At 34.0% G+C, this 57671-nt stretch carries 42 protein-coding genes, 1 tRNA gene and 1 pseudogene (1 of these 44 running past the window's edge); 14 read left to right on the forward strand and 30 right to left on the reverse strand.

Translation table 11 applies throughout. From position 1 onward, the window contains the following. The first annotated feature begins 160 nt into the window (after positions 1–160). Complete coding sequence (locus tag DB891_RS14930; protein ID WP_116764387.1) at positions 161–2197, forward strand: ComEC/Rec2 family competence protein; 2037 nt, start codon at positions 161–163, stop codon at positions 2195–2197. 11 nt (positions 2198–2208) lie between these two features. Here DB891_RS14930 and DB891_RS14935 read toward each other — a convergent pair whose 3' ends face one another. From DB891_RS14935 to DB891_RS14960, 6 genes are all read right to left on the reverse strand, one after another. Next, positions 2209–2709 carry a thioredoxin family protein gene (locus tag DB891_RS14935; protein WP_116764388.1) on the reverse strand — a complete coding sequence of 167 codons (501 nt, stop codon included), beginning with the start codon at positions 2707–2709 and terminating at the stop codon, positions 2209–2211. A gap of 125 nt (positions 2710–2834) precedes the next feature. After that, positions 2835–4319: a peptide MFS transporter gene (locus tag DB891_RS14940; RefSeq protein WP_116764389.1), complete on the reverse strand. Its 1485-nt coding sequence runs from the start codon at positions 4317–4319 to the stop codon at positions 2835–2837. A gap of 15 nt (positions 4320–4334) precedes the next feature. Beyond that, positions 4335–5987, reverse strand: coding sequence for a peptide MFS transporter (locus DB891_RS14945; protein ID WP_116764390.1), 1653 nt, complete (start codon positions 5985–5987; stop codon positions 4335–4337). A 159-nt stretch (positions 5988–6146) separates the two neighbouring features. Then, on the reverse strand, positions 6147–7838 hold the full coding sequence (locus DB891_RS14950) for a peptide MFS transporter (RefSeq protein WP_116764391.1): 1692 nt from the start codon (positions 7836–7838) through the stop codon (positions 6147–6149). 88 nt (positions 7839–7926) lie between these two features. Beyond that, on the reverse strand, positions 7927–8466 hold the full coding sequence (locus DB891_RS14955) for an ORF6N domain-containing protein (protein WP_116764392.1): 540 nt from the start codon (positions 8464–8466) through the stop codon (positions 7927–7929). A gap of 9 nt (positions 8467–8475) precedes the next feature. Continuing rightward, positions 8476–10647: a S9 family peptidase gene (locus DB891_RS14960; RefSeq protein WP_116764393.1), complete on the reverse strand. Its 2172-nt coding sequence runs from the start codon at positions 10645–10647 to the stop codon at positions 8476–8478. A gap of 257 nt (positions 10648–10904) precedes the next feature. Between DB891_RS14960 and DB891_RS14965 the strand changes: the two genes are divergently transcribed. The 3 genes from DB891_RS14965 to DB891_RS14975 all read left to right on the forward strand — a co-directional run bounded on the left by DB891_RS14965 (position 10905) and on the right by DB891_RS14975 (position 17687). Then, entirely contained in the window at positions 10905–15362 is a 4458-nt protein-coding gene (locus tag DB891_RS14965) for a PAS domain S-box protein (protein WP_116764394.1), read from the forward strand. Positions 15363–15446: 84 nt separating this feature from the next. After that, positions 15447–16769 carry a hydroxymethylglutaryl-CoA reductase, degradative gene (locus DB891_RS14970; RefSeq protein WP_116764395.1) on the forward strand — a complete coding sequence of 441 codons (1323 nt, stop codon included), beginning with the start codon at positions 15447–15449 and terminating at the stop codon, positions 16767–16769. Between the two features lie 6 nt (positions 16770–16775). Continuing rightward, positions 16776–17687, forward strand: a complete 912-nt coding sequence (locus tag DB891_RS14975) for a GYDIA family GHMP kinase (RefSeq protein WP_116764396.1) — start codon at positions 16776–16778, stop codon at positions 17685–17687. A 112-nt stretch (positions 17688–17799) separates the two neighbouring features. Here the strand turns inward: DB891_RS14975 and DB891_RS14980 are convergent, their stop codons facing one another. The 6 genes from DB891_RS14980 to DB891_RS15005 form a co-directional block, all read right to left on the reverse strand. Further along, the gene (locus DB891_RS14980; protein WP_116764397.1) at positions 17800–19899 is read right to left on the reverse strand and encodes a peptidylprolyl isomerase; all 2100 of its coding nucleotides are present in this window, start codon (positions 19897–19899) and stop codon (positions 17800–17802) included. 110 nt (positions 19900–20009) lie between these two features. Next, positions 20010–21269, reverse strand: coding sequence for a hemolysin family protein (locus DB891_RS14985; RefSeq protein WP_116764398.1), 1260 nt, complete (start codon positions 21267–21269; stop codon positions 20010–20012). A 3-nt stretch (positions 21270–21272) separates the two neighbouring features. Continuing rightward, complete coding sequence (locus tag DB891_RS14990) at positions 21273–21467, reverse strand: hypothetical protein (RefSeq protein ID WP_116764399.1); 195 nt, start codon at positions 21465–21467, stop codon at positions 21273–21275. Positions 21468–21486: 19 nt separating this feature from the next. Next, positions 21487–22041: an LPS export ABC transporter periplasmic protein LptC gene (gene lptC, locus DB891_RS14995; protein ID WP_116764400.1), complete on the reverse strand. Its 555-nt coding sequence runs from the start codon at positions 22039–22041 to the stop codon at positions 21487–21489. Between the two features lie 30 nt (positions 22042–22071). After that, a complete protein-coding gene (locus DB891_RS15000; RefSeq protein WP_116764401.1) occupies positions 22072–23328 on the reverse strand; it encodes a hypothetical protein in 1257 nt (418 codons plus the stop codon). Next, positions 23321–24055 carry a type III pantothenate kinase gene (locus DB891_RS15005; protein WP_116764402.1) on the reverse strand — a complete coding sequence of 245 codons (735 nt, stop codon included), beginning with the start codon at positions 24053–24055 and terminating at the stop codon, positions 23321–23323. The genes DB891_RS15000 and DB891_RS15005 overlap by 8 nt, the downstream gene beginning before the upstream one ends. 99 nt (positions 24056–24154) lie before the next feature. Between DB891_RS15005 and DB891_RS15010 the strand changes: the two genes are divergently transcribed. The 5 genes and pseudogenes from DB891_RS15010 (at position 24155) to DB891_RS15030 (ending at position 27679) form a co-directional block, all read left to right on the forward strand. Beyond that, a tRNA-Phe gene (locus DB891_RS15010) sits at positions 24155–24227 on the forward strand. A gap of 756 nt (positions 24228–24983) precedes the next feature. Further along, positions 24984–25376 carry a hypothetical protein gene (locus DB891_RS15015; RefSeq protein WP_223256119.1) on the forward strand — a complete coding sequence of 131 codons (393 nt, stop codon included), beginning with the start codon at positions 24984–24986 and terminating at the stop codon, positions 25374–25376. Positions 25377–25515: 139 nt separating this feature from the next. Further along, positions 25516–27033 (forward strand): PAS domain S-box protein, encoded by a 1518-nt coding sequence (locus tag DB891_RS15020; protein WP_116764404.1) that lies wholly within the window; start codon positions 25516–25518, stop codon positions 27031–27033. A 15-nt stretch (positions 27034–27048) separates the two neighbouring features. Continuing rightward, positions 27049–27255, forward strand: a pseudogene (locus tag DB891_RS17995) (ATP-binding protein); the annotation flags it as partial. A gap of 4 nt (positions 27256–27259) precedes the next feature. Beyond that, positions 27260–27679 (forward strand): response regulator, encoded by a 420-nt coding sequence (locus tag DB891_RS15030; protein WP_116764405.1) that lies wholly within the window; start codon positions 27260–27262, stop codon positions 27677–27679. Between the two features lie 28 nt (positions 27680–27707). Here the strand turns inward: DB891_RS15030 and DB891_RS15035 are convergent, their stop codons facing one another. From DB891_RS15035 to DB891_RS15070, 8 genes are all read right to left on the reverse strand, one after another. Next, a complete protein-coding gene (locus DB891_RS15035) occupies positions 27708–28070 on the reverse strand; it encodes a nuclear transport factor 2 family protein (RefSeq protein ID WP_116764406.1) in 363 nt (120 codons plus the stop codon). Between the two features lie 84 nt (positions 28071–28154). Further along, positions 28155–29060: a pseudouridine synthase gene (locus DB891_RS15040; protein WP_116764407.1), complete on the reverse strand. Its 906-nt coding sequence runs from the start codon at positions 29058–29060 to the stop codon at positions 28155–28157. A gap of 131 nt (positions 29061–29191) precedes the next feature. Then, positions 29192–30148, reverse strand: coding sequence for a geranylgeranylglycerol-phosphate geranylgeranyltransferase (locus tag DB891_RS15045; protein ID WP_116764408.1), 957 nt, complete (start codon positions 30146–30148; stop codon positions 29192–29194). 49 nt (positions 30149–30197) lie between these two features. Next, positions 30198–31136: a mevalonate kinase family protein gene (locus DB891_RS15050; RefSeq protein ID WP_116764428.1), complete on the reverse strand. Its 939-nt coding sequence runs from the start codon at positions 31134–31136 to the stop codon at positions 30198–30200. 10 nt (positions 31137–31146) lie between these two features. After that, the gene (locus DB891_RS15055; RefSeq protein WP_116764409.1) at positions 31147–31449 is read right to left on the reverse strand and encodes a type II toxin-antitoxin system RelE/ParE family toxin; all 303 of its coding nucleotides are present in this window, start codon (positions 31447–31449) and stop codon (positions 31147–31149) included. After that, positions 31449–31667, reverse strand: coding sequence for a hypothetical protein (locus DB891_RS15060; protein WP_116764410.1), 219 nt, complete (start codon positions 31665–31667; stop codon positions 31449–31451). Before DB891_RS15060 ends, DB891_RS15055 begins: the two co-directional genes overlap by 1 nt. Before the next feature lie 28 nt (positions 31668–31695). Continuing rightward, the gene (locus tag DB891_RS15065) at positions 31696–31890 is read right to left on the reverse strand and encodes a hypothetical protein (protein WP_124019525.1); all 195 of its coding nucleotides are present in this window, start codon (positions 31888–31890) and stop codon (positions 31696–31698) included. A 39-nt stretch (positions 31891–31929) separates the two neighbouring features. Next, positions 31930–33012 carry a diphosphomevalonate/mevalonate 3,5-bisphosphate decarboxylase family protein gene (locus tag DB891_RS15070; protein WP_116764412.1) on the reverse strand — a complete coding sequence of 361 codons (1083 nt, stop codon included), beginning with the start codon at positions 33010–33012 and terminating at the stop codon, positions 31930–31932. 109 nt (positions 33013–33121) lie between these two features. Here DB891_RS15070 and DB891_RS15075 point away from each other — a divergent pair, with 109 nt between their 5' ends. Then, on the forward strand, positions 33122–33598 hold the full coding sequence (locus DB891_RS15075; RefSeq protein WP_116764429.1) for a TspO/MBR family protein: 477 nt from the start codon (positions 33122–33124) through the stop codon (positions 33596–33598). 50 nt (positions 33599–33648) lie between these two features. On the opposite strand, the gene DB891_RS15080 is transcribed toward DB891_RS15075, so the two are convergent. The 10 genes from DB891_RS15080 to DB891_RS15125 all read right to left on the reverse strand — a co-directional run bounded on the left by DB891_RS15080 (position 33649) and on the right by DB891_RS15125 (position 49418). After that, complete coding sequence (locus tag DB891_RS15080; protein WP_116764413.1) at positions 33649–34398, reverse strand: hypothetical protein; 750 nt, start codon at positions 34396–34398, stop codon at positions 33649–33651. Positions 34399–34487: 89 nt separating this feature from the next. Then, a complete protein-coding gene (locus DB891_RS15085) occupies positions 34488–35696 on the reverse strand; it encodes a BaiN/RdsA family NAD(P)/FAD-dependent oxidoreductase (RefSeq protein ID WP_116764414.1) in 1209 nt (402 codons plus the stop codon). 345 nt (positions 35697–36041) lie between these two features. Further along, a complete protein-coding gene (locus tag DB891_RS15090; protein WP_116764415.1) occupies positions 36042–36728 on the reverse strand; it encodes a glycerophosphodiester phosphodiesterase in 687 nt (228 codons plus the stop codon). A 64-nt stretch (positions 36729–36792) separates the two neighbouring features. Beyond that, the gene (locus DB891_RS15095; RefSeq protein ID WP_116764416.1) at positions 36793–38466 is read right to left on the reverse strand and encodes an alpha-amylase family glycosyl hydrolase; all 1674 of its coding nucleotides are present in this window, start codon (positions 38464–38466) and stop codon (positions 36793–36795) included. Position 38467: 1 nt separating this feature from the next. Next, the gene (locus DB891_RS15100; RefSeq protein WP_223256120.1) at positions 38468–40918 is read right to left on the reverse strand and encodes a glycoside hydrolase family 31 protein; all 2451 of its coding nucleotides are present in this window, start codon (positions 40916–40918) and stop codon (positions 38468–38470) included. Positions 40919–41013: 95 nt separating this feature from the next. Next, positions 41014–42852: a glycoside hydrolase family 13 protein gene (locus DB891_RS15105; protein WP_116764417.1), complete on the reverse strand. Its 1839-nt coding sequence runs from the start codon at positions 42850–42852 to the stop codon at positions 41014–41016. 126 nt (positions 42853–42978) lie between these two features. Beyond that, entirely contained in the window at positions 42979–45285 is a 2307-nt protein-coding gene (locus DB891_RS15110) for a glycoside hydrolase family 65 protein (RefSeq protein ID WP_116764418.1), read from the reverse strand. 93 nt (positions 45286–45378) lie between these two features. Further along, positions 45379–46038, reverse strand: a complete 660-nt coding sequence (pgmB, locus tag DB891_RS15115; protein WP_116764419.1) for a beta-phosphoglucomutase — start codon at positions 46036–46038, stop codon at positions 45379–45381. 113 nt (positions 46039–46151) lie between these two features. Next, entirely contained in the window at positions 46152–47480 is a 1329-nt protein-coding gene (locus DB891_RS15120; RefSeq protein WP_189337158.1) for an MFS transporter, read from the reverse strand. A 915-nt stretch (positions 47481–48395) separates the two neighbouring features. Then, positions 48396–49418 (reverse strand): LacI family DNA-binding transcriptional regulator, encoded by a 1023-nt coding sequence (locus tag DB891_RS15125; protein ID WP_116764421.1) that lies wholly within the window; start codon positions 49416–49418, stop codon positions 48396–48398. Positions 49419–49658: 240 nt separating this feature from the next. Between DB891_RS15125 and DB891_RS15130 the strand changes: the two genes are divergently transcribed. From DB891_RS15130 to DB891_RS15145, 4 genes are all read left to right on the forward strand, one after another. Beyond that, positions 49659–52646: a SusC/RagA family TonB-linked outer membrane protein gene (locus DB891_RS15130; RefSeq protein ID WP_116764422.1), complete on the forward strand. Its 2988-nt coding sequence runs from the start codon at positions 49659–49661 to the stop codon at positions 52644–52646. 10 nt (positions 52647–52656) lie between these two features. Next, on the forward strand, positions 52657–54171 hold the full coding sequence (locus DB891_RS15135) for a RagB/SusD family nutrient uptake outer membrane protein (protein ID WP_116764423.1): 1515 nt from the start codon (positions 52657–52659) through the stop codon (positions 54169–54171). A gap of 21 nt (positions 54172–54192) precedes the next feature. Next, a complete protein-coding gene (locus tag DB891_RS15140) occupies positions 54193–55365 on the forward strand; it encodes a SusE domain-containing protein (RefSeq protein ID WP_116764424.1) in 1173 nt (390 codons plus the stop codon). 211 nt (positions 55366–55576) lie between these two features. Next, on the forward strand, positions 55577–57671 hold the 5' portion of the coding sequence (locus DB891_RS15145; RefSeq protein ID WP_116764425.1) for an alpha-amylase family glycosyl hydrolase. The gene runs 803 nt beyond the window's last position; only the first 2095 of its 2898 coding nucleotides appear in the window; its start codon is at positions 55577–55579; its stop codon lies beyond the right edge, outside the window.

Below are 57671 nucleotides of genomic sequence, written 5' to 3' on the forward strand. Positions count from 1 at the left end.
TAAATTTGCCAGTTAATCTTTTAAATTTAATTGTTTTTTATCATAGAATGCGCTACTTCGGTAGCTAGCTTCTATCCTTCACGCAGGACAACCGGAGAATTTTAACCGTCGAATCTACTAAAACAACTTATTTCTTACATAATATTTGTACTTTAGTTTTATGAAAGTACTTCAATTTCCTTTGGCGAGAATAACGGCAGCCTTCATTCTAGGCATATTAGTGGTTTATTCTATAATCCCAAGTCCACTGATTGTGTTTATTTTACTTTCCATTTCTGCTCTCCTTTTTATAATCACCTATTATTTATCCATAACAAATTCAAAATTCTCTCTGATTTTTGGAATAGCGACATCTCTTCTTGCTTTTTCCATAGGAGGAACTACACAAATCATCCATACCGGTTCGTACAGTCCAAACAATTACACCAATAATAGAAACATATGCAAGAAAAACCACACCTTTACAGTAACTTTAAGAGAGAAACTAAAAAGTTCTAATTTTAGCGAGCGCTATATTGCTCTTCTCCATACAATAGACAAAAAAAAAGCTGCTGGAAGAATACTCCTCAACATCCGAAAAGACAGCTTAAAACATACTTTTGAAATTGGCAATCGTTTAAAAATAAATGGAATACTCTACAAAAACACAGCTCAAAAAAATCCAAACCAATTTGATTACCAAAAATACTTAGACAACAAACAAATTTACGCTCAACTCTATGCCGAGCCAAATGAGATTCAAGTAAGCACTGTAATTGAAAAGGACATTTGGTATTATGCCTCCAAATTAAGAACACGAATTATTCAGAATTTAAACAATAGTAATTTCCATGCAGCAGAACTAAACGTAGCCGTAGCATTGATTTTGGGACAACAACAAGATATTGATCCAAATATAATTCGGGATTATCAATATGCGGGTGCCGTCCATATCTTATCGGTTTCGGGATTGCATATCGGTTTTATATTGCTGTTTATAACATTTGTTCTAAAACCGTTACCCAATTCTAAACGAGGTTCTTTTATTAAATTAATAGTAACACTGCTCTCTTTGTCCCTTTTTGGAATACTTGCAGGTTTAGCTCCATCGGTGTTGCGTTCCGTTACGATGTTTTCCTTTGTTGCTATTGGATTATTTTTAAGAAGAAGTGTCAATATTTATCATACTTTACTCGTTTCCATTTTACTTATTTTACTGTTTCAACCTTACTTCTTATTCGATGTTGGCTTTCAACTGAGTTATATTGCTTTGTTTTTTATAATCTGGCTGCAACCGCTTTTGGCGATGCTCTGCACACCAAAGAGCAAAGTCCAAAAATACATTTGGGATCTACTAACCGTTTCTTTTGCGGCCCAAATCGGAACTTTACCTTTAAGTATCTATTACTTTCATCAATTTCCCGGATTATTCTTTATGACGAACTTAATTGTGATTCCGTTTTTGGGTTTCATAATGAGTTTAGGCGTTTTGGTTATGGTTTTAGCTGCATTCAATTGGGTCCCTTTCTATCCAGCCAAAGCTTTAGAAATAAGCATCTTTTATTTGGATAAAATCATAAACACAATTGCCTCATTCGAATCATTCATCATCAAAGACATCCCATTAAATACTTCACTCCTACTAACTGGATACCTCGTACTAATTGCAATGGTTATTTGGTTTAAAAAACCAAATTTCAAAAGTCTGGCGTTAGCATTAATTTCAATTGTAGCACTTCAAATTTCTAGTATAAAAACAAAATGGGATGTACAAAGCCAAGAAGAATTTGTTGTTTTTAATACCAAAAAGAACACTTTACTACTGGAGCGAAATGGTTTCACCACCACTTTGTATGCCAACGACAGCCTTTTAAAAACATACGAAAAAAACAATCTTATTTCATCCTATCTTTCAGGAAATTTTTGCACATTAAAACATAAAAGAAAATTAGAAAACACCATTTATTTTAAAGGAAATAAAATACTGATCCTTGACAGTTCTATGGTTTATCCAAAAACGATACAACCCGATGTTCTACTGCTTACACAATCTACAAGAGTCAATCTCGACCGAGTACTACAAAGTATAAAACCAAAAATCATAATTGCCGATGGATCGAATTACAAAACCATTCAAAAACGTTGGAAGCAGACGTGTGAACAACAAAAAATCCCTTTTCACTCAACAAGCGAAAAGGGATTCTATACAATCAATTAAACAAATTTAATTTAAGCTTTTTTAGATTTTTTGGTTTTTTCCTTCAAAGCAGCATTTTTAACAAAAGGATCTGCAACGGCTAACCAAGCAGTTGGCCCACCAGCTACATAACCCGTACTGCCAAGACCTTCAAAATTCACTTTTCCTTCTTTGTTAACAGTTGCATTTGCAAAATATACCGTTGGATAACCTTGAACCCCAAAAGCTTGTTGAAGTTCGTTATTTTGCTTTTTAATCTCATCAGATTGAGGAGCTCTTCTTGGATAATCCAACTCAACCAAAACAACACTTTCTTTTGCCCATTTGGTAAATTCGGGTGTTTTGAGCACTTCATTTTGCAAACGAATACACCATCCACACCAGTCACTTCCAGTAAAAAACAAAAGCAATGGCTTCTTTTCTTTCTTCGAAACTTTGATGGCTTCTTTTACATCGGTGTACCATTTTAATTCTTGAGCTTGAGCAGCACTTAACCCAATAAAGAATAATGCTACTAAAAATATTTTTTTCATTTGTTTATTATTTTAATTTTTAAAGTAAAATAGAACAACGCTAAAGTTAAAAACTTTCTTTTGTCTATTCCCTAATCGATTTCTGTTTTACAAATTTACACAAAAATAATACCAAAGTTTGTGGGCTACTTTACTTCTTGCATTAATTTTTTCATTATTGGCACCATCAGAATTAAAACAGCTCCCGCTATAAGAGAATATATAGCCAATTGGTAATACCCTTCAGTATACGATTGCAGTTTTGACATTAAAGTTGTTCCAGTATTGGCTTCGGCCATTTCAGCACCCAATTTACCCGCAGCAAATTGACCAAAAGCAGATGCCAAAAACCACAATCCCATCATCATTCCAAAAAGTCTTTTAGGAGACAATTTAGTAATAATAGACATTCCGATAGGTCCCAAGCAAAGTTCGCCAATCGTGGTTACCAAATACGCAAAAGTAAAAAGATTCAACGAAGTTATTCCCTCTACATTAGCAAAAAAACGCGTATAATAGAACAAATAGAACGATGCTCCAAGGAATAAAAATCCGATACCAAATTTAACGATGGTACTTGGTTCAATTTTTTTCTTAGCAAGCCACAACCAAAGTAATCCCAAAATAGGACTAAATATAACTACAAATAAAGAATTTGAACTATTATTGACAACGTTTGGATCGATGTTGAAAAACAAAAGGTTAGAGTTCAAATTATCTTTCGCGAAAAGAGATAACGACCCTCCACTTTGTTCGTAAATAGAATTAAAAACAAAATAGAAAAAGATAAATACAAAAGCTGCAAGCAACTTTTTACGTAATTTATTGTCTCCCAAATTATAGACCTCAAAAGCAAAATAAAGAACAGCAATCACCCCAATAGTACACATGAAATAATCCGTAAAATCGGTGTTTTTCACCATTATAAAAATAAACGGAATACTGAGCAATGACCCTACATAAACAGCAATCTCTTTGAATTTTCTTTTATTTGCTGATAAATTTAACAATGGCGAATCCCCAATTGGTCCAAGATGCTTTTTAGTTAATAAAAAAGTAACCAAGCCAATGATCATCACAACCGCTGCCGAAAGAAAACATAATTGCCAAGAATAATATTTACCCAAATAAATACACAAAGCGCCACCTAATAATCCTCCAATATTAATACCTGCATAAAACATACCGTAACCCGCATCTCTCCTATGATCATCCGCATGGTACAACTCTCCAACCATGGAAGAAATATTGGGTTTAAAAAAACCGGTTCCTATAATCGAAAAAGCAATTCCATAATAAAAAAGTGTTTGAGGAGAGAAAGCAATCAAAAGATTCCCCAAAATCATAACAACTGCACCAAACAGTAGCGACTTTTTAAATCCTAAAATCTTATCAGCAAAAATTCCTCCAATAAAAGTAAATGCATAAACAAAAGCCTGAATGGCTCCATATTGCAAACTTGCAGCCGCCTCTTTTAATAAAAGCTGATCTACCATAAAAAAAACAAGAACTCCTCTCATTCCGTAGAAGCAAAAACGTTCCCACATTTCTACTATAAACAAATACCATAATTGTTTTGGGTATTTGCCTTCAAAATTCTGAATTTGTTCTAAACTTAAATTTTGTTCCATTTTTATATAATTGTATTAATTAATTCCTTTTTCTTTCATTACAGCATTCAATCTTTTCAAAATAAATAGCCCTAAAACCGTCGCAAATAACAACAGCCCGCAATTTACAATGAAAAAATTAGCTTTGTTTTCATAATCATACCACATACTGGCTAAAACCCCAGACAATTTATTCCCGATGGATATAGACAAGAAGAAACCGCCCATCATTAAAGCGGTAAAACGTGGTGGGCTTAATTTTGAAACTATTGACAATCCCATTGGAGACAAACATAACTCCCCTATCGTAATTACTCCGTAAGTACCTACCAACCAAAGTGGCGAAACCTTTACGGCTCCATTACTTCCGATATAAACCGCAATAACCATAAACAAACAGGACAATGCCGATATAAACAACCCTAAAACAATTTTAGATGGCGTAGAAGGTTCTTTGCCTTTTTTGCGTAAGAAGGCAAAAAAAGCAACCAAAAGCGGTGTCAAGAGAATAATCCACCCTGGATTGATCGATTGAAAAAGCTCTGTATTGATTAATGAAACTTTAGCTTCCGGTTTTTTTTCTAAAGCTTCCTTTTGCTCAGATGAAACATTCGTAAAGTAAACATCTTTACCTTGTACTTTTATAGGTTCACCGTTTTCGTCCTTTTCCGCTTTAAATTGGTTATCGTACTTTTGAACTTCTTTGGTTTGAAAATCTTTTTTATCGACTAAATAAATTGAGGATAATGTTTTTTCCGTTGTACCCGTTACTTGTCTGTCTGTATAATAATTTGCCCATCGTGTAAGAGCAGTACCATTTTGCTTAAACACTGCCCAAAACAACATTCCAACCGCAAAAATAGCAAGCAATGCTCCTAGAGGTCTTTTATCTTCATGACTGGCTTTCAAATACAATCTTACATAAAAAATGATAATTGGAATACAGGCGAAGATAAAAGCATCAGTAGAATCGCTTTTAAAAATATTTCCAGGAATCATCCAACCAATTATTCCAGTAAGGATTGCCGGTAAAAACACCGATGCCAAAATTCTGTTCAAACTGATATCTCCTTCTTGCTTAGGCTTCATCACATTAGCCTGTTCCAGATGCTTTCTACCCATTGTAAAAATAATAAGTCCGAGAAACATTCCGATACCCGCAGTAATAAAAGCAGCACCCCATCCGTATTGGTTGCGCATAAAAGCTGCAATAATGTTACAGATAAAAGCCCCAATATTAATTCCCATATAGAAAATATTATACCCTGAATCTTTATAAGCTTTATACTCTTCTGTTGAATATAAATTCCCCACCAAAGTTGAAATACTTGGTTTAAAAAATCCGTTACCAACGATAATCAAACCCATTGAAATATAAAATGAAGTGATATCATGAAACCCTAAACCAATATATCCCAATGCCATCAGGAATCCACCTAAATAAATGGCTTTAAAATACCCAAGTACCCTATCGGCTAGAAAACCTCCAAGAAAAGGAGTCAAATAAGTTAAGGCAATATAGGTTCCAAAAATATCATCAGCATACTTATCAGAAAACGCTAATCCGCCAGTAGAAGCAGGATCAATCATATATAACACGAATATTCCAATAATTAAGTAATACCCAAAACGTTCCCACATCTCAGTAAAAAACAAAAACAATAACCCTTTAGGATGTTTACTTTTCATATGTGTTTTCTTTTTTTTTATTTGTCATATGTAATTCGCATATCTTCATTGGTGTTTCCGACCAATTTCCGGTCATGCTCATTTCATAACTATAAACTGTTAAAAAATAAAATACCTACTTGATAAAACCAAGTAGGTATTTCTAAATGTTACTATAAATTATCGAACACCGTGCATCATTTTTTTCAAAAATGGAGTCAATGCAAATAAAACAACTGCAGCGACACCAGTTAAGACAACAAATACCATGAAAAATTCAAATAAGTTATGAATTTCAAAACCAACAAAAATTGGGTTATGATCCATAATTTGATTTTTGTCTAATAATTGTAACTGTTCTGCTGTAGGCACAACCTTTTTATCTAAAACAGCTTGTAAATCTATTCCCAGCTCTTTTGCTTTATTGAATTTATCTCCTGTAGCTGGCAATATAGAACCTAAAGTTCCTGCCAGGGCATAACCAGATGCGTTCGACAAGAAAAACACCCCATATAATAAAGAAGAGAAACGTCTTGGAGATAATTTACCCACTAATGACAAACCTATCGGTGACAAACACAACTCAGCACATGTATTCAATAAATACAATAGAATTAACCATTTTATAGCCAACAATCCTGAAGTTCCAAGATCTTTTACTTGGGTAGCAATCATGAAGAAACTTACTGCAATTAACAATAATCCTAAAGCCAATTTTACAGGAGAAATAGGTTCGCTGTCTTTCGCTCTTAATTTATCCCATAACATACTGAACGGAACTGCCAAAGCAACAACAAATAATCCGTTGAAAATTTGCACCATAGATGCTGGCATTGGCCATCCAAAAAAGTTTCTGTCGGTTTGATAATCCGCAATAAAGGTTAATGAAGAACCCGCTTGTTCAAAAGCAGCCCAAAAGAAAATGATAAAGAAGGAAATGATATAAATTACAATAATTCTATCTCTTTCCACTTTTGTCAATGAACTATCCGATAAAATTAGCCCCGCCAAAGTAATACCACTGGCATAAATTATTGGATAAATAATCGTTTTTACAACATTGTCTCCATCTACTGAAAAATGAAACAACAAAAACATACCTATAAAAGCAAGTACAGACACGAATAAAGCTTTTGGAGTAAAAACAGCAGTTTGTGCCTCTCCTTCTTCGTAATCTGACGATTCATTTTTAGACGGTAATCCTCCTAATGGTTTTCCTTCTGGAGTAACCACATATTTATTTTTCAAGAAGTAGAACACCAAGGTTCCAATAAGCATTGCAATTGCAGCGGCAAGAAATCCCCATTTGAAAGCGTGAATATCTCTTATTCCTCCTGAACTTTTAACATCCCCTATTAATGGACAGATAAATTGACCTAAGAATGCTCCTAAGTTGATACCCATATAGAAAATAGTAAAAGCGGTATCCAGTTTGCTTTTTTCTTGTTTTGGATACAAACTTCCCACCATACTGGAAATATTCGGTTTGAAAAATCCGTTTCCAAAAATAATAACTCCTAAACCAGAATACATTATAGTAGTAGCTAAACCTAAATTTTCGCCAAAAACACTAGCACTGGTAAATAACATTAATTGACCGACAGCCATCATTAATCCACCAAGCATGATACAATTTCTATTTCCAAAAAAACGATCCGAAATGAAACCTCCAAGCATCGGAGTCAAATAACAAAGTCCAAGAAAACCTCCATAAATTAAAGAAGCATCTTCTTCTTTCATCATTAAGGAATTTACAAGAAAAAGAACCAATAAAGTTCGCATTCCATAGAAATTGAAACGTTCCCACATTTCGGTTCCAAATAACACCCAAAGTCCTTTTGGATGTGCTGTTTTAACTTGAGTTTCTGTCATTTTTATTGTTTTGGTTTTGGGTTTAGGTTTTGATTATAAATTTTCTTTGATAAAACTAGTCATTTTGTTGTACAATTGAATTCAATTATTATTTCTTATATCCAATTTTCACTCTTTCCGATTTATTTTCAACAATCTCGTTATCTGTGATTAAAAACTGAATTGCCTCAAAAATATCCTCAAATTGTTTATCATATCTAGTTTCTAATTCTTGAAGATGACTTTGAAAATTTTCAATATTTAAAAGTGTTTTTCGCAAGGCAATAAATGCTCTCACAATTGCAATATTCATTTTCCTTGCCTTTGAGCTTTTTAATACACTAGCCAACATCGTTACTCCGTGTTCTGTAAACGCATACGGCAAATATTTCCCTGTTCTATTTTTTGGTAAATTCATCATCACAATTTGTGATGATGAAGATGTAATCACAGATTGTGACAACATATTCTCCCATTCTTCTTTTGTTAATCTGAACATGAAATCTTCAGGAAAACTTTCAATATTTCTTTTTATCGCTTGATTCAAAACTCTTGTTTCCACTTCGTAAAGTTCGGCCAAATCAAAATCTAACATAATTTTGACACCATTAACTTCATATATTTTATTTTGAATCGTGATTAAGAGCATATTTACTTTTTACAAATTTTCTTTGATAAAATTAGTCATTTTGTTGTACAATTGAATTCTTGTTTTTCCTCCATAAATACCATGATTTTTATCTGGATAAATTTGAGAGTCAAATTGTTTGTTGGCTTGAATTAAGGCTTCCATCATTTGCATTGAGTTTTGAACATGCACATTGTCATCCGCAGAACCGTGAATCAACAAGAACTTTCCTTTTAATTTACCCACATGATTGATAGGCGAATTTTGATCGTATCCACTTGCGTTTTCTTGCGGTGTTTGCATGTATCTTTCTGTGTATATGCTGTCATAAAAACGCCAGTTGGTTACTGGTGCCACTGCGATTGCCATTTTGAAAACATCGGCTCCCTGAAAAATACAATTAGACGCCATAAAACCTCCAAAAGACCAACCAAAAATACCAATTCTTGATTTATCCACATACGGATAGTTCCCTAATACTTTGGCAGCATCAATTTGATCCTCTACTTCATATTTCCCTAATTGCAATTGGGTTACCTTCTTGAAATCGGCACCTTTGAAACCCGTTCCACGGCCGTCAACACAAGCAACAATATATCCTTGTTGTGCCAACATCATAAACCAATACTCATTAGAACTACCCCATTGATTTACCACTTGTTGAGAACCTGGCCCTGAATATTGAAACATCAAAACAGAATATTTCTTGGATGCATCAAAATCTGTTGGTTTTAAAATCCAAGCATTTAGCTCATTCCCTTTTTCCGTTTTCAAAACAAAAAACTCTTTAGAAGGCAAATTATACCCTTTCAATTTTGCAGCAAGATCTTGATTGTTTTCGATAACTTGAATTTCTTTCCCTGCTTTTGATTCATTTAAAGTATAAATGGTCGGCTGAGAAGCGCTTGAGAATGTATTAATGTAATATTGAAAATTAGGACTAAAGGTTGCCGCATTTCCACCTACGTTTTTAGATAAACGTATTTTGTTTTTTCCGTCAAGAGCAATTCTATAAACATCACGATTGATTGACCCGTTTTCTACCGATTGGTAAAAAACAGTTTTTGTTTTTTCGTCGAAACCGTAGTATGAAGTAACCTCCCAGTTTCCTTTAGTAACTTGATTTTTCAGCTTTCCAGTTTTATCATAAACATAAATATGATTGAAACCGTCTTTTTCGCTCGTCCAAATAAAGCTATTGTCTTGTAAGAATGTCAAATTATCGGTAACATCAACATAAGCTTTGTCTTTTTCATTTAAGACCACTTTTGCAATGGCTGTTGTCCCGTCAACAAATAACAAATCCAGATTATCTTGGTGGCGATTTAAAACCTGTGCCGACAACACATTGTTATCATTTGTCCATTGTAATCTCGCTATATAAAAGTCATTATAGTTTCCTAAGTCAACTTTTTTAGTAGCATTGCTTGCAGCGTCATACATATGCAATGAAACTACTGAATTTTTCTCTCCTGCTTTTGGATATTTGAATGTTTCAATTGTTGGATATAAACTTTTTTGAAAAATTGACATTGAAAATTCTGGAACTTCGCTTTCATCAAAACGGATGTAGGCTATTTTTTTGCTGTCTTTACTCCAATCGAATGCTCTTACAAAAGCAAACTCTTCTTCATAAACCCAGTCTGTAATTCCATTAATGACAGCATTCTTTTTCCCGTCTGTAGTAATTGCAGTTGATTTTTTCGAAGCTAAGTCATATATGTATAAGTTATTTTCTTTAGCATAAGCGATTTTAGTCCCATCAGGAGAAAAAGCTGGTTCTTGCACTTGAAAATCAAAAAGTTTTGTCAGCGTTTTGGCAGCAATATCATATAAAAAATAATCTGCAGTAAATGAGTGGCGGAATATTTGATTGCTATTACATGCTATTAACAGCTGCTTTTCAGAAGAGTCAAACGTATAACTGTCAATTCCATTAGTCAGTTCTTTAAAATTCTTAGTATCAATTAGGTTTGATACTTTTTTAAGTGTTGCAAAATCATAAAGATCGATTTGCATACTCTTTGTAGCCCTGTCAGAATTCAACACCGTATATTGATTAGTCTTCTTCATTGATTGCAATTCCTCCATGCCTTTGGCACGAAATGAACCTGTGAAAATTTCATCAACCGTTATTTTTTGTTGCCCAAAAACGGTAAAACACAAAAATAAAAGTAAGGCTGTAAATCTATTTGAATACATAATAATGATTTAAATAATAAAAAGGGACAATTTTAGTGAAAAATTTACAATTAACCGCTCTTTTTTGTGTTAAAAATAAAAAAAAGAGACTTTAATCCATAGTCTCATTTTTCTTTCATAAGTTTCTTTTTTTTTAGTAAATTTAACGTCTATCATTAGCTGTTACATCTCTGAAAATAAGTTTCTTAGGTTATTTAGAATCCGAATTGACATTCTGACTTTTATTTTTACCTAAAAAAAAACAAATACCTGGTTTTATGTCAAAACAAGTACTTGCCCTTATTCCTTTTTTCATAATTCAATTCTCGGCAAATAGTCAAGCTATTGATTATGGAGCAACTAAATATAAATCCAACTTCAATTTATTTCGCGATGGCTCTCCTTATTTTTCTAAGCTGTGGTTTATGCTCGTTCTTTTTTCCATATTCTTTCTTCTATTCAAATTCCTAATCGAAAAAAAATCAACTTACAGTAGGAATTTTGCTAACAATAATTCGAGGGGGGCAATCGATTCCGAAGAAATAAAAAATTATTTTTTATTTATAGGGATACTTTTCGTGACCTCCGAAATTTTAAATGCTGTATTTATCCCTAACCACAACCCAGATTTAGAGCTCAATATATTCATTGGGGCTACCTGTCTCATTATTTACGCATTAACTACTCAATTTTTATTTTTCGCAAAACATATTACAAAACCATTTTACATCATTTTCCTACTTTACGCAGCACTAACCTTATATAAAATCGCCAGCTATCCTTTTGACACTATCACCTATACCGATTTGCTTCTTATTCTTTTCTTTGCCTATACTGTTTTCAAAAATTTTAAGCATTATATAGGGTTTATGACAGTCATTTTTCTAGTGCTTTTCGTATTGTTACTCGATAAAACGAGCGAGACAAAACAATTGGTTACCCTAATTAATAGCTATTTTGCTGTCCTAATCATCAATTATGCTCGAAGAATTTCTTTCCTAAACACCCAAGACAAACTCGTCTTTACAGACAACATCATCAACCACTCCAATACTATTTCTATCGCAACCGATAAATTTGGAAACGTACTCTACTGTAATAATAGCATCGAAAAAATTCTGGGATATAAGCCAGAAGAAGTTATGGGCATGAATTTCTGGAAACTGACCGAGTACAAGGATTTTAAAGCCATCGATTATAATTTAATATACACTCCAAATAAAATTTCTTCTTGTGTATTAAAATGCAAAAACGGGAATTATAAGAGCATTCAATGGACAGATCAAAAACACCATGACAATCTGTTCGTAGCCAACTGTCTCGATGTGACAGATAAAGTGATAGCGGAAGAAAAATTCCAAAATTTACTGGAAAATGCATCGGATATTATTTTTGAAACCGACAATCAAGGCAATTATATTTTTATCAATCAATATGCCGAAACCCTCACAGGATATAGTAACACAACACTGTTAGGCAAGAATTTTACAACAGTTGTACAGGCCGATTATGCTTCAATTGTGAAAAACCACTACACTCAAACCCTAAAAGACAAATCCCGTTTTGACACCATTGAGTTTCCTATGGTTAAAAAAAATGGAAAAACTTTATGGCTGTCACAAAACGTAACGATAAAAAGAAATCTTTCAGGAAAAATCACGGGATATTCTGGCATCGCCAGAGACATTTCGGTCTCCAAAAAATTAGAGGCACAAGAGGCAAAACGACTTGAAAAATTGAATCAATTGACTCTTGTTTCTAATAAATTAGCCAATTTAGACTTTTTCAGTTTTGGCACTACTATAGAATTACTGCAACACATTACCAAAGAAGTTTCGTTTGCCTTACAAATTAATCGGGTCAGTTTATGGAAAAACCATCCAGATCACATTGAATTAACCAACTTATACATAAAAAATGAAGACAAACATTATGACGAATTCATTTTAAACAAAACGGATTTTCCTATCTATTTTAACACTATAGAAAACCAACCCGTCCTTATAGCCTCAGATGCACTAAATGATCCACAAACAATAGAGCTCACTGATGTTTATTTCAAAGAAAATAACATTAAATCATTATTGGACTTTCCTATTTATGTTTCAGGAAATCTAATGGCCATCTTCTGTCTTGAAGCTACAAATCAAATTAAAATATGGGAAGAAGCAGATGTTAATTTCACTAAAACTGTTACAGAGACTATAGCACTGGCTCTTGAAATAATTAAACGAAAAGAAGTTGAAAAACTGATTATTTACAAAAGTGAGTTACTCACTTCGATTTCAAGAATAACCGAAAAATTGCTTCACACCAATGACATAACCGATGTTTTTAATAACTCCATCAATGACATCGGGAAGACCACTAAAGTCGATCGGTTTTATTATTTTGAAAATGACATTACAACCAATCTTTTAAGTCAAAAATTTGAATGGTCTAGTCGCGAAGAACTCCAAGAAATAAACAATCCGGAATTACAAAACATTCCACAAGATGCCATACCCGAACTACTGGAGGTAATTCTAAACAACAAGCCATTTCTTTTTCTGGTAAAAGACATTCCTGAGGGGGATTTCAAAACTGTTCTAGAAAAACAATCCATACTGTCTATTTTAATTTTGCCTATATTCATCAAGACTGTTTTTCATGGCTATATCGGCTTTGATGACTGCACCTCCGAACGAATTTGGAACATCGACGAAATCAACATTTTGCAGACCCTTACTAATAATATTTCGGCAACTATGGAACGTATTGTCAACGAAAATACGATTCGCGAAAGTGAAGAGAAATTCAAATTGCTAGCCCATAATATTCCCGGAAGCGTCTATTTGGTCAAATGCAATCCCGAAAGAACAAAACTATTTTTAAATGACGAAATTGAAATATTGACAGGCTATTCAAAAGCCGACTTCTTTAGCAACAAGATTAGCCTCACTCAACTCTATCATCCGGAAGATAAAACCCGAATTCGTTCGGAGATAGACCAGGCCATAAGTCTGGGAAAACCCTTTCAAATCAGCGGGCGTTTGAACCGAAAAAACGGAGAATGTGTTTGGATTGAAGAGCATGGCGAAACCGTCGTATTAAATCAAGGAAACGCCTATATCGTTGGGGTAATACTAAATATTACCGAACGCAAAAATGCCGAAAACATCATGAAGGCTAAAGAACTTGCCGAAGCCTCAAATCTAGCCAAAACACAATTTTTAGCTAATATGAGTCACGAAATCAGAACCCCCCTAAACGGCATAATCGGTTTTAACAATTTACTTTTAAAAACAAAACTAACCGACTTACAAGAGCAATACTTACTAACGGTAAACCAATCGGCAGATTCTTTGCTCGAAATAATAAATGACATCCTTGATTTATCAAAAATTGAAGCCAGAAAACTCGAATTGCACATTCATAAAACAAATTTACACAACACCATCAATCAAGCAATTGACATAGTCAAGTTTTCTGCTCACGCAAAAAATATAGAACTTATTTTAAACATTGCAGATGACGTACCCTGTACTACTTGGATTGATGAAATTAGATTGAAACAAGTCTTAATAAACCTACTCGGAAATGCAATAAAATTTACCTCAGAAGGGGAAGTCGAACTCGAAGTACAATGTGACAAAATCACAAAGCATCGGTCCCTATTGAAATTTTTCATACGAGATACCGGAATCGGGATAAAACCCGAAAATCAGAAAAAAATATTTGAAGTGTTCTCACAAGAAGACGATTCAATCAATCGGAAATATGGCGGGACCGGTTTAGGATTACCGATTACCAACGAACTATTATCCTTAATGGGTGGACATTTACAACTAAAAAGCAGTTCAAAAGGAAGTGTTTTCTATTTTGAAATCAAAATCAAATCAGAGCATTCTGAAAGAAATAAAATAACAGAAAACAATACAATACAAAATGTTTTAATAGTCGAAAATAATCTCACCAATAGCAAAGTGCTAGAGCAAATGCTATTTAGCTTTGGCATTCAATCTGAAACCATCACGAATTCAAAAAAAATAATACAAAAGCTAAACGGAAACGGAACCGAAACAAAAAAATTCGATTTGCTACTCTTAGACTATAATCTGATTGGAAAAGAGGCCTTAGAGGAAATGCTAACTATTGATGAAATAGCAAAAAAACCGATTGTATTGATGCATCATTCCAATTCTAATGACACTCTTTTTATACAAAAAAACGCCATTACCCCAATTCTAAAACCCGTAAAAAAAGGCCTCTTACTAAACATTTTACACCAAATTGAGAACCCTTCCAAAGAGAAAAAACTAATCAAAAACAACACCCGGATTGAAAAGGTAATTGATGTAGATCATATCAAAATTCTCATCGTAGAAGACAATAAGATCAACATGTTGTTGTCTAAAACATTGGTCAAAAAAATAATTCCAAATGCCAATATTTTCGAAGCTACAAATGGGGTCGAAGCCATCGTTGCTCACCAAAGTTACACTCCTCATATCATCATTATGGATCTCCAAATGCCTGTAATGAATGGATATGAGGCTAGCCAAAAAATAAGAGCGATAGATACTGACTGCATTATCATTGCGCTCTCCGCAGAAATCATAGCCGAGGAGAAAGAAATTTTCCGCAATCACGGAATGAATGATTACATTTCAAAACCTATTCACAAAGAAATTCTCGAAAACACCTTGCTAAAATGGGTAAAAACAATAAAATCCCAAAAGAATAATTCTTTTTGAATTTGACATTCCCATTGGAATCCCCATTGACATTGGTTTTTGAAAACGTATCTTTGCAACACCATTACCTTTAATCAATAGACAATGAACAACGCTGTTGCTGGATTTTCTAAATTATCCAAAGAAGAAAAAATAAACTGGATTGCCAATCACTATTTTTCAACCCCAAGTGAGGCTATCTCACTCCTTAAAAACTATTGGAATACTGACGATAAAATTCAAAGGCTCCATGATGAGTTCATAGAAAATACCATAACCAATTTCTATATTCCATTGGGTGTTGCCCCAAATTTTTTGATTAACGGCAAATATAGTATCATTCCAATGGCCATTGAAGAAAGCTCGGTAGTGGCCGCTGCCGCAAAAGCTGCTAAGTTTTGGTCCACTCGCGGAGGATTTAAAACCACCGTTATCAATACCGAAAAAATAGGACAGGTCCATTTTATATACAAAGGGGAAGAGTCAAAATTATATTTGTTTTTTGCACAATTGAAATCAAAATTGTTCGAAGCTACAGAAAGCATTACCAAAAACATGCAAAAACGTGGTGGTGGAATTTTAGACATTATTCTAAAAGACAAAACAAATTTACTGCCAAACTACTATCAACTTCACGCTACTTTTGAAACTAAAGACAGCATGGGAGCCAACTTCATCAATTCCTGTTTGGAGCAATTTGCCAAAACCTTAAAAGAGGAAGCGCTGGAGTATGAGTTATTTTCGGAAGAGGAGAAAAACATACAGGTTGTCATGAGCATCCTTTCTAATTATGTCCCTAATTGCATTGTTCGAGCCGAAGTTTCTTGTCCTATCGAAGAATTAGCAGAAAAACATATTTTAAACCCTCAAGATTTTGCCGAAAAATTTGTTCAAGCCGTTCAAATTGCAGAGGTAGAACCTTTTCGTGCAGTAACCCACAATAAAGGTATCATGAACGGAATTGATGCTGTCGTGCTTGCTACAGGAAACGATTTTAGGGCCGTAGAAGCTGGCATACACGCATATGCCTCTAGAAACGGTCATTATTCTAGTTTATCACATGCTAAAATAGAAAATGGAATTTTTAGTTTCTGGTTAGAAATTCCGTTGGCTTTAGGAACTGTTGGCGGATTAACGTCCCTTCATCCTTTGGTAAAATTATCATTGGAAATGCTTGAAAAGCCTTCTGCCAAAGAGTTAATGCAGATCGTTGCCGTAGCGGGATTGGCACAAAACTTTGCTGCATTGCGTTCCTTGACCACAACAGGAATTCAAGACGGACACATGAAAATGCATTTGAATAATATTCTAAACCAGTTTGAGGCCAATGATGAAGAACGTGTTTTGATAAAAAAGCACTTCAAACACCACGTCGTTTCCCACAGTGCTGTTGTAGATTATATTGAAAATTTAAGAAAAAATGTTTAAGTTAAAATGAAAAAAACATTTTACAGCAACGGAAAACTATTAATAACAGGAGAATATTTGGTTCTTGATGGAGCAAAAGCATTGGCATTACCCACAAAATTTGGGCAAAACCTGATTCTAGAAAATGGGACGAATCAAGAAATAAAATGGACCAGCTATGATGCCGATGAAAGCGTTTGGTTTGAAGAAACAATTCCGTATTCATCAATTATTTCCACAGCTCCTCTCGAAAAAGAATCGGTAACAAACACACTAATTGCCATTTTAAGGGAAGCTCATTTATTGAATCCTAATTTAATCCTAAACTCAGAGGGTTACAGCATCACTACTCATTTAACTTTTCCTAAAAAATGGGGCCTGGGAACCTCTTCTACTTTAATAAACAATATAGCGCTCTGGTTCGGAATAGATGCTTTTTTACTGCTTAAAAACAGTTTTGGAGGTAGCGGCTACGATATTGCCTGCGCACAAAACAACTGCCCTATTGTTTATCATTTAGAACACGGAAAACCTATCGTTGAGAAAGTAAATTTCAACCCAACATTTACAGGAAACCTATATTTTGTCTATCTCAATCAAAAACAAAGCAGCAAAAATGCCATTGCAGCTTATAATGAGAAAAAAAATAATTTAGAAACGTATATAGAAGCTATAAACCAACTCACTGAAACGGTTTTAAATGCAAAAGACGAAAATACTTTTGCAAAAGCATTAGAAAATCACGAAACAGAACTAAGCTCCATTCTTGAAATAAAAACAGTTAAAGAATCTTTATTTCCTGATTTTAGAGGAACCGTTAAAAGTCTTGGGGCTTGGGGTGGAGATTTTGTATTGGTGATTTCACAAAACAATCCTAGTCCCTATTTTACTTCGAAAGGATACACAACCGTAATTCCATATCATGAAATGATTTTATAAAACAGAAATCAATTTCTTTTTATGAATTAAACTCAAAATCCATACCAAACAAAAAACCCGATACTTTCTATTTTAGAAGTATCGGGTTTCTTTATATTTGGATAATTACTGTTTAGTAATTAAAATCTTTTCTGTTGTCTTTGATATCAGCATCTTCTTTTAAAGCTGGCAATACTCTGTTTACATCAGAAGCGCTTTGTCCTTTTAATCTTGCCACTTGATCAGCATAGCTTTTCAAAGCTGGTGCTTTTACAGTACTTGTATTTTTTACCACATAAACTCCAGTTACACCTTCAATCGGAGCAGATAGTTTATTAGCGGCCAATGCAAATGCATTTCCTACTACTTTTGGCTCTTGACCAACTCCACCTGTTAATACTGGATTTTCCAAAGTAACATTAGTAGCTTGTTGTACGGCTGAACCTGTAGCTTTTGCGATAGCTTCCAATGAAGTTCCGTTCATTTTAGCTTTTAGCATTTCAGCTTTTTTCTTGTTTTTAAGAATAGACTCTACATAAGGTCTTGCTTGGTCAACTGGAATCAATCCAGAATTATCAATAGCTTTAACTTTTGCAATTACGTGACCTACATTCGCTACTTCAAATCTTTTAACTGAACCTTCTTTACTCTCTTTTTCAAATGCCCATCTTACAATGGCTCTTTGATTTCCAAGAGGGCCAAAGTTCTCATCCATAGCTTTTACAGAAACACCAGGTGTTACCGTAAGTCCCATTTCTTTAGCTAATTTATTGAAATCTTTATCGGCAGCGTCCATTTCAAATTTAGTCGCTTGCGTAAATGCTTTGTCAGAAGTAGCTTCTGAAGCTTCAATTTTTTGAGCTACAGTAGCCAAACGAACTCCATCTTGCTTATCCGTAATTTTGATGATATGGAAACCATACTGAGTTTCCACCAATCCAACTTTACCAATACCGCTATTGAAAACGAAATCGTTAAAAGGTTTTACCATTTGATTTTGTCCAAAGTATCCTAAATCTCCACCTTGTTGAGCAGATGAATCATCTGAACTAGTGAAAGCCAACATCAAGAAACTTTCGGGATTTGCATTTACTTGAGCTAAAATTCCTTCTGCTTTTGCTTTTGCTTCTTCTTTAGTTCTTTTTTCTTTTGTATTCGGAGTTTGAGAACCTTCATAACCGATAAGGATATGACTTGCTTTTGCATTTACTCCCGCTTTTTTTCCTAATGATTTAGAAACGCAATAGTATTTTTCGTAAACATAAGGTCCGTAAACCGCTCCAGGAGCTAAGTTGAATAATTGATCTGCATCTACAGCAGGTAAATCTTTTTTGGCAACATAGGATGAATCATAAGGCACATCAGAATTTGAATTTACAAATTCAACCACATTTGATGTTGCTCTAAAACCTGCTACAGTATCGTTTTTACCAGTTGCCTGATTGTAAACAACGCTTCCAGATAACAACCCATTGATCTTAGATTTGATTTCGTTCTCATCTGCAACTGAAGCTTTATCTTCAATTAAAACATATTCAACATTACGAGTTTCTTCCGATTTGAATTTTTTAGGGCTCAATTTCATAAAATCAACAATTTCAGCATCAGTAACTTTTACATCACTATCTTTTATTGTAGAATATAAACCAGCTACATAAGCAAAATTCACTTTGTTAGAAGCTATTTCATAATTGAACTTTCCTTCACTTTCAGTTGTATAGATACCCGATTTAATCAAAGTATTATAGATTTGAAATTTGGCGTTCAATTCAGCATCTTTTTCTCTATCTTTTAAATATTGAGCTTGTTCTGGATTTGATTTGAAATATTCTTTAAATTTAGCAACATCAAACATACCAGCAGCATTCAAAAACATTGGATTTTTTCCAATATTTTGGTCTCCTTTAAGAATGTCCAAAATGTGTTTCTCACCTACTCTTAATCCTAATTTTTCAAATTCGGCAGAAAGTAAAGCTACAGTAACTTCCTGATCCCATACTCTTTTTGAAGCTTCTGTCGCAGTAATCCCTTGACCACTTTTCTCAACATTACTTACTTTAATTCTAAAATCCTCAAATGAGACATCTTTCCCATTGATGCTTCCTACATCTTTCGAGCTAGAACCAAAGCTTCCTTTTGTAAAAAGATCTTGTATTATAAATGAAAATAATGCTAGAGCAATAACTCCAATCATTATAGCCGAATGTTGTCTGATTTTTGATAAAACTGCCATTGTTTATTATTGTTTATTTTAAAATTTTGTTTGCGAAAATACAATTATCTAATTAATAATTATAGAACTACTGTTTTTTTTTTACTTTTTTTTAAATTAAAAAAAGAATATCAGTCTTTGATAGTCATTTTAACCAATTCGATCTTCTTATTTGTTGCTTCTTCGATGACAAAATGATAGTTTTCGATGGTAATAGCATCCCCTTTTTGAGGAATTTCCTTTGTAAAATCTACAATAAACCCTCCGAGTGTACCATATGATTCACTTTCTGGAATCGCCAGTTTATAGGTTTGGTTCAAATACTCCACATCGAAACGGGCAGAGAATAAAAACACACCGTCACCAAGGTCTTTTTCAATCAATTCTTCAACTGAATCGTGCTCATCTTCAATTTCACCAAAAAGCTCTTCTACAATATCTTCTATAGTTAAAATCCCTGAGGTACCTCCGTATTCATCCAATACCACCGCAACACTTTTCCGTTTTTTAGTCAACAAATTCATAGCATCTTTTACATAAATAGCTTCAGGAATAAACTCTACAGGAATTACTATTTCTTTTATACTCGTTGGCTTTTTAAACAGATCAAAAGAATGCACATAACCAATTATATCGTCTAATGAATTTTGATAAATTACCATTTTCGAATACCCTGTTTCTATAAACAATGCTTTGAGATTCTCTAAAGATTCCGAAATATCCACTGCTGCAATTTCAGTCCTTGGGGTCATTACATCCCTAGCTTTTACTCCCGAAAAATCTAATGCATTGCGAAATATTTGTATTTCAGAATCTACCTCTTCATGATCTTCTACAGCACTCATTTGTTCAGTAATGTAATTTCCTAATTCTACTTTACTAAAATAAAGTTGCACTTGATCTCCTTCTGTCTTAAAGAATTTTTTCAGTACAAAATCCGAAATCCATATCAAGAAAGTAGACATGGAATAAAATAAACTATAAAAGAAATAGGCCGGGATGGCAAAAAACTTGATCAGTGAATTGGCATAAATCTGAAAGAAAACTTTAGGCAAAAACTCAGCCGTAATTAAGACAACAACTGTAGACAGTACCGTCTGAATTAAAAGAGACTCAAAATTAGAAAAACGAAAATCGAAGGACAACAACCGATCCATCAACAGTTCACCCATAAAAAACCCGTAAACCACAAGTGCTATATTGTTACCAATAAGCATTGCGGCAATAAATTTTGAGGGTTTTTCGGTAAGTTTTGTAAGAGTTTTCGAAAGAAAATTATTCTGTTTTTTTTCTAATTCCAGATAAATTTTATTCGAAGATATAAACGCAATCTCCATTCCTGAAAAAAAAGCACATAGTATTAAACACAATATTATGATACTAATTTCCATTATCTATGATTGTTTGTTTCTATCTTCAAATTTCTTGGCAAACTTTCTTCTGAAGAAAAACATGAAAATAGCAAGCCCAGCAATGATAAAACTCAACCAAGGCGTTTCGGTACCTGACTCCCATTTAGTATATCCTTCATATAAAAAATAGATTCCAAAAGCTAAGTAAAGATAAGAGGTGTATTTTAAGAAATTCATGTTGTGGTATTTATTTGTATTATTCTGAGGATTCAATTTCCCCTTCTATTCGCTGTGAATTTACGACTTTAAAGTCTTTGCTAAAATCAATCCCTTGACCCGTAGAACCTCCTTTAGCATCCGTTAATTTAAACTTTTTCTCGGTGTAAAACCATTGGTTTTTTTGATCAAAATACAATTGTTCCGTTTCTAGCATTTGCCCATTTTCAGAAGTGATTTTGACTTTCCCTTGTAAATCTATAATACTGGTTGCTTTATAAGAAACTGCATAATTCGACTTAATAAACGTTTTTTTGCCTTTATTGTCATAAAGAGTCACATCAATCCCTTTGGGGAACTCAGTAAAAGCAAAATCAACGTTTGCATAATCCAACATTTTAGGACTCACCAAGATTGATTTAACTCTACCAGAATCCGTATACTTTAAATTTACATGATCGGCATCACCACTAGGAACAAACTCCGAATAATCATTTTGCCGCACTTCTTTAAAATTACTTTCACATCCCAAAGACACACCCATAGCTAAAGCTAATAAGACTAGAAACGAAAAATATCTTTTATAAAAAGTCATCTGTTAAATTTTAATAACGACTGTAAGTCTTTAGTTGAATTTTGATTGTCTAAACCATCTGTCATTTAGTGAAAAGCTCAGACTAAAACTACCATAATTCTCTTGAATTAAGCCATTTGATGTCGTTCCTTTTCTTCCAAATTCTAACCCAACATTAAAATTAGACAAAGAACTTGCCGAAACTGAAGGCAACCCAAAACCCAGTGTAATTGCTGCCTCATCAATTGATTTTGAATTGACAATTGTTCCCGTTTTACCGTATTTTAAACCCGCTCTATACGTGATTTTTTGGTAGTATTTTGAGAACATATTATAATTAGGAATATAGTATCCTCCTAAGCTATAATTGGAGTAATTTTCATAAGTCACATTCTTGGCCTCATTAACTCCATTTCCTGCTCCTCCAATATTTTGATACACAATTTGTGTTCCTACTAACCATTTTTTTGATTTACCAATACCGGCTCCAAATGCTATTTTTTCTGGTATCATCACATCCTTTCTAATGATATCTGATTCAACCTTTTCCATAACTATCAGATTGTAATTGGCGTCATACTGTACCGTTGTAACCGTTCTGGTATTACTGGAAACCAACTTACTCTGCGGCATATAAGTTAAACTACTGTAATAATTTAAATTTTTATTAACCTTCCCTTGGTACATTACCCCTAGATTCGTACTAAAACCATTCAAATCGGCTTTATTGTCTTCTTGTGTCCCAACAGGGATCTCCGTAATGAATTCTAAATTACTGTTTTTTATTCTACCAAAGTTATATTGAATATCGGCTCCTACCACCAAATTAGGAATGATAGTATAACCTAAAGCAAAAAAAGCTTTATTCAAACCACCAGATCCAGTCAATCGATTGTTATTCCCGTTAGGATCCGAACTCAAAGATTCAATATTATACCCTACCGAAGAATACGGAAGCAATCCAAAACCCACCCCCATTTTACCCAACGGCAAAGCAACTGCCAAATAATCCAGCGTAGTTCTTTGTGCCTTTGCATCTCCTTTATCTGATTTCATTTTGGTACTAGTATATCCTCCACCCATGGTAAAAGTAGTCAACCTTATTGCAGCAAAACTCGCAGGATTCAATATATTCATGTGGATACTATCTTGTTCAACAGCAACTCCCGACATGGAACGATTTTCAAGAGTTCCTTTAAACCTCGATTCACCAAGTCCGAAATAAGAATATGGAGAAGCAGATCCACTTTGAGCAAAAGAAGCAAGCGTTAGAAAGAAACAGGCAGTGACAATAATTTTTTTAATCATTTTTGATTTTATATTGAAAAATTTGGTTCAAACTCTCCAAAAGGAAATTTGAATTGGCAAATATGGTATTTTTTAATCGTTTAGCCAAAAAATCTGTGTCCCCACCCGTTAAAATTATTATAAAATTTGAATACTGAGCGCTATATTCATCGACAAAACCATTAATCTCATGAGCCAATCCGTTTACAATTCCTGAATGGATTGACTCAGCTGTAGATTTCCCTATAAAATGAATAGGATCCGTTGCATTTAATAACGGAAGCTTTTCCGTATAATGATGCAAAGCTTCGTAACGCAAACGTAACCCCGGAGAAATTGCACCGCCAAGATACACATCGTTATGATCTACAAAATCGTAGGTAACGCATGTCCCTGCATCAATAATTAAACGGTTTTGACCTCTAAACTGCAAAGTTGCTCCAGCAGCTAGTACCATCCTATCAATACCCAATGTTTTTGGAGTAGCATAACCATTTATAAACGGAAAAGAATCCTCATGAGAAACAAACCATACCTCAAGCACCTTTTCAAAATCTAAAAACAGTTGTTTTTCTACACTTCCGACTGAGGCAACCACCAAATGAGTGATTTTTTTATATTTTTTTAAAATAATTTTAATATTTTTTTGAATTTCATCTTTCGGAAAAACAAAACACTCCAAAGCTTTATCCTCCTCAAAAACAGCACCTTTAATTCTAGTATTACCGACATCAATGGTTAAAATCATATTCTCTTATTTAAAAACACGAAGATACGAATAGATTTTTTTTTAAAATCGTATTGTTTAATTAAAAAAACATTCTATATTTGCACCCGCAACAAGCACGGTACCTTAGCTCAGATGGTAGAGCAATGGACTGAAAATCCATGTGTCCCTGGTTCGATCCCTGGAGGTACCACTAAACCCAAACAGCAATGTTTGGGTTTTTTGTTTTGCTATATTTCTTAAAGATCCGCTCCGGATCAATCGCGGACCTAAAACTGGATCAAGTCTAAAACCTGTGGGGGAGCAAAAATTAAGCATAAATATTAGTTAGTCTAAAAAGGAAGAATTCCACGTTTCTGACACCTCTAAATTCCAAATCCAAAATATATTTTTAAGTATTGCTCTACAAATTTTGTTCTTGAGTTATTTTACATTTTGAGAGTATTCATGATGTAATAATTTGTTAATAACATTAAAAACATGTATTTTGTCGATTTTAAATAGTTTTAAACGACTTTATTGTTTGTTTGTTCTGTTTTTACCAATTTGGAAATTATATTAGTTAATTTAGTAGCAAGCTATTGAATTAGTTTTTCTTATATTTAAAATTAGACAAAGCGTATTTAAGTTTATTTCATCACTTTTTGCAGGATAATAATTGATTTTTCTGAAATAGTGTGTAAACTCATCTACGATAATTAAACACGCTGTTTCAAATGTCACAAAAAGGTTTAATAAAAATAAATCAGGAATTGATTGAAAGAGTTTTGAGAACTTTCAACCAGTGAAAGCAATTTGATCATACTTATGAATAATAACCATTCTACAGGCCCTTACTATTCAAAACCGCTTATTTTCAATTTATCACTAGCAACGATCTTGCTGATTACTATTTTATATTTTGTACTTGCAAAAACAGGTTTTTTATTTACGTCTGCTTCAAATAGTATTGCTCCTAATCTTTCTAGCTACAGGATTAGGCCTAGCCTCAGTCTTGATTGTTGGACACAATGCACTGCTTGGGATTTGGTTGGGTTCTTTTTTTTCTAATGTAGTTCACCTTTTTTATCTCAAGCAACCGTTTGAACAATCAATATCTCTCTCCTTAATAGTTGGTTTTTTTATCGCTATTGGAGCCATGTTGGGTGCGGGAGTGAGTGCTTTTCTCGTACGTCATTTTTGTAAAGAAGAACATGCCTTACACAGCGGAAAGAATGTGTTAATTCTTCTTATTGTAGGATCAATAACTTATGCTGCGATTGCTGCAGCTTTTGGGGTACTCGGACTGTCACTTGGAGGTTATGCACCTTGGGAACAATTCGTTTATTCATGGTGGACTTGATGGCTAAGTGATACGGTTGGAGCCATAGTACTTTCTCCTTTTATTTTGGCATGGTATTACAAAGATTCTTTCAAAATTAACTTTTCGAATACAATAGAATTGATCGTATTGTGTGGATTGACAATACTGCTGTGCATTATTGTTTTTTTTTCAACTAGGACATCTTAAATACCTGTTAATTCCATTGGCGCTAGGGTCAAGCTATCGTTTTGGCATGCGTACCACTTCAACAATAATAGTAGTCATTACCGTCTTTACTCTCATTGTAACCAGCTTAGGGATTGGACCATTTGTAAAGGACAATATTAATAACTCCATCTTGTTTTTGGATTTATTCTTGAGTGTAATTACAATTTGCAGTCTGTTTTTAGCAGGTATTTTAGCGGAACGACAAAGAGCCGAAGATTTCCTTAAAGTAAGCGAAGCAAATCTTCGCAAAAAACAAGACATCTTGCAATCTACAATAGAAAGTCCCAAAGATATTAGCATTTATTCCATCGGTCTAAATTATGAGTATTTGAGTTTTAACAGTCTTCATAGTGCAAACATGAAACTAATGAATAACATTTCAATAGCTCTAGGCATGAGACTGCAGGATTGCTTAATAAGTAAAGATGAAATAAAAGAAGCCATAAGTGTCTTAGAAAAAGTTTTTTTGGGCGAAAGCATCACTACCATAAGACACTTTGACGTAACTAACAGTTATTGGGAATTAAGAACTAGCCCTATTGTAAATCAAAACAATACCATTATAGGAGCGACAATTATTTCAACCAATATTACGGAACAAATAAAAGCCGAAGAAGCCTTAAAAAAGAGTGAGGTAAACTACCGTGATATATTCGAAAATATCCAAGATGTGATTTTTCAAACAGATATGAATGGGGTTTTTTACAATTTAAGCCCATCTATAGTTGAGCTTTGCGAATACAAGCCAGAAGAACTAATTGGTCAACCAACTTATACATTAAAAGCCGATGAAAAGGAAAAAGACTATGTGATTAATTTAGTAAAAGAAAAAGGGGTACTAAATAATCATGAAACGATGATTAAAACTAAATCGGGATTAATAAAATATATTTCTTTAAATGCTAAAATAATTTATAGCAAAGAAGGAGCTCCGCATATTGATGGTATTGCAAGAGATATAACCCAACGGAAAGAGAGTGAATTTAAAATTGAAAATCAAAACAAAAAATTGCAAATTCAAAATAAAGAGTTAGAACAATTTGCTTATATTACTTCCCACGATCTTCAAGAGCCTTTACTGACTCTTAAATGTTTTTCGGACCTTATTAAAGCAGACTTTCCTAAAGGTCTAAATGAAAATATAAATCAATATCTTGATTTCATTCTGGAATCATCGGATAGAATGCAAAAATTAGTGAAAGGATTATTGGACTATTCCAGAATAGGAAGTCAGATTGAAATAACCACGGTTGACTGTAATGAAGTAGTAAACGAAGCCATTGACTCATTAACTGATTTAATTAAAGAAAGCGAAGTTCAAATCAATGTGCAACATTTACCCCGTATCGAGGGATATTCAGTAGAATTGATTCAGCTTTTTCAGCATTTAATCACAAATGCTATTAAATTTAGGAAAAAAGAAGTCCCATTAATAATCAATATAACGGCGAAATTGGAAGAAGATTGATGGCTTTTCTCTGTAGAAGATAATGGCATTGGTATTGAAGAGAATAACAGAGAAAAAGCTTTTGTTATTTTTAAACGGCTTCATGATCGTGAAGAATATTCAGGGATAAGAATAGGACTTGCTCTTTGCAAAAAAATCATAGCATTACACGGAGGAGTCATTTGGATAGAATCTAAATTCGGACAGGGCAGTATCATTAATTTCACCTTACCAAAAAAATAGAAGCATGAAAAAATTAAATTCAGTTTTGTTAATCGATGATGATATGGCTACTAATTTTATTAGCAAAATGCTTATCAAAAAGGCAGGCATAACAGACCATATAGAGACTGTGTTGAATGAACAACAAGCTATAGAATACTTAAAAAACAGCGGTAAATATGAAAATTCTGACGGTATTTTTCCAAAGCCAATGTTGATATTGCTCGACATCAATATGCCAGTGATGGATGGTTGGGAGTTTGCTGAGGCTTTCTCTAAATTGGATGAGAATCAAAAAGGAGAAGTTATAATTGTAATGCTCACGAGCTCACTAAATCCAGATGATAAAGAAAGAGCTGCAAATCTTCCTGTTATTTCCGGTTTTCAAAACAAAATACTTACTATGGAAGGACTTAATTCAATTATGAATCAATATTTTTCATGATATTTTAAACGGTTAAGCCGTTAAGTTACTATCCATGATAGACTCTTGAAGCTACAATTTTATTTTCTTTAACCACAAGAACTTCTGCAACAAGCATGTCTTCCTCCCCGTCAACAGTACGTATGTATTCCATAAAAACGCGATCAGCATTAGCCGTAAGAGAGGTTACTTTGTAATGTAATGAGGGTAAACGATCAAAGGCCTCTTGCCACCAATCTCGTAATGCTTGTTTGCCTATTACCAAGCCGTTGGTTTCAGGTTTGCGAATTTTTAGTTTTGGACTAAAATGTTCCGCATCATCGTCATAAAGAGATAACAATTGTTCTAAATTATGATTGTTAAATGCTTCAAACCATTTAAAGGCAATTGATTGTAATTTTTCTGATGTCATTCTGTTTATTTTAAATGGTATTAAATTAAAAATCCCTTAACATTTTGAAGTGAAAGGGATTTTGTATTCTTCTCTAAAGAACTATTATACGTTCTTCAGATTGATAATTTCTTGTTCTGTAAGCAATCTCCAATTACCTCTTGGTAAATTTTTCTTGGTCAAACCTGCAAAAGCTACACGGTCGATTCTTAAAACATCATAACTGAAATTTTCAAAAATAGCACGAACCACTTTTACGTTAGCAGATCTTAATTGAATTCCAATTTCGCTTTTAGCCTCTCCCTCAATATAACTTACATCTTCAACATAAACGCGGTGTCCGTCAAGAACAAGTCCTTTGTTGATTTTTTCTAAATCTTCAAATTTTAAATTTTTATCCAAAGAAACTTGATAGATTTTTGAAGATTTTTGACTCGGCAATGTAAATTTACGAATCATATCGGTATCGTTTGTAAACAATAAAAGACCGGTTGTATTCTTATCCATTCTTCCTATTGGAGCAATTTTAGAAGTGGTTGATCCTTTAACTAGTTCTAATACATTACGATATTCTTGACCTTCATCAAGAGCCGTTGTAAAGTTTTTAGGCTTGTTTAATAAGATATATACTTTTTTCTCAGGAGTTAAAACAGCTCCGTCAAAATTCACTACATCTCCTGGTTTTACCATATATCCCATTTCTACAACAGGAATTCCGTTTACTTTCACAGTCCCCGATTGGATATAAATATCGGCATCACGACGGGAACAAGCTCCAGAATTTGAGATGTACTTATTCAAACGAATTTCGTCTTTTACTTTAGGTCTTTTCGGTGCTTGATTCGGTTTTTTCTCTACTTTATCAGTAGTATCGGCAACTTTAACAATTGTTTTTACTTTTTTTGGACCTTGTGCCCTTTTTTGCATCGCAGGTTTTGGCTTATTTGAACTAGGTCTTGAGCTGTTTGCTCTTGGTCCACTTCCTCTATTATTGCCTTCCTTATTGTTCATAATATTCTATAATTTGTGCAAAGATACTATTTATATCATTGGGAAACGATTTTTAACAATTAGAATACCCTAACTACTTCGTTAATTGGGTTTTAATTTGAATTAGAAACGATTAAAATGCCAAAGAAACTTTAAATGGTCATCAATATTTTTTTACCGTGCCACAAAACGCTTGGATTGATTAACACAATACAAAATACGCCCGAAACAATAAGGAATTTCAAAACGTTGTGCAGTAGCACATATTGTTCTTTGGTATTCCATTTCCACATGTATAGCAAGAATAAAATTAAAACTATAAAGCAGCTGTAAAAGTAAATATCCATATAACCAACGTCATAAACATTTATCAAAAAATAAACGGGTACAATAGTAGTAAGTGTCAATCCGGTAATTATTTTTTTGGAAACTTCCTCTCCATAAATAATAGGAATGGTTTTATAGTCATTTGCCAAATCTCCCTTTAAATTTTCTAAATCCTTTATCATTTCCCGAATCAAGATTAATAGGAATAAGAAAGAGGCGTGGGAAAGAATCACGGAAAGTTTAGCGCTGTTGTTTTCGATTTCGTACAATGGCATTTTTAAATAAAAATACAGCAGAATTCCAAAAAAAGGAAGAACGGCCAAAAAAGCCGCCATTAAATTCCCAACTAAAGTGTATTTTTTGATTTTATGAGAATAAAACCAAATCAAGAAAATATAAACTGAAAAGAATAAAACAGCTCTAAAAGAAACGAAAAAAGCGATTAAAGCCACAAAAAAATTAAGACTAAAATAGACTTTTAACTTGGTTTTTTGACTCACCAAACGATCTAATTGTGATTTATTGGGACGATTGATTAAGTCTTTTTTACTGTCGTAAAAGCTATTGATGATGTATCCTGAAGCAATTGTCAAACTGGAAGCCAATACAATAATGAAAAGCTGAAAGTCTAATAATATGTACAAAGCCCTTCTTTCAGGAGCCAATATAAAAATGGCAGACAAATATTGGGCTAAAGCAATAATGGGGATGTTATAGCCTCTAACGACAGAAAACAAACTGATCATTTTTAATACAAATAGTTTATTCTGCCTGCTTAACATGGAGTAGGTTTAGAGTTTGTAAGTGCTATGCGTAAATTGTTTTGATGAATTAAAATTGATAAACGACTTCTAATTTAAAGTCCTTCAATGATGCTTTTGCTCGTTCCAAATCTTCGGTAAATCCAAGAATATAGCCGCCACCGCCAGAACCACATAATTTTAAATAATAATCATTTGAATCTATTCCTGCTTGCCAAATACCATGAAATTGTTCTGGAATCATCGGTTTAAAATTGTTTAACACCACTTTAGATAATTTTTTGGTATTTTCAAATAATGACTTCATATCACCACCCAAGAAATTTTCTACACAAGCATCTGTGTATTTTACAAATTGATTTTTCAACATCGTGCGAAACCCTTTGTCTTTCAGGTTTTCCATAAAAATATTAACCATAGGAGCCGTTTCTCCTACAATTCCTGAGTCTAATAAAAATACCGCTCCTTTTCCGTCAAAACTTTGGGTAGGAATTCCGGTAGCTTCAATATTGTCTTTCGAATTGATCAAAATTGGAATACTCAAATAGCTGTTCAATGGATCTAATCCAGAACTTTTTCCGTGAAAAAAGCTCTCCATTTGTGAAAAAATAGTTTTGAGTGTTAGCAGCTTTTCTCGTGTTAAGTTCTCTAAAACGGTTATTTTATTTTGTGCATATTTATCGTAAATAGCCGCTACCAAAGCGCCACTACTCCCTACTCCATATCCTTGCGGAATACTGGAGTCAAAATACATTCCCGTTTGAACATCATTATTTAAAGTATCTAAATCAAAAGTCACCAAATCGGGTTGTTCTTTTTGTAATTGCTCCAGATAAGTTACAAATCGTTTCAAATGGCCATTAGATTGTACTGCTTCATCCGAAGAATTTCCATCTTTCTTTAGAGCGCCATTGTAAAAATTATAAGGAATTGATAAGCCTTTAGAGTCACGAATTATTCCGTATTCTCCAAAGAGTAATATTTTTGAGTAAAATAAAGGTCCTTTCATTTGGGGATATTTATTGTATTTTTTTAATTTTTGAAGGGTTTTGTCTTGTGTCAAATAATGACAAAATCCTTACTTCTTTTCTGTTGTATCTGTAATAAATCGTTGTCTGTTTCGACAGTACACATTTATACTGATTTTTATTTATTTGAGATTTTGGAAAGATTTCAGGTTCATTTTGAATTAAGTAAATTGACTCATCTAGTTTTGAAATGAATTTTTCTCTAACTTTTATTGACCATTTAAATTCTAAATATTCCAATAAATCAATCAAACTTTTTTCGGCATTTTTTGAAAAGACAATCTCTCTTTTCATTACCTGTATTTTTTCATTAAATCTTCATAAAGCACAAACTCACCTCTCTCAATTTGTCTGTCTCCTTCTTCAATTTCATCCTTTTGTTCTTGCGTTAACTCGTCCCAAAAGTCTTTTTTTTCAGATTTGAAAATATTTTTAATGGCTTCAATTATTGACATATCATTGGTTTCTGCCAACTTTTTCATCAATTCCGATTTTTCAAATTGAATGTCCATGATTATTGTTTTTAATTTGAAAATTATTTCAAAAATCGACTACATCTCCGCGATTTTCATTTTGTATTGTTATGTTTATTTCTTCTTGTTGTTCGGGCGTTAATTCCTCCCAAGCCTCTTTTTCTTTGTCTTCAAAAATTGCTCTAATTTTTTGCAGAAGACCAAGGTCTTCTGTTTTTACTATCTTTTTTATCAATTCTAATTTCTCCGCATTCAAATCCATGATCATACCATTAAGAACTAAAGATATAAAAAAATTGCTTTACCTTAACAAAGTACCATTCCCAATTTCATCGCAAAGATACTGACCATTTTGGCAATAGTCAACTAATTCGGAAACAATAAATTGCAGCACTTTTTCTTTGACGGCATTTGGATATAAAACATGCACATTAGCTCCTGCATCCAAGGTAAAACAAACCGGGATTTTGGTTTCATTTCTAAATTTCCAAATTGCATTAATGATTTGCAAGGTGTTGGGTTTCATTAAAATAAAATACGGCATAGAAGTCATCATCATCGCATGCAAAGTCAAAGCTTCGCTTTCGACGATTGCGATAAATTCTTCAAGATTCCCATTCTCAAAAACTGGAATTAGTTTATCTAGATTTTCATGTGCTTGAGCAAATCGCCTTTCAGCAAAAGGATGGTCGTGCATCAAATCATGACCTACCGTACTCGAAACTTGTTTTTCGCCTTTGTCAACTAACAAAATTGTGTCTTGAAAATTTTTGAAAGTATCATGTATAGCATACGGGTATTCAACTCCATAGAAATCAGAGCTTCCTTTTATGTTGGCTTGATTTCCCCAAACTACTATTTGTCCTTTTACACTTCTGCAGGCACTTCCAGAACCCAGTCGTGCCAAAAAAGAAGCTTTGCTATTGAAATACTCTTCGGACATTGCCGGATTTAAAGCTTTTTCTAAACTCATGAAATTCATTGCCAAAGCCGCCATTCCAGATGCCGATGAAGCAATTCCAGAACTATGGGGAAACGTATTTTGAGTATCAATCGTAAAATGATAGTCTTTCAGAAAAGGCAAGTATTTTTCAACTCGCTCCAAGAATTTCTGAATTTTTGGTTTGAAATCTTCTTTGGGTTTCCCCTCAAAAAGCAAATCAAAAGAAAAATTGCCGTCGTTTTGTTTTTTATCGAAAACCAAAGTAGTCATCGTTTTACAATTATTCAACGTAAAACTCACCGATGGATTAGCGGGAATTTGATTTTCTTTTTTGCCCCAATATTTCACTAATGCAATATTACTGGGTGCACTCCAAGAAAAACTACCTTGGTCTATTGAATTACTGTATTTTGATGGTATAAAATCGTTGGCTTCAAACATGAATAGTGTTTTTTTGCAAAGATACTTTTTTTTGTCCAAGCCGTTTATTGGTTTATTAAGTAAATCGTTAGAAATTTTAAGTAATTTTGGCACTTCTAAAAAAAGTAAAATGAATAAGATTACTCGAATATTATCTATAGTTGTGACCTGTCTTGTGGTGGGTTATTTTTCGGGAATTATCACCCGTTCTGCGATTACGACTTGGTACCCCACTTTGATTAAACCCAGTTTTAATCCACCCAATTGGATTTTTGCGCCCGTTTGGAGTATGCTTTATATCATGATGGGAATTGCTGCAGGACTGGTTTGGGATCGAATTGATTTTGAAAAAGAAATCGTCAAAAAAGCGTTATTGCTTTTCGCGATTCAGCTCGCTTTAAATGCCTTGTGGTCTTATTTGTTTTTTGGGCTAAAAAACCCAATGTTAGCAGGTCTGGAAATAATTATCCTATGGTTGATGATTTATGAAACCTATATTCAATTTGCCAAAATCAATAAAATTTCAGGTTATTTATTTATTCCGTATTTACTTTGGGTAAGTTTTGCCACGATTTTGAATGGTAGCATTTGGTGGTTAAACAGATAGTTGGCAGTGGTCAGTTTTTAGCAAACAGTCTGAGTTGTTAACTATAAAATTTAGTTTTGAAGACTAATCAGTTTTTGAAATTCAATATTTTTGGTTCTCAAAAAATCCATCATACTAAGTTCGTTTGAACTCGAAATTAATATTTTGGATTTGGGATCAGCATCGCAAAATTGAAGAAAAAGATCAATTTCTTCTGGTTTTAATTTTAAAGTTTCAAGATAGAATTTTTGATCACAGGTGTTTTTTGCCAATACTGCAAATTCAATTTCAGGAGTTACTTTTTTGGGTTCTTTTTCTTTTGAGAATAAATCCAAAAGCTTTTTGCCAATTGTAACAAAATTTAACCCATTAACAAACGTGCCCTCCCTCATAACTTGATGCCCTTCCCTATTGTCAAATTTTTCTGTACTATATTGGTCTAGTTTATTTTGTTCGTATTTTTTGTTTTCGCTTAATTTTAAATTTTGCTTCTTTGCAACTATCACCTCATCTAATTCTTCTGCTTTTTTAAACATTACAACTTGCAGATTGTTTAACTCAATCTCTTTTGGAGATACTTTTAGCCTTTTTAAATTAAAATCTTTAGAATAAAAAAGCAGACTGTCATTTGCAGTAACAGCAATTAAAAATTCACCTTTATCATTCGTTTTGGTGCTTTTTCGCGAAGTTTTATTAATAACATCCACATTTTGTAACAAGAAATTGTCTGAAGAAACTACTCCTTTAAGAAGCTTTTCTGTTTGTGAAAAACTGAATTGATGGACTAATAAGAATAGGGCAAGAAGTAGTTTTACTTTCATCTGTAAGAATTTATTGAAAGTAAATATATCCCAATAGTCTCTAACAAAAGCTTAGAATTGATGTAAATTTTTGTTAATTAATTCTTTAACTATATAGCATTCGCCACAATAAACCCGCTCGTCCATGCATTCTGGAAATTAAATCCACCCGTAATCGCATCAATATTTACAATTTCGCCAGCGAAATATAGGTTTTCGTGCAATTTACTTTCCATGGTTTTGAAGTTGATTTCTTTTAAATCGATTCCGCCCGCAGTTACAAACTCTTCTTTAAAAGTACTTTTTCCGTTTACTTGAAAAGTTCCGTTTGTTAATTGATTGGCTAAATTTTGTATTTGGACTTTGGATAAATCTGCCCATTTGGTTTCGGTTTCTATATTCGAAGCTAAAACCAAACTTTCCCAAAGACGATTCGGAAAATCAAAAGGAGATTTTTTCGAAACGGCTTTTTTGGCGTGTTCTTGTTTTAATGTTTTTAAAACTTTCTCGGCATCCTCGGCATCAACATCGTTGAGCCAATTCACAAAAATGGTAAACTGATAGTTTTTATCGAATAAAATCCGCGCTCCCCAAGCCGATAGTTTTAAAATGGCCGGACCGCTCATTCCCCAATGCGTGATCAACAAAGGACCTGTTGAAGTTAATTTGGTGTCTTTGACTTTTACCGTAACTTGAGCCGCCACACCAGGCAGTTCTTTGATTCGGGAATCTTTTATGTTAAAGGTAAATAACGATGGAACGGGACTTACAATCGCATGACCTTGTTGTTGAAGCATTTCCCAAATTTTCGGGTTGCTACCTGTGGCAAGAACCAATTTCTCGGCTATATAATTTTCGCTTTGTGTTTCTACTTTCCAAAAATTATCCTTTTTAAAAATAGACTGAACACTTTGACCTGTGAGAACCGCAATTCCGAGCTTTTGAGTGGCTTTCAAAAAACAATCAATAATGGTTTGAGAGGAATTCGAAACCGGAAACATACGGCCGTCCTCTTCAATTTTGAGTTCAACGCCGTGTTTCTCGAACCATTCGATAGTATCACCAGAACAAAATTGGTGAAACGGACCGCGCAATTCTTTCTCGCCACGAGGATAAAATTTCACCAATTCATTGGGTTCAAAACAAGCATGGGTTACATTGCAGCGTCCTCCTCCAGAAACACGAACTTTTCCCAGTACTTCGGATCCTCTTTCTAGAATGGCAACCTTAATTTTGGGGTCCTTCTCTACAATATTGATGGCCGTAAAAAAACCGGCGGCACCTCCGCCAACAATTAGTATGTCAAAATTTTGATTCATGATTTAGTAAGGAAATTGAAAATGTGTTCGATTGATTTTATTATTTGTTAACCCGTTGGGTGTAATTATTTTTTACCACATAGAGACATAGAATTTATAGTTTTTGAAAAGAGTTTGATAGATGTTTTACTTTTCACATAGACAATCTATGTGAAAAATAGTGCTATTTCTATTCATTCTTTAATTATTAGTTATAAATCTATGTATCTATGTGGTTTATTTTTTATTTAAACAGAATTACACTCAACGGGTTATTTGTTACTTTATTTTAAAGACAAAAGCATCAAATAATTTAGAGTGCAAAGGTAAGCATTCGTTTTTGAAAGAATGTAAGTTCAAACCTCTTTAAATCCGATCTAAAAAATCGGTGATTATTCCATCCACTTTGAATGATTTCATTCTTTGTATATCCTCCTTATCATTTACTGTCCAAGGAAAAACCCGAATTCCTTTTTCTTGAATTTTTACGGTATATTCATTAGTTAATAATTGAAAGTCGGGATGCAAGGCTTCGGCTTTTATAAATCGGGCAAATGAAAATGCCAGATCCATATCGGTTTCTGTTAGAACTCCGATTCGAATATCCTCGTTTAAAAACCGAACTTGTTGCAGGGCATTCCAATCAAAACTGGATACCAAAAAATGAGTGTGATTCCAATTGTTTTCTGAAATGTTACGTTCTATTAATTGAACCACTTGCTCTGCGGTATCTTGATTTTTCAATTCAATATTGATAAAACAGCGTTTATTGATCAAATCCAAAACTTCCTCTAATGTTGGAATTTCATATTTATTATTGATTCGAAACGATTTTAATTCCTGTAAAGTGAGTTGGTTTACAGTACCTTTTCCATTGGTTGTTCGGTCTATGGTTTCATCGTGAATAACGATCAAATGACCATCTGAGCTTAAATGCACATCCAGTTCAATACCGTTAGCACCCATCTCTATCGCTTTTTGAAAAGAGATCAATGTGTTTTCGGGCTCGTAGCCATTAGCTCCGCGATGTCCTATTTTGAGAATTTCATTCATGGTTTAACAAATATAAAAAAAAACGCCTTCATTACTAAAGGCGTTCCAATTCAAAACTAACTAACTATTTTTTCAATTCTAATAATATAATGTCAAACTCGCTATCGATTGCTACTTTTCCTTTTGACACAACTGCCGTTTTACCAGAATAAGTGTCTCTTAGTTTGGCACCTTCTTTAAAGGCAGAACCTACGGAAATTTCTTTTTTTCCTTTGGCTAAATCCAAACCAATTACCACTGTGTCTGTATAATTTCCTTTAGTAAAAGTTCTGGAACACACATAAGGTTTTGTCGAAATTTCTACATTCATACCAGCTCCTACTGATGGATGATTGGCTCTAAATTGCCCTAACTTTTGCCAATGCAACAGCACTTTTTGAGTATTTGCATCGGTTTTTATAGCATCCCAATTCATAAATGAACGTAATGTTGCATCGCCTTGAGTTCCTTCAACAACTAGAGAACGAGCTGATTCATCACCGTAATATACTTGAGAAATACCAGGTGTCAACACTAATTTTGTACCGCTTTCAATACTTTTGGTACGTTTCGCATCAAATGGCCCTCCATCATCATGTGATGATAAATAATTCAACACACTGAATCCTTTCAATTGATTATTCAACAAATCAGAATATTTTTTGAACATAAAAGAATACTCTTTTTGAGCATCACTTTTAAATTCAAAATTGATCATGGCCGTAAAACCATTCTCATAATAATTTATTTTTTTGTCTCCAAAATCAAATAGCTGTCCTGCGCTAATGTTGTAATTATAGACTTCTGCAATAGTGTAAAATGGATTATTGTCTAATACTTTATTTGGATTATTTTTTTTCCAATCGGCAAAGGAATAATCACACTGTGTTTTAAAATCGGCCCAAACAGTTTCGTCGGTATGTTTAACGGTATCGGCTCTGTATCCATCAATTCCAAATTCAGTAATGTAATCAGTCAACCATTTTATAATGTAATATTTTGGAGTTCTTGGATAGCCTGTTCTTTTGAAAAAAGCATCCAATGAAGCCACTTCTTTATCATATCTTCCTTCGGCTTTCCATTTTTCAACTAAAAAAGGAGGGAGGCTTACGGCTGTAGTGCTTTCCGTTTTTACATCAGGTAAATTGGCAACCAATGTACAAGCTGTTGTATTCTCGAAATTGCTGTATTGGCATTTAGGCTCTGTTCTTACCCAACCTTCTGGCCAAACAGTGTCTACTTCGGTAACTGGTCCAGTATGATTGATAACGCCGTCAAGCATGATACGAATTCCTTTGGCATGTGCTTTTTTAACCAATTGTTCTAAATCTTTTTTGGTTCCGAAGTTTGGGTCTAAAGCGGTCCAATCTCTCGCCCAATAGCCATGAAATCCGTAGCTCATTCCAGTCCCTTCATCTACACCATCGTGAATTTGTTCGACAACGGGGGTAAACCAAATTACATTGATTCCTAATTTAGTAAAATAGCCTTCGTCTAGTTTTTGAATAATACCTTTGATGTCTCCACCTTCGAAACCACGAAGTTTTCCGGTTTTTTTGTTTCTGTTAAAACTGACATCATTTGATTTATCACCATTATAAAAACGGTCTGTCATCAAAAAATACAAATTGGCGCCTTCCCAAACAAAGGGTGTTTTTTCGGTTTTTGATTTTATATTCGTCTCTTTTTTTGCTTGCGCAAAAGCAATCGAAGTGATCAAGAGTAGTAAAAAGGACAGTGTTGTGATTTTTTTTGTCATTTTATAATTGTATTTTAATTTCGTTATCTAATCCTTTTTTCAATACTACTGGAATTTCAAGCGTAGCTGCATTCATTTTAAAATCAGTATTTACACCATTAATGATAACCTTAGTTGGTTTGGCGCTGATATTATGAACCAATAAAGTAACATTTTTATCCGCGCTAGTAAATGATTTTCCAACTGTAGTATTCATTTTTAACGTAATTACTTTGGTAGTGATAGTACTTGAAAAATTCAGTATTTCGTAGGCTCCTTTTTCATAAGCATTTGATGTCAAACCATCATCATTATATAGTTTGCCAAAACTGTTTGTTGCTTTTTCGTCATAATAAAAATGAAAATCAAAATCGGCCAACGAATATTTAGTTGTGTTTTGAATCGTTTTTATCATCGGTATAAAAGCGCCTCCCCGTACAAAAATCGGAATGTTATCGGCTGAAACTGCGACCGTTTCAGTTGCACCCGCTTGGTGTTTTTCTCCAGTATAAAAATCATACCAATTATTGCTTTTTGGAAAATAAATAGAAGTACTTGTTACAGCGGATTTAGTAATTGGAGTAACCAAAAAATCATTCCCCCACAAATAAGAATCACAGGAATTCAATAGTTTTTGATTTTCAGGTTCTTCAAAGAATATGGGGCGCATCAATGGAATTCCTTTGTTATTGTTTTCAAAAGCTAAGGTATAGTTATACGGCAGCATTTGGTAACGCAACTCGATTTGTTTTTTTGCTTTTGCCTTGGTTATGATGTCTTTATAAACCGGTTCTGAAGCCACATCTTCTTGAGCGTGTGGACGATATACAGGTTGGAAAACGCCATACTGTAACCAACGAATGTACAATTCATTATCAAAATAATCCCCTGCAAATCCACCTAAATCGGAATGCATATAGGCCATTCCCTGCATTCCCATTTGCAATGCAATTTCGGGTTGTGATTGCAATCCTTCCCAAGAACGGCTCACATCCCCAGACCACGGAATCATCCCATAATTTTGAGAACCGGAATATCCAGCTCGCATTAAAATAAAAGGGCGCACATTTGGGAACTCATTGTTATACCCATCACGGATCATTTTTGCCCAAGTGTGTCCATAAATATTGTGTACTTCATCAGCGGAACCCTGAGCTGTAAAAGCCGCTGAAGGAAAAACTTCAGGTTCCCCTAAATCGCCCCACCAACCACCAACTCCTTGGTTGATTAAATCTTTATAGATATTCCAAAACCAAGTTTTTCCTTCGGGTTTAAAAACATCCACCAATCCCGTATTCCCAAAATAAAAATCATATTTAAATGGATTTCCTCCCGAAGCTTCGGGATTGTCAGTAGCCAATACTTTTTTATCTACGGCTTCCTGCCATTTGCTAGAAGTTGTCAGAATAAAAGGCTCCGTTATCAAAACCGTTTTAACTCCTTTGCTGTTCAAATCGGTTATCATTTTCTTAGGATCAGAGAAATTGTCTTTGTCCCAATCTAAATTCCCCATGGTACCCTGAACGGTTTTTCCAAACCAATACAAATCCAATATTATCGCATCTACAGGAATTTCATCTTTGATGTATTTGTCTATCGTTTTAGTGACTTCGGCTTGTGTATGATATCCAAAACGGCTGGAGAAATTTCCCAAAGCCCAACGAGGAACTAAAGGTTGTTTTCCTGTAAGTGATGTGTAATTTGAAGTCAAATCAGCCCAAGTATCGCCTGCAATTACTTGGTATGTTTTTCTGCCTGAAATGGTTTCATAAACCAATGTGTTGTCTTTTTTACTGTCCAGATCCAAATAACCGATGGCTCCGTTATCAAAATGAACGGCATAAATTTTGGAAGACATCACCAATGGAATAGAGAAGTTCATTTTTTTCGAATGATTTCCGTATCCATAATCGGCTTGGTTGTATAACTCCAAACGATTTCCACGGCGATTCATACCCAAAGCACGAGCTCCAGCACCATAAAGCGCTTCGGAAGCATCCAAATTAAACTCCAAAGTTTCTTTCGGTTGTTCTTTACTAATGGCAGCATTCTCTCTTTTTACATATCCATTTTTTTCAGAAATCAACGGTTTGTTTTTGTACAAATAGCTAATTTTGAATGGGCTTTTTACAACAGAAACCTTAATTCCATTAGAGGAAAACACTAGCTCGTTTTGGCTTTGCTTTATTTTAAAAGCTACTTTTTCAGGAGTTAAAACAACGGCATGTGAATTGGAATTCAAATTTTCTCCAATTGGCAAATAAGTGGTTTCTACTATTTTATCCGAATAGGGCTTGATATAATAAACTCCATCAGATGTTTTTATTTCCAATGTGTTTTTGACTACTTTATAACTTTCGAATTTTCTGTTTGCATTTTGTGCAAAAGAAAAACTTGAAATTAAAAGAAATAGAATTATTTTTTTCATAACTGTTTTGTATTTTTCTGAACCATATAAGTAATGTAAGTTCATTTAAGGCTGCTTGTTTTAACTAGATTTAAGCTTTTATTTCATTTCTAGAATCTCGCTCAATGCATGTTCTTATATGACTTATATGGTTTAAATCTTTATTTCAATTCTAAAATTAAAACTGATTTTCCATCGATAGTGATATCGCTTTTTAAATCAATTGATTTTCCAGTTAACACATCGTTTCCTGTTTTATAATTTAAAATACTTTCCTGAAAACGACTGGATGGAAAAGTTTTAGATTCTTTATTGTTATTGATTACCACCATAACCGATTTTGAATCGGTATATCTAAAATACACATAAACGTTGTTCTCTGGAACGTAATGTTTCATTTTTCCAAAATGAACGGCGTCATTCGATTTTCTCCAATTGAATAATTTTGCAGAAAAATCAAAAAACTGTTGTTGCTCAGCAGTTCTTCCGGCTTTTGCAAAAGCATTATTGCTGTCACCAACCCAACCTCCTAGAAAATCTTGACGAATGGCAGCATCGCCATCTTTGTCTTTATTACCAGACATTCCAATTTCGGATCCATAATAGATTTGTGGAATTCCGCGAACAGTTGCCAACAAAGTCATTGCCATTTTATATTTAGAAAAATCATTTTTGTAAATTTCATTGAAACGATTCGTATCATGATTCTCCACAAAAGTCATGATGCTATTGATATTGGGATATAAAAAGTCATTGGTGAAATTCTCGTAAACATCTACCATTCCTGCATTCCAAGTATTAGTATCTTCATTAAATACTTTTGCTAAAGTTTCCATTAATGTAAAATCCATAACAGATGGCAAATACGAATTGTAATTTTCTATAGCCGCAATTTTACTGTCTTTTTGCCAATACGCCATTTGTGCCTGATCGTGCATCCAAACTTCACCTACAATATTAAAATTGGGATATTCATCGGTTATTGCTTTGGTCCATTCGGCAATTCCTTTTTTGTCGCAATAGGAATAGGTGTCTACACGAAAACCATCCAAATCGGCATATTCAATCCACCAAATGGCGTTTTGTTTCAAATAAGTATTCACCAATGGATTGGATTGATTCAAATCGGGCATTGATTTTACAAACCAACCGTCCATACACATTTTGGCATCAATTTGAGACGCATTGGGATCAAACTGGGTTGTCATTCTGTAATTGGTTTGAGCATAACCCAGAAATTGATGCAACCATTCGTATGTTGGTAAATCCTTTATCATCCAGTGTTGGGCTCCCCAATGGTTGGTTACATAATCCATGATGAGTTTCATGTCGCGTTTGTGTAATTCTGTCGAAAGTTTAATATATTCTTCATTGGTTCCAAATCGCGGATCAATTTTATAAACATCAGATTGCCCGTAGGTATGGTACGAATAAGTTTTGTCATTGTCTTCGCAAAGCGGTGTTGGCCAAAGTGCCGTTGCGCCCAATTCTTTTATATAATCTAAATGTTGAATCATGCCTGCAATATCACCACCATGCCTTCCTCCGGGGAGTGATCTATTTCCTTTTTCAAAGACCGATTTATCGCTGTCATTTTTAGGGTTACCATTGGCGAAACGATCGGACATCACCAGATAAATCAAATCGGATGCATCATAACTTTTTCTGGAAGCCGAATTTTCTCTTCTTTGCTTTAAAGCATATTTTTTTGTGAATACGGCTTTTTTGTCTTTCGAAAATGAAAAAATAAAATCTTGTGCCGTTGTATTTTTAGTGTCAATAGTAACGAAAAGGTAATTTGTATTTTCTGTTTTTTTGACTTCTTTTATAACAATATTATTGGATACTGTTACTTCATTTTGCGCAATGTTTTTACCATAAAACATAATTTGCAATTCTGGATTGTGCATTCCTACATACCAGAAAGGAGGTTCAACTCTATCTATTTGTGCAAAAAGGGGAGTAGTGATAAAAAAGAAAAGAAAGATTGTTTTTTTCATGTTTTAAACAATTAAAGATGTTTTTAAAGTCTAAACCGTATTTTTTTTAAACCATTAAGACATTAAGAAAATTAAGTTTTGTCTTAATGAATCTTAATGCCTTAATGGTTCTTTTTTTATTAAATTTTATACCATAACCAAACTATTTGGTTTCACCAAAATAGCAGTTTCATTTACGAAAACGGTAAGTTCTTTCGAACCTTCGAGAGTAAGTATGGTTTCTTTATGATTGATTGCAATTTTCAAAATTTGATTTCTGAAATTAATTTTAAAAGAGTATCCTTCCCATTCTTTTGGGATTTTTGGAGAGAAATGAAGCGTGTCACCTTTGACTCTCATTCCACCAAATCCTTCAACAATACTCATCCAAGTTCCGGCCATTGATGTGATATGACAACCTTCTTCTACTTCTTTGTTATAATCATCAAGATCCAAACGAGACGTTCTCAAATAGAAAGCATAGGCCATATCCATTTTGTCCAATTTGGCCGCTTGGATTGAATGCACACAAGGGGAAAGCGAACTTTCATGCACGGTAAACGATTCGTAAAAATCAAAATTGCGTTCCAATTCTTCTTTAGAAAAATGATCTTCAAAGAAATAGAAACACTGCAATACGTCAGCTTGCTTGATATAAGGCGAACGCAATACACGATCCCAAGACCATTTTTGGTTGATTGGTCTTTGAGCACGGTCTAGGTCTTTTACAGGAACTAAATCTTTGTCCAAAAATCCATCTTGTTGCAAGTAAATGCCCATTTCTTCCGATTTTGGGAAATACATATTACCGGCTACTTCATTCCATTCCTGCAATTCAGTTTCAGATAGTTTTACCTTTTCCATAATGCGTTTATGGTCTGATGGGTATTCTAATGAAACTTTTTGAATTTGTTCGTAAGCATAATCAATACACCATTTGGCTATATAATTGGTGTAGAAATTATTGTTGATATTGTTTTCGTATTCGTTAGGTCCAGTTACTCCTAAAATCATATATTGATTTTTGTTTTTGGAGAAAGAAGCTCTTTGGTGCCAAAAACGGGCAATCCCAATTAATACTTCTAGCCCTTTTTCTGGAATGTAACTGTAATCTCCCGTAAAACGATAATAGTTAAAAATGGCAAAAGCAATGGCGCCATTTCGATGAATTTCTTCGTGAGTGATTTCCCATTCGTTATGACATTCCTCTCCATTCATGGTAACCATTGGGTATAAAGCCGCTCCGTTTTTAAAACCTAAGTTTTTCTCGGCATTTTCTATTGCTTTATCCAATTGATTGTAGCGATACGTCAATAAATTACGGGCTACTTGCTGGTCTTTTGTAGCCATATAAAACGGAATACAATAAGCCTCGGTATCCCAATAAGTAGATCCTCCGTATTTCTCTCCAGTAAATCCTTTTGGTCCAATATTGAGACGGGAATCTTTTCCTAAATAGGTTTGGTTTAACTGGAAAATATTAAAACGAATTCCTTGTTGTGCTTTTACATCTCCGTCAATAGTGATGTCTGACATTTCCCAAATTTTTGCCCAAGCATCGATTTGGTCTTGTAACAATTGATCATATCCTTTTGCTAAAGCGGTCTGGATAACATTTTCGGCTGCAGCTATAGTGTCCTCATGGTTTAATGAAACGGTATAACCACCTATTTTTTGAATACCCGTTTTTTCGCCTTTGGCAACAATGACATCGTAATAAAATAGAATTTTATCGGTACTCGTATCAACAGACGTTGGAGAAAGGTTTTGTTTTTCGCCATTCGTCCAAATCGTGTTTTGCATGAAGGTCGTTACCTTGAAATGCGTTTTGAAAGTTTGGGCCGTTACAAAAGCTTCGTTTCTGTATTTTTTAACATTAAGAGGCTTCCAGAATTTTTCATCCCAGTTGGCATCTTCATTGGTTACACCGGCATCAATATAGGGTTTGTAAATTATTTTTGCGTCTTTGTTTAAAGGCGTGATTTCATAATTAATAACACCAACTTCATCTAAATTTACAGATAGAAAACGACGAATATTGGCTGAAATTTCAGTTCCGTTTTGCAAAGTGGCAATAAAGGAACGGTTATACCAACCTTCTTTCATATTCAACTCACGACGGAAATTTTTAACTTCCGTACAGGTATTCAAATCTAAATCTTCCCCGTTAATTTCGATGTTGATTCCAATCCAATTTGGAGCATTCAATACCTTGGCAAAATATTCTGGATATCCATTTTTCCACCAACCTACTTTGGTTTTGTCTGGATAGTAAATTCCGGCGATATAGCTTCCTTGAAAAGTTTCACCCGTATAATTTTCTTCAAAATTGGCTCTTTGACCCATAGCACCATTCCCAATGCTAAAAAGGCTTTCGGATGATTTTACACTTTCTCTATCAAATCCTTCTTCGATGATAGACCAATTGTCTGGTTTTATATAATCTTGATTCATTGTCTATTTAAGTTTAAGGCGAAAGGTTTGAAGATCATGGATAAAAAGCCTTTTTGCTTCATTCCTCTTTAACCTTATCTTTTTGTTAATTTATTATCTATTTATAAGAGACTCCAGAAAATTAGAGTCAATGGTTGTGAAATCTTTAAAAATGTATTGTGCCTCATGTAAGGTTGTTTCTTCTCCAATACCAACACTGACCATATTTGCCGTGTTTGCAGCTTGAACTCCTGCTACCGAATCTTCAAAAACAATTGAATCTTCATTGGCAACATTCAACAATCGTGCAGCGTGTAAAAACACTTCTGGATCTGGTTTTGCATTGACAACATCATTGCCGTCTACAATAGCATCAAAATATTCTAAAGTTCCTGTTTTCTCTAGTATAGGTCTGGCGTTTTTACTGGCCGATCCTAAAGCTATGAGTTGGTTGTTTTTCTTCAAAAAGCGTAATGTATCCATAACACCCGGAAGAATTTCACTTTCATTCATATCGACTAAATACGAGAGGTAATCTTCATTTTTTTGAATTAACCATTTGTTTTTGTCTTCTTGAGAAATTTCAACTTTTCCTAATTCAAGAATAATATCTAAAGAACGAACACGGCTCACTCCCTTCAATAATTCATTATGCTCTAATGTGAAATCAATTTCTAACGCATTGGCAATTTTTTTCCAGGCTAAAAAATGATATTTTGCAGTATCTACAATCACACCGTCTAAATCGAAAATAAATCCTTTACTCTTTTTCATTTTAATTCTACTTATATTATTTATTTGTAGTCGTATTTTCTTCCAGAAAATATTTAAATTTTGGTTGTCATCCCGATAATTATCGGGACACTTTTTATTTCTTAGGAAGAAAATTATTTTTTGATGTGGGTTTCTTTTACAAAAAACACTGCCGAACCTGCTATTAACATCGACACACCCGCAATTACAATAATTGCCATAGGATTTCCTCCAAAAAGCATGATCAAAGTACTACCTAAAAGTCCAGCGGCAATTTGTGGTATTGTTATCGTTGCGTTAAATAATCCCATGTAAACCCCCATTTTATCGGCTGGCAATGATCCAGATAGCATGGCATAAGGCATAGCCAAAATAGCCGCCCAAGCAAGACCAACACCTGATATCGACAGCAACAACATGTTTTTATCTTCTACGATGAACATAGAAATCAAACCTAAGCCTCCCAATACAAGAGAGAAACTGTAGGTTTTTTTTCTTCCAATTGCTTTTGCAATAGAAGGGATCAATAAAGAGAACAAGGCTGCTACTCCGCTATAGAAAGCAAATAGTACTCCAGTCCAATCTCCAGCTTCGTTAAATCCTATTGATTTTGCATCTAAAGCAGCGGGACCCCAAACTTGATTGGCGATTGCTCTAGTGGTGTAAACCCACATCAAGAACAAAGCAAACCAAGAGAAAAACTGAACAATTCCTAATTGCCAAAATATTGTTGGGGCATTTCCAATTAGTTTAAAAATGCTTGTTTTTTCCTTTTTGTCTGGAGCATCAAGGTCGATTTTATTATATTCAGCATGCTCTTTTGGTGCATATTCTTTGGTTTTAAGAACAGTCCAAAGTACACTTGCCAATAATATTCCGCCACCAATGTAAAAAGACCAAATTACAGATTCGGCGACTTTTTCTCCGGCTGCAGGGACATTAGACATTCCAATTTTCACTAAAATCCATGGTAATAATGAACCGAAAACAGCTCCAAAATTGATTAATGCACTTTGAAGGGAATACCCCAAATTGCGTTGTTCGTCATTGACCATGTCTCCCACAAGAGCTCTAAAGGGTTGCATGGTAACATTAAAGGATGTATCCATTAATAATAGCATTATTGCACCAAAAAGCAGGGGGGGTAACAGATAAGCAAAGTATTCTGCGTTTGGCATGAAAAACATGGCTAATGCAGATACAATCGCACCAAAAAATATAAATGGAATACGACGTCCTAATTTCGTCCAGGTTTTATCACTCGATAGACCTATAATAGGTTGTACAACCAATCCTGCCAAAGGTGCCGCAAGCCAAAAATAACCAATGCTGTGAATATCGGCTCCCAAAGCTTCCAGAATTCTGCTTGTATTTCCATTTTGCAAAGAATATCCGATTTGAACTCCTAAGAATCCAAAACTTAAATTCCAAATTTGCCAAAAACTTAATTTCGGTTTTTCCATTATTAATTATTTTATGTGTTTGTATTGGATAAACGCAATGCCTATCAACTAGCTTCTGATTTTATCAATCGAAATTGATTTTCAAAAAAATAAAGAATTCTTATGCAACAAGAGAATTTTATTATTTTAAATAAAAACAGTTTTAAATCCTTAAAAACAAATAATTGAAATTTTACATGTTTCTAATAGACAGAATCGTTTTTTTAGCATCTAAAAAAGACTATGTTTCTGTTTTTGAATCCAAACATGCGATTCAGTTTTTGAATTCTAAACGCTGTAAAATAAATTTTAATATTGATAGGAAGAATAGCTGAAGGCTCTATTGATTAAGGAAGAAATCCTTTAAGCAATAAACAACTAAACATTATAAAAACTCATTAAACCGCTCTTTTGCTTTATGAATTTTCATCTTTTGATTTCATCGTATTATGTTAAAATTTTACGATTAAATTATCGTTTAAAAAAAACTTATCTTATTTTTCGAAGTAAAAGAAAAGCTGTAAACGTGGAGTAAATGTATAAATTTATTTTTGTATTTAATTCAAAATAAATAAATAAAAAGCAATTTTTGCAACTACAAGGTTGTAGTAATGAATAAAATATGTTTTTTTGTCTGCAAAATATTTCAGATTTGATAAAAAAAAGGAAATAAAAAAAACGAATAACTTATTCAGTCTATCCGTTTTGATTTATAATTGTAACTATTCAGCTTGTTGTAATTATAGATTGGGCAATGTTATTAGCATTAAGAGATTTTTGACCTGAGCGATAGCGAACTGGAGAAGTATTTAAGATTTTGCAGTATGTAATTTAAAATCGTCTGCTCTCAGTAGTTTAGGTGTAGTTTTTAACATCTGAAATCAAAAATCGTTAATCAAAAATCTTAAATACTTTATAACAAACCTTCATTTGATATTAATTGGTCGATTCTCTTTCTATAAGGTAGGTTTCAATTATTTCGGTTACATAAGTTTCTTCTTCGTCATCTTCTTCAGATTCTAATCGATCTATAATAATTTGCGCAGCACGATTCCCCATTTTTATACCACTTTGACTTACTGTTGTTATGGTTGGAGTCGAATATTTCGATATTATTCCGTCAGTAAAAGCGATTACCGCTAAGTCTTTAGGGACATTCAAACCCATTTTGTTTGCAGTTTTAATACAGGTTACGGCGAAAAGCTCATTTACGGCAAAAACGGCATCAATTGCTTTGTCTTCCAGTAGTCTTGCAATTATGATTTCGCAGGTATCGACATCTTCAATCTTAATAATTAAATCGTCATCAAAAGGTAATTCGTTGTCCAGTAAAGCTTTGATGTAGCCATCCGTTCTCAATTTGCCCACGCTTAGATAATCTGCAGTAGTCAACAGGGCTATTTTTTTTCGACCTTTGTCTATTAAACTTTGTACAGCTTCATAGGCCGCTAGTTTGTCATCGATAATCACTTTGTCGCAAATTACCTCATTGGCAACCCGATCGAACATGACTACCGGCATTCCTTGATTAATAACTTCTATAATATGATGAAAATCGCCTTTAAACTGCGTTTCTTTAGATAGAGACATAATAAAGCCATCGATACTGCCATTAGCCAAAAGTTCCATGTTTAGTACTTCTTTGTCAAATGAATCGTCAGACAGGCATATAACTACGTTATATCCATTTTCATTGGCGACTTGTTCGATACCATTAATTACGGTAGAGAAAAAATGGTGAACTATTTCGGGGATGATGATGCCTATTGTTTTGGTTCTTCTGTTTTTAAGGCTTAACGCTATATTGTTGGGTTTGTAATGATAAAAATTTGCAAATGCCTGCACTCTTAATCTAGTCTCTTCTCCAATTTCGGGACTGTTTCTTAATGATTTTGAAACGGTTGATATTGAAACGTCTAGTTCTTTTGCAATTTGTTTTAGTGTGATTTTTCTCTTCATAGTGGTATTACTTGATTCATTCTATTCTATTCGTAATAAAGATAAAATATTTTTTCATTTATTGTAAATAATTACATAAAAATAAATATAAAAGGTAAAGTTTTCAACACTATCACGTTTTCGTAGCTCAGTCTAATTTTTGTCATGTCGGAGGTGTTAATTAATCCTTAATTTTGAGATTCGAAGTAAAGAAAACGTAAACAAAACTTAACCAAAAAACAATTAATTTAAACAAAAAGTATGAAAACAATTTATAGAAAGTTGTTATTTTTAGTACTCCTACTTCCGCTTTGTGCCGTGGCACAGAACAAAGTAGAAGGAACGGTTCTTGATATTGTATCAGGGCAGCCTATCCCAGGAGTAAATATAAAAATAGAAGGAAGTGCCGTAGGGACTTCAACGGATTTTGATGGGAAATTTCAATTGACCAATGTGAAACCAACAGATGTGTTAAACATATCTTATATGGGGTACGGAACAAAAAAAATCACAGTTGGATCTCAAAATGCCATAACGATTAAGCTTGAAGAAGACTCCAATCAATTAAAAGAAGTTGTAGTTCAAGTAGGTTACGGTAGTGTTAAGAAAAAAGATGCTACAGGTGCTGTGTCTAAAGTTTCTGCGGATAAATTAATGCAAGGAGCATTGATTGATCCAATACAGGGATTACAAGGTAAAGCTGCTGGGGTAACTATTACTAAACAAGGTGGTGACCCTAATCAAGGTTTCAATGTTAAAATTAGAGGTGCTGCTGGTTTTGCTGCTGGTGGAAATCCATTATACGTAGTTGACGGAATAAGAGGTGTTGACCCAACTACAATAGCACCAGAAGACATTGTATCTTATGACATCCTTAAAGATGCAGCTTCTACAGCTATTTATGGAGCAGATGGTGCAAATGGCGTAGTGTTTATTACTACTAAAAAAGGAAAAGATGGTAAAACTACTATAGAGTTTAACTCTTACCTTGCTATTGATAATGTAGCTAATAAACTAGATTTATTGTCGGCTTCAGAATATAGAGACTATACAGTTGCAAACGGAATTGCAAGTTCTGATTTAGGAGGAAGTACAGACTGGCAAGACGAAATTCTACAAACTGGATTGACAAAAAATTACAATTTTGCAATTAGCGGAGGAACTGAAAAAAGCACGTATAGAGCATCAGTTACTAATACCTCTTTTGAAGGTGTTATCAAAAATTCTGAAAAAGACAGAACTACAGCCAAAATCAATGTTACCCAAAAAGGATTCAATGACAAATTGACTGTTGACATGGGTGTGTCTGTAACTCTTGAAAAAAACAAATTTGTTAATTATGGTGAAGACGGAAAAGACCAAGTGCTTTTTCAAGCTTACCAAAGACGTCCTACCGATCCTGTATATAATGCAGGTGGAAGCTTGTTAGAAGTAGGAGGGGTTAACAGTTATTTTAATCCATTACATCCTTTAAATAACATTCAAAATGATAGAGATGCCAAATTCATCAATAGTAATTTAGGTTTTGACTTAGAAATTGTTAAAGGCTTGAATGCTAGAGTTGGACTTAGTTACATTAGAGAAGATTGGGAAAAAACATACTTCGCTCCTTCTTACAAATACACTTATGTTGCTGGAGATTTGCCAACCTCTATTTATGATGGTTATGGAAATAGAGAGTACAACAACAAAGAGCAATCTATGGTTGAGACTACTCTTACCTATAAAAAAACATTCTCTGATGTACACAATGTTACTGTATTAGGGGGTTACTCTTATAGAGATACTGGTTATGATGGTTTTAAAGCACAAGGTAACAATCCTATTTCAAATCTAATTGGATCTGACAATTTAGTGAATTTTGAAAACCTTCAATTAGGGGACAATACTTCATTCAAATCTTCTCGAAAGGATATTGGATATTTTGCAAGAGCAATGTATGATTATAACTCTAAATATTATGTAGCGGGTATTATCCGCAGAGATGGTTCATCTGTATTTGGAGACAATAATCAATGGGGAGTTTTTCCTTCAGTACAAGTAGCTTGGAACATTGCAAAAGAAGGTTTTGTTGCTAATAACGTTAGTGCAATCAACAACTTAAAATTAAGAGCAAGTTGGGGTATTTCCGGAAACAGTAATATTCCAGTAGACGCAAAAGATTTAAAAGTATCTCCTGAGGTAACTGTTGATGCAGCTGGAAATCCAATCACTAACTTCACTTACAAAAACAACGGTAACCCAGATTTAAAATGGGATGAGAACACAGAAATAAATGTTGGTTTAGATTTCGGTTTGTTTAATGATAGAATTACTGGGTCTGTTGAGTATTACAAAAAGACAATTAGCGACATGTTAATTGCCAATACCAACGTGCCTATCGAAACTAATTTCTCAAATACTACATTTATTAATGGTGGAGAAATGGAAAACAAAGGAATCGAAGCTACTTTGAATGCTAAAGTAATCGATGGAGGAGATTTTACTTGGAGTACTACATTGGTTTATACTCAAAATAAACAAAATGTATTAGCGCTAGGTAATGACAAATACAACTACAGCTATTTAGATGTAAACTTCATTACTGGACCTGGTTTAATTGGGGTTTCAACTCAAAGAATGCAAGCGGGATACGAGTTAGGTACTTTCTATGGTTATGAATATGCAGGTTTCTCTAGCGGAAAATGGCTTATTAAAGACAATAACGGTCAAACTAAATATTTAAGCGACGCTACAACAGATGACAAGAAAATCATAGGTGAGGCTTTGCCAGATTTTGAAATGGGTTGGAGTAATTACTTAAAATATAAAAACTGGGATATGTCTATGTCATTTAGAGCAGTTGTTGGTAATGATATTTACAATGCTACGAATCAAGTTTTTGGCAACCCACTACAAATTGGAACAAGAAATGTGAATCATGAAGCATTAATTCTTGATACAGCGGGTGTTACAGAATCTCCTTCACAATCTCTATCGTATTTTATTGAAGATGGTAGTTTTGTAAAATTAGACAACGTGAATATAGGATATAATTTCCCAAGCCCTATTTTTCTAAAAAACGTATCTAAAATCAGACTTTATACATCTGTAAACAACATTTTTACGTTAACTAATTATGGAGGTATCGATCCAGAGGTTAATTTTTCTGGAGGAAAAGATAACAAAGAAATTTATTTTGGTACAGATAAATTCAATATCTATCCAAAAACGAGAACATTTACAGTTGGTTTAAACATTATATTTTAATATTATTATCATGAAATTAAAAAGTAAAATAAGTATAGTTGGCTTAAGCTTACTCTCTTTTGCTTGTTCCAATTTGGATACAACCAATAGTGATTACCTTTTAGGAAGCCAATATCCAGAAAATGCAGAGCAAGCCATTAGGGTATCTACACCTGTTTTTGCAGGAACAAAAGATATGCTAGACAATGGTGGTTGGTGGTTTGTCCAAGAATTAACATCAGATGAAGCAGTTGCGCCTACAAGAGGAGCTGACTGGGATGACGGTGGTAAATGGAGACAATTAAGTAAACATGAATGGACACCTACAACAGAAGCAGTAGCAAACGTATGGAGATTTGTTTATGGGAATATACCAAAAGCAAATAGAGCTATTGAATTACTAGAAGCAGGTGCTGCATCAAGTGATGCTGTAAAAGTAGTTTTGGCACAAACTAAAGTGTCTAGAGCCTATTATTTTTACATCGCTATGGATTGTTTTGGAGCGATTCCAATGCCTTTGACTTTTACAGGAGCTAATGAATTTCCTGCTAGAACACCAAGAGCGGAAGTTTATGCTCAATTGGTTAAAGACATCAATGAGAGTCTTCCTTTTTTACCAACTCCAAAACCAGGATTAAATAACAGTATTATCAATAAGGGTACGGCTTATGCTTTATTGGCTAAGTTATACTTGAATGCTGAAGTGTATACAGGAACGGCTAAATGGGCTGAAGCTGCACAAGCTTGCGATCAGGTTACGGCGCTTGGATATCAATTAGAAGCTAATCCATTAGATTCTTTTAAAACTAAAAATGAAGCTTCAAAAGAAAACATCTATACGATTGCTTACGACCAAGATGCATTCAAAGGGTTTAATCTTCACATGAGAACTTTGCATTATTTATCTCAGCTTACTTTTGCAATGAGTACTTCGCCTTGGAATGGTTTTGCTACATTAGAAGCACACTATAACACTTTTGCAAGTAACGATTTAAGAAAGAAAATGCTTTTGTCTGGGCAACAATATACTGCTACTGGCGGTGTGATTACGGATCCTGCTGCAAATGATTCCCCATTAATCTTTACGCCTTTTATTCCGGCACTTCAAATGTCAAATAGCGTTTATAGTAAAGAAGTGGTAAAAATGTCTGGAGTAAGAGTAGCCAAATGGGAGATTGCCCCTGGGGCTAAAGAAAATCTAAGCAATGACTTTGCTATTTTCAGATATGCAGATATTCTATTGATGAAAGCAGAAGCACAGGTTAGATTAAGCGGTGCTGGTGCTGGAGATGCTTTGGTAAACCAAATTAGAACTAGAGCTGGACTTTCAGTTTCAAATGGATTTACTCTTGATGATATCTTAACAGAAAGAGGTAGAGAAATGATGTGGGAAGGACACAGACGTCAAGATCTAATTCGTTTTGGTAAATTTCAAAACACTTGGTGGGAGAAAAACAATACCGATCCTAATCGTAAACTTTTCCCAGTACCAGAATTTGCAATACTTGCAAATAGTAACTTATTACCACAAAACACAGGATATTAATAAATTAAACACATAAATAAAATGAAAAAATTAACTTTTTTATTAGTCGGATTATTAGCATTAACAATGGCTTCATGCTCAGATGAAGATCCAAGTATCAATATATACGGGACAGAAAAAATCACTGCTCCCGCTGTTTTAGAAGCACTTCCTGCTCCTGCTACTTTTGTTTCTATTGAAGGTACTAACGAAGATACAAAAGCAGGAACTTTTAAATGGACGGCTGCTACACTAGAATATGATGGAGCTGTTGCTTATTATGTGCAAATTGCTCCAAAAGGAAGCGATTTCTCTCAAGCGGTAGATGTTTTTGCTGAAAGTGTTTCTACTACATCTAAAGATTTTACTTTTGGTAATTTAAATGAATCAGTAAATAGATTGAACGCTTTATTAGTGGCTAACGGTAAATCTCCAATTAAATTTGGTACTTTGGTAGACATTGATGTAAGAGTAAAGGCTATTGCTGCCGTTTCTCAAGCTACAAGTTTTTCTGCAGTTCAAACTATCAAAGTAAACGCTTATGAGAAAATAGTTGTTGTTACACCGCATTTATATATGGTAGGTGGACCACAGGCACATTATGGTGGAAATGCTTGGGATAATACAAAAGGGATTGAATTAAAATACATAGGTGACGGTACAACTAAAGTTTTCGAATGTTACATGCAAGTTATGACTGGAGATGGATTCAAGTTTACTGGTGACGGAAAAACTTGGGATAACGGAAATTACGGAACTGACGGTGCTGTTGCAGCTATATCTGGAGGTCAAGAATTCTCTTTGAAAAATGATGGTGGTAGTTCTGATTTAAAAGTTGCTGGTGCAGATGGTGATGGATTATATTACGTGAGAGTTGATTTAGATAACATGAAATGTAAAGCGATAAAAATGCAATGGGGCGTTATTGGTGCTGCAACCGCTGGTGGTTGGGGTGCTCAGACAGCTATGACTTATAGTTTTTCTGCTAACGAATGGTCTTATACTGGAACTGATATTACAGCTGGAGAAATGAAATTCAGATCACAAAACACGGGGCTTTACATTAACGGAACTGGTAAAGAATGGACATTCAACGTAGGTGATAAACTATTCGTTGGTGATGGTGGTACTGGAGCAAACTTTAATGTTGCTGCAGGAGCTAAGCCAAAATTAAAAGTTGGTTTTGATGGAACTTGTGTTGTAACAGGATTGTAATAATCAAAATTAAATTTATAAAAAGGGACTGTCTTAACTGACAGTCCCTTTTTTTTGAATAAGCTATCCGAAAAGCCATCTTTAAAAATAAAGTTTTTAACACTATAACGTTGTCGTAAAATGTTTGTTACTAGGCATTAATTATACTGTTATTATAGTCTTATCTTTAGAAAGAAATAAAAAACACTAAAAACTGACTTAATTTAAAATCATGAAAAAAACATTACTTTTACTATTGTTTTTAATATCCCTTGGGAGTGTTGCCCAGCAAGTAACCGTTTCTCCTTCCACATTTAATGTTACAGATCAAATCACCATAACCGTTTCATTTGCATCTTCAACATGCAACTCGATGGGTTCGTCTCCTGTAAAAGTATACATGCATTCGGGGATAGGTACTGATGCAAATCCATGGTCAGTGACAAAAGGAAATTGGGGTGCTGATGATGGTGTTGGACTGATGACAAAAAACACTAATGGCACATGGAGTAGTACTATTACACCAAGTACTTATTATGGCTTGAATGCCTCACAACAATCTACAGCCACCAAAATGGGCTTGGTTTTTAGAAACGCCGATGGTTCTCAAACACTAAAGCTAGCGCCTTCTTGTGGTGATTTTTTTCTTAATGTTGGATCTTTTCAAGTATCACTTACTTCTCCAGCACAAAACAGCACCACTATTTTAGCATCGGGAGGAAGTCTTTCTATTGCTGCAACCAATACCAATGGTACTGCGGATTATCATCTAAAATCGAACGGAGCAGAAATCAATATGAGTATGGGAGCCACTAGTTATTCTTTCAACCACACCAATATTATAGACAATCAAAACTATGAATTGGCAGTGACTCAAGGAGCAACCACCATAACCAAGAAATTTACAGTAGTTATCAATCCGACTATTATTTCTGAAACTATTCCTGCTGGAATGATTGATGGAATTAATTACAATCCAACTGATGCAACCAAAGCGACTTTGGTACTTGACGCTCCGCTAAAGGATTTTGTTTATGTAGCGGGTAGTTTTAATAACTGGCAGCCAGGTACAACTTATGCGATGAAAAAAGATGCAACGGTAGGTTCTACAAAATTTTGGTTAGAATTGACAGGATTAACATCTGGTACAAATTATACCTATCAATATTGGGTTGGAGAAACAACACCTATTGCCAATTCTCCAGCACTTGTAAAAACTGCCGATCCATATTCGACCTTAGTGTTGTCGCCTTATGATGATCCAACAATTCCTGCTGCCAATTATCCTAATATGCCAGCATACCCTGTAGGACAAGATAAGGAAGTAACTGTTTTGCAAACGGGGCAAACTCCATATTCTTGGAGTACGGCTACAACCAATTTTGTTAAACCAGAAAAAGATAAGTTGGTAGTTTATGAACTTTTGGTTAGAGATTTTGATGCCAATAGAAGTTATCAAAATGTAATTGACCGTATCGATTATTTTAAAAATTTAAAAATCAATGCCATTGAGTTAATGCCGGTAATGGAGTTTGAAGGTAATGAAAGTTGGGGTTACAATACTTCATTTCACATGGCTTTGGATAAATTTTATGGTTCTGGTACTAAATTAAAAGAATTGATCGACCTATGTCATCAAAACGGAATAGCCGTGATTCTGGATGTAGCCTTGAATCATGCTTTTGGAAGAAATCCAATGGTTCGTATGTGGATGAATGATGCTGATGGAGATGGATTTGGTTCGCCAACTACAGAAAATCCTTATTTCAATACTACCGCCATGCACAGTTATAATGTAGGGGAAGATTTTAATCATCAACTGCCTAGAACTCAAAACTATGTTAAAAGAGTCATTAAACAATGGATTGAAGAATACAAAATTGATGGTTTCCGTTGGGATTTAACCAAAGGATTTACACAAAATTGCCCTTCGAATGTAGCTGGAGGCCAAGATAATTGTACCAATGCGGAACAAGCAGACAGAGTCACCATTTTAAAACAATATGCAGATTATTCTTGGTCATTAGATCCTACTCATTATACCATTTTTGAACATTTAGGAACCAATAGCGAAGAAAAAAAATGGGCCGATTATAGAATTACAGACCCAATAAGTAAAGGAATTATGATGTGGGGAAAAATGACCACCAATTACAATGAATTATCGATGGGTTATACCGCCAATATTTCGGGAATGACGAGTCAAAGCCGTGGGTTTGCCGCCAATAGATTGATGGGGTATGCAGAAAGCCATGATGAAGAACGTTTGATGTATAAGAATTTACAGTATGGAAATACCTCCAATCCATCTCACAATGTAAAAACTT

This window comes from Flavobacterium laiguense (genome assembly GCF_003097655.1).
Classification (GTDB): Bacteria; Bacteroidota; Bacteroidia; order Flavobacteriales; family Flavobacteriaceae; genus Flavobacterium; species Flavobacterium laiguense.

Bases quoted from the DNA above. Each gene is read 5' to 3' on its own strand.
- DB891_RS15125 (WP_116764421.1), bottom strand. From the start codon at position 49,418: ATGAAGAGAAAAATCACACTAAAACAAATTGCAAAAGAACTAGACGTT.
- DB891_RS15105 (WP_116764417.1), bottom strand. From the start codon at position 42,852: ATGAAAAAAACAATCTTTCTTTTCTTTTTTATCACTACTCCCCTTTTT.
- DB891_RS15065 (WP_124019525.1), bottom strand. From the start codon at position 31,890: ATGGATTTGAATGCGGAGAAATTAGAATTGATAAAAAAGATAGTAAAA.
- DB891_RS14950 (WP_116764391.1), bottom strand. From the start codon at position 7,838: ATGACAGAAACTCAAGTTAAAACAGCACATCCAAAAGGACTTTGGGTG.
- DB891_RS15075 (WP_116764429.1), top strand. From the start codon at position 33,122: ATGAATAAGATTACTCGAATATTATCTATAGTTGTGACCTGTCTTGTG.
- DB891_RS15080 (WP_116764413.1), bottom strand. From the start codon at position 34,398: ATGAAAGTAAAACTACTTCTTGCCCTATTCTTATTAGTCCATCAATTC.
- DB891_RS15090 (WP_116764415.1), bottom strand. From the start codon at position 36,728: ATGAATGAAATTCTCAAAATAGGACATCGCGGAGCTAATGGCTACGAG.
- DB891_RS14930 (WP_116764387.1), top strand. From the start codon at position 161: ATGAAAGTACTTCAATTTCCTTTGGCGAGAATAACGGCAGCCTTCATT.
- DB891_RS14985 (WP_116764398.1), bottom strand. From the start codon at position 21,269: ATGGAAATTAGTATCATAATATTGTGTTTAATACTATGTGCTTTTTTT.
- DB891_RS15045 (WP_116764408.1), bottom strand. From the start codon at position 30,148: ATGTTAAGCAGGCAGAATAAACTATTTGTATTAAAAATGATCAGTTTG.
- DB891_RS15140 (WP_116764424.1), top strand. From the start codon at position 54,193: ATGAAAAAATTAACTTTTTTATTAGTCGGATTATTAGCATTAACAATG.
- DB891_RS15135 (WP_116764423.1), top strand. From the start codon at position 52,657: ATGAAATTAAAAAGTAAAATAAGTATAGTTGGCTTAAGCTTACTCTCT.
- DB891_RS14980 (WP_116764397.1), bottom strand. From the start codon at position 19,899: ATGGCAGTTTTATCAAAAATCAGACAACATTCGGCTATAATGATTGGA.
- DB891_RS15000 (WP_116764401.1), bottom strand. From the start codon at position 23,328: ATGATTAAAAAAATTATTGTCACTGCCTGTTTCTTTCTAACGCTTGCT.
- lptC (WP_116764400.1), bottom strand. From the start codon at position 22,041: ATGACTTTTTATAAAAGATATTTTTCGTTTCTAGTCTTATTAGCTTTA.
- DB891_RS15100 (WP_223256120.1), bottom strand. From the start codon at position 40,918: ATGAACTTACATTACTTATATGGTTCAGAAAAATACAAAACAGTTATG.
- DB891_RS15120 (WP_189337158.1), bottom strand. From the start codon at position 47,480: ATGGAAAAACCGAAATTAAGTTTTTGGCAAATTTGGAATTTAAGTTTT.
- DB891_RS14935 (WP_116764388.1), bottom strand. From the start codon at position 2,709: ATGAAAAAAATATTTTTAGTAGCATTATTCTTTATTGGGTTAAGTGCT.
- DB891_RS14945 (WP_116764390.1), bottom strand. From the start codon at position 5,987: ATGAAAAGTAAACATCCTAAAGGGTTATTGTTTTTGTTTTTTACTGAG.
- DB891_RS14975 (WP_116764396.1), top strand. From the start codon at position 16,776: ATGAAAAAAACATTTTACAGCAACGGAAAACTATTAATAACAGGAGAA.
- DB891_RS15130 (WP_116764422.1), top strand. From the start codon at position 49,659: ATGAAAACAATTTATAGAAAGTTGTTATTTTTAGTACTCCTACTTCCG.
- DB891_RS15085 (WP_116764414.1), bottom strand. From the start codon at position 35,696: ATGAATCAAAATTTTGACATACTAATTGTTGGCGGAGGTGCCGCCGGT.
- DB891_RS14960 (WP_116764393.1), bottom strand. From the start codon at position 10,647: ATGTATTCAAATAGATTTACAGCCTTACTTTTATTTTTGTGTTTTACC.
- DB891_RS15050 (WP_116764428.1), bottom strand. From the start codon at position 31,136: ATGAAAGGACCTTTATTTTACTCAAAAATATTACTCTTTGGAGAATAC.
- DB891_RS15030 (WP_116764405.1), top strand. From the start codon at position 27,260: ATGAAAAAATTAAATTCAGTTTTGTTAATCGATGATGATATGGCTACT.
- DB891_RS15035 (WP_116764406.1), bottom strand. From the start codon at position 28,070: ATGACATCAGAAAAATTACAATCAATTGCCTTTAAATGGTTTGAAGCA.
- DB891_RS14940 (WP_116764389.1), bottom strand. From the start codon at position 4,319: ATGGAACAAAATTTAAGTTTAGAACAAATTCAGAATTTTGAAGGCAAA.
- DB891_RS15040 (WP_116764407.1), bottom strand. From the start codon at position 29,060: ATGAACAATAAGGAAGGCAATAATAGAGGAAGTGGACCAAGAGCAAAC.
- pgmB (WP_116764419.1), bottom strand. From the start codon at position 46,038: ATGAAAAAGAGTAAAGGATTTATTTTCGATTTAGACGGTGTGATTGTA.
- DB891_RS15055 (WP_116764409.1), bottom strand. From the start codon at position 31,449: ATGAAAAGAGAGATTGTCTTTTCAAAAAATGCCGAAAAAAGTTTGATT.
- DB891_RS14955 (WP_116764392.1), bottom strand. From the start codon at position 8,466: ATGCTCTTAATCACGATTCAAAATAAAATATATGAAGTTAATGGTGTC.
- DB891_RS15095 (WP_116764416.1), bottom strand. From the start codon at position 38,466: ATGACAAAAAAAATCACAACACTGTCCTTTTTACTACTCTTGATCACT.
- DB891_RS14970 (WP_116764395.1), top strand. From the start codon at position 15,447: ATGAACAACGCTGTTGCTGGATTTTCTAAATTATCCAAAGAAGAAAAA.
- DB891_RS15005 (WP_116764402.1), bottom strand. From the start codon at position 24,055: ATGATTTTAACCATTGATGTCGGTAATACTAGAATTAAAGGTGCTGTT.
- DB891_RS15060 (WP_116764410.1), bottom strand. From the start codon at position 31,667: ATGGACATTCAATTTGAAAAATCGGAATTGATGAAAAAGTTGGCAGAA.
- DB891_RS14990 (WP_116764399.1), bottom strand. From the start codon at position 21,467: ATGAATTTCTTAAAATACACCTCTTATCTTTACTTAGCTTTTGGAATC.
- DB891_RS15070 (WP_116764412.1), bottom strand. From the start codon at position 33,012: ATGTTTGAAGCCAACGATTTTATACCATCAAAATACAGTAATTCAATA.
- DB891_RS15110 (WP_116764418.1), bottom strand. From the start codon at position 45,285: ATGAATCAAGATTATATAAAACCAGACAATTGGTCTATCATCGAAGAA.
- DB891_RS14965 (WP_116764394.1), top strand. From the start codon at position 10,905: ATGTCAAAACAAGTACTTGCCCTTATTCCTTTTTTCATAATTCAATTC.